51 protein-coding genes (2 of these 51 cut by a window edge) are annotated in these 57,671 nt (G+C 34.1%); 14 read left to right on the top strand and 37 right to left on the bottom strand.

Annotation, left to right across the window (positions count from 1 at the left end; translation table 11 throughout):
* The 6 genes from AAYQ19_RS11215 to AAYQ19_RS11190 all read right to left on the bottom strand — a co-directional run.
* Nucleotides 1–1,804: the 5' portion of a SusC/RagA family TonB-linked outer membrane protein gene (locus AAYQ19_RS11215; protein WP_343536347.1), read on the bottom strand. 1,409 nt of this gene lie to the left of the window's left edge; only the first 1,804 of its 3,213 coding nucleotides appear in the window; it begins with the start codon at nucleotides 1,802–1,804; its stop codon lies beyond the left edge, outside the window.
* Between the two features lie 192 nt (nucleotides 1,805–1,996).
* Nucleotides 1,997–3,184: a FecR family protein gene (locus tag AAYQ19_RS11210; protein ID WP_343536346.1), complete on the bottom strand. Its 1,188-nt coding sequence runs from the start codon at nucleotides 3,182–3,184 to the stop codon at nucleotides 1,997–1,999.
* Nucleotides 3,185–3,413: 229 nt separating this feature from the next.
* Nucleotides 3,414–3,977 (bottom strand): RNA polymerase sigma factor, encoded by a 564-nt coding sequence (locus AAYQ19_RS11205; RefSeq protein WP_343536345.1) that lies wholly within the window; start codon nucleotides 3,975–3,977, stop codon nucleotides 3,414–3,416.
* Between the two features lie 395 nt (nucleotides 3,978–4,372).
* A complete protein-coding gene (locus AAYQ19_RS11200) occupies nucleotides 4,373–5,029 on the bottom strand; it encodes a hypothetical protein (protein ID WP_008466087.1) in 657 nt (218 codons plus the stop codon).
* 119 nt (nucleotides 5,030–5,148) lie between these two features.
* The gene (locus AAYQ19_RS11195; RefSeq protein WP_343536344.1) at nucleotides 5,149–5,520 is read right to left on the bottom strand and encodes a YraN family protein; all 372 of its coding nucleotides are present in this window, start codon (nucleotides 5,518–5,520) and stop codon (nucleotides 5,149–5,151) included.
* Nucleotides 5,521–5,681: 161 nt separating this feature from the next.
* The gene (locus AAYQ19_RS11190; RefSeq protein ID WP_343536342.1) at nucleotides 5,682–6,581 is read right to left on the bottom strand and encodes a S66 peptidase family protein; all 900 of its coding nucleotides are present in this window, start codon (nucleotides 6,579–6,581) and stop codon (nucleotides 5,682–5,684) included.
* 212 nt (nucleotides 6,582–6,793) lie between these two features.
* Here AAYQ19_RS11190 and AAYQ19_RS11185 point away from each other — a divergent pair, with 212 nt between their 5' ends.
* From AAYQ19_RS11185 to AAYQ19_RS11175, 3 genes are all read left to right on the top strand, one after another.
* Nucleotides 6,794–7,888, top strand: coding sequence for an endonuclease/exonuclease/phosphatase family protein (locus tag AAYQ19_RS11185; protein WP_343536341.1), 1,095 nt, complete (start codon nucleotides 6,794–6,796; stop codon nucleotides 7,886–7,888).
* A 63-nt stretch (nucleotides 7,889–7,951) separates the two neighbouring features.
* Nucleotides 7,952–8,491 (top strand): 3-hydroxyanthranilate 3,4-dioxygenase, encoded by a 540-nt coding sequence (locus tag AAYQ19_RS11180; protein WP_343536340.1) that lies wholly within the window; start codon nucleotides 7,952–7,954, stop codon nucleotides 8,489–8,491.
* 141 nt (nucleotides 8,492–8,632) lie between these two features.
* On the top strand, nucleotides 8,633–8,944 hold the full coding sequence (locus AAYQ19_RS11175; protein WP_343536338.1) for a hypothetical protein: 312 nt from the start codon (nucleotides 8,633–8,635) through the stop codon (nucleotides 8,942–8,944).
* Here AAYQ19_RS11175 and AAYQ19_RS11170 read toward each other — a convergent pair.
* Nucleotides 8,937–9,224 carry a type II toxin-antitoxin system RelE/ParE family toxin gene (locus AAYQ19_RS11170; RefSeq protein ID WP_343536337.1) on the bottom strand — a complete coding sequence of 96 codons (288 nt, stop codon included), beginning with the start codon at nucleotides 9,222–9,224 and terminating at the stop codon, nucleotides 8,937–8,939. The genes AAYQ19_RS11175 and AAYQ19_RS11170 overlap by 8 nt on opposite strands.
* A 57-nt stretch (nucleotides 9,225–9,281) precedes the next feature.
* Entirely contained in the window at nucleotides 9,282–10,238 is a 957-nt protein-coding gene (locus AAYQ19_RS11165; protein ID WP_343536335.1) for an MBL fold metallo-hydrolase, read from the bottom strand.
* 182 nt (nucleotides 10,239–10,420) lie between these two features.
* Here AAYQ19_RS11165 and amaB point away from each other — a divergent pair, with 182 nt between their 5' ends.
* The gene (gene amaB, locus AAYQ19_RS11160) at nucleotides 10,421–11,974 is read left to right on the top strand and encodes an L-piperidine-6-carboxylate dehydrogenase (RefSeq protein ID WP_343536334.1); all 1,554 of its coding nucleotides are present in this window, start codon (nucleotides 10,421–10,423) and stop codon (nucleotides 11,972–11,974) included.
* 88 nt (nucleotides 11,975–12,062) lie between these two features.
* Here the strand turns inward: amaB and AAYQ19_RS11155 are convergent, their stop codons facing one another.
* From AAYQ19_RS11155 to aspS, 18 genes are all read right to left on the bottom strand, one after another.
* Nucleotides 12,063–14,909 (bottom strand): pectate lyase family protein, encoded by a 2,847-nt coding sequence (locus AAYQ19_RS11155; RefSeq protein ID WP_343536333.1) that lies wholly within the window; start codon nucleotides 14,907–14,909, stop codon nucleotides 12,063–12,065.
* 555 nt (nucleotides 14,910–15,464) lie between these two features.
* The gene (locus AAYQ19_RS11150) at nucleotides 15,465–16,235 is read right to left on the bottom strand and encodes a Bax inhibitor-1/YccA family protein (RefSeq protein ID WP_343536332.1); all 771 of its coding nucleotides are present in this window, start codon (nucleotides 16,233–16,235) and stop codon (nucleotides 15,465–15,467) included.
* Nucleotides 16,236–16,396: 161 nt separating this feature from the next.
* Entirely contained in the window at nucleotides 16,397–17,788 is a 1,392-nt protein-coding gene (locus tag AAYQ19_RS11145) for an NADH-quinone oxidoreductase subunit N (protein ID WP_343536331.1), read from the bottom strand.
* A gap of 56 nt (nucleotides 17,789–17,844) precedes the next feature.
* Entirely contained in the window at nucleotides 17,845–19,284 is a 1,440-nt protein-coding gene (locus AAYQ19_RS11140) for a complex I subunit 4 family protein (protein ID WP_343536330.1), read from the bottom strand.
* A 10-nt stretch (nucleotides 19,285–19,294) separates the two neighbouring features.
* Nucleotides 19,295–21,178 carry an NADH-quinone oxidoreductase subunit L gene (nuoL, locus tag AAYQ19_RS11135; RefSeq protein WP_343536329.1) on the bottom strand — a complete coding sequence of 628 codons (1,884 nt, stop codon included), beginning with the start codon at nucleotides 21,176–21,178 and terminating at the stop codon, nucleotides 19,295–19,297.
* Nucleotides 21,179–21,184: 6 nt separating this feature from the next.
* Nucleotides 21,185–21,505, bottom strand: a complete 321-nt coding sequence (nuoK, locus tag AAYQ19_RS11130) for an NADH-quinone oxidoreductase subunit NuoK (protein WP_012023318.1) — start codon at nucleotides 21,503–21,505, stop codon at nucleotides 21,185–21,187.
* Nucleotides 21,505–22,044, bottom strand: a complete 540-nt coding sequence (locus AAYQ19_RS11125; protein WP_343536328.1) for an NADH-quinone oxidoreductase subunit J family protein — start codon at nucleotides 22,042–22,044, stop codon at nucleotides 21,505–21,507. The genes nuoK and AAYQ19_RS11125 overlap by 1 nt, the downstream gene beginning before the upstream one ends.
* Entirely contained in the window at nucleotides 22,044–22,589 is a 546-nt protein-coding gene (locus AAYQ19_RS11120; protein ID WP_343536327.1) for a NuoI/complex I 23 kDa subunit family protein, read from the bottom strand. The genes AAYQ19_RS11125 and AAYQ19_RS11120 overlap by 1 nt, the downstream gene beginning before the upstream one ends.
* An 86-nt stretch (nucleotides 22,590–22,675) precedes the next feature.
* Complete coding sequence (nuoH, locus tag AAYQ19_RS11115) at nucleotides 22,676–23,728, bottom strand: NADH-quinone oxidoreductase subunit NuoH (protein WP_343536326.1); 1,053 nt, start codon at nucleotides 23,726–23,728, stop codon at nucleotides 22,676–22,678.
* A 6-nt stretch (nucleotides 23,729–23,734) separates the two neighbouring features.
* Nucleotides 23,735–24,763, bottom strand: coding sequence for an NADH-quinone oxidoreductase subunit G (locus AAYQ19_RS11110; protein ID WP_343536325.1), 1,029 nt, complete (start codon nucleotides 24,761–24,763; stop codon nucleotides 23,735–23,737).
* A 93-nt stretch (nucleotides 24,764–24,856) separates the two neighbouring features.
* Nucleotides 24,857–26,227: an NADH-quinone oxidoreductase subunit NuoF gene (gene nuoF, locus AAYQ19_RS11105; protein ID WP_343536324.1), complete on the bottom strand. Its 1,371-nt coding sequence runs from the start codon at nucleotides 26,225–26,227 to the stop codon at nucleotides 24,857–24,859.
* Between the two features lies 1 nt (nucleotide 26,228).
* Nucleotides 26,229–26,759 (bottom strand): complex I 24 kDa subunit family protein, encoded by a 531-nt coding sequence (locus AAYQ19_RS11100; protein ID WP_132990489.1) that lies wholly within the window; start codon nucleotides 26,757–26,759, stop codon nucleotides 26,229–26,231.
* 136 nt (nucleotides 26,760–26,895) lie between these two features.
* Entirely contained in the window at nucleotides 26,896–28,134 is a 1,239-nt protein-coding gene (locus AAYQ19_RS11095; protein ID WP_132990490.1) for an NADH-quinone oxidoreductase subunit D, read from the bottom strand.
* A gap of 18 nt (nucleotides 28,135–28,152) precedes the next feature.
* Entirely contained in the window at nucleotides 28,153–28,674 is a 522-nt protein-coding gene (locus AAYQ19_RS11090; RefSeq protein ID WP_343536322.1) for an NADH-quinone oxidoreductase subunit C, read from the bottom strand.
* A gap of 1 nt (nucleotide 28,675) precedes the next feature.
* The gene (locus AAYQ19_RS11085) at nucleotides 28,676–29,224 is read right to left on the bottom strand and encodes an NADH-quinone oxidoreductase subunit B (RefSeq protein WP_026727108.1); all 549 of its coding nucleotides are present in this window, start codon (nucleotides 29,222–29,224) and stop codon (nucleotides 28,676–28,678) included.
* A 157-nt stretch (nucleotides 29,225–29,381) separates the two neighbouring features.
* Nucleotides 29,382–29,747, bottom strand: coding sequence for an NADH-quinone oxidoreductase subunit A (locus AAYQ19_RS11080; RefSeq protein ID WP_026727107.1), 366 nt, complete (start codon nucleotides 29,745–29,747; stop codon nucleotides 29,382–29,384).
* Between the two features lie 243 nt (nucleotides 29,748–29,990).
* Nucleotides 29,991–30,185: a cold-shock protein gene (locus AAYQ19_RS11075; protein ID WP_007137066.1), complete on the bottom strand. Its 195-nt coding sequence runs from the start codon at nucleotides 30,183–30,185 to the stop codon at nucleotides 29,991–29,993.
* Between the two features lie 298 nt (nucleotides 30,186–30,483).
* Nucleotides 30,484–32,235, bottom strand: coding sequence for an aspartate--tRNA ligase (gene aspS, locus AAYQ19_RS11070; protein ID WP_343536321.1), 1,752 nt, complete (start codon nucleotides 32,233–32,235; stop codon nucleotides 30,484–30,486).
* Nucleotides 32,236–32,394: 159 nt separating this feature from the next.
* Between aspS and AAYQ19_RS11065 the strand changes: the two genes are divergently transcribed.
* Both AAYQ19_RS11065 and AAYQ19_RS11060 read left to right on the top strand, forming a co-directional pair.
* The gene (locus AAYQ19_RS11065) at nucleotides 32,395–33,396 is read left to right on the top strand and encodes a TlpA family protein disulfide reductase (protein WP_343536320.1); all 1,002 of its coding nucleotides are present in this window, start codon (nucleotides 32,395–32,397) and stop codon (nucleotides 33,394–33,396) included.
* A 209-nt stretch (nucleotides 33,397–33,605) separates the two neighbouring features.
* Nucleotides 33,606–33,953 (top strand): toxin-antitoxin system YwqK family antitoxin, encoded by a 348-nt coding sequence (locus AAYQ19_RS11060; protein ID WP_132990494.1) that lies wholly within the window; start codon nucleotides 33,606–33,608, stop codon nucleotides 33,951–33,953.
* 54 nt (nucleotides 33,954–34,007) lie between these two features.
* Here AAYQ19_RS11060 and AAYQ19_RS11055 read toward each other — a convergent pair whose 3' ends face one another.
* The 7 genes from AAYQ19_RS11055 to AAYQ19_RS11025 all read right to left on the bottom strand — a co-directional run bounded on the left by AAYQ19_RS11055 (nucleotide 34,008) and on the right by AAYQ19_RS11025 (nucleotide 44,212).
* Entirely contained in the window at nucleotides 34,008–35,126 is a 1,119-nt protein-coding gene (locus AAYQ19_RS11055; protein ID WP_343536319.1) for a PepSY-associated TM helix domain-containing protein, read from the bottom strand.
* A 64-nt stretch (nucleotides 35,127–35,190) separates the two neighbouring features.
* The gene (locus tag AAYQ19_RS11050; protein WP_343536318.1) at nucleotides 35,191–36,741 is read right to left on the bottom strand and encodes a PepSY-associated TM helix domain-containing protein; all 1,551 of its coding nucleotides are present in this window, start codon (nucleotides 36,739–36,741) and stop codon (nucleotides 35,191–35,193) included.
* A gap of 3 nt (nucleotides 36,742–36,744) precedes the next feature.
* Nucleotides 36,745–37,047, bottom strand: coding sequence for a hypothetical protein (locus tag AAYQ19_RS11045; protein ID WP_343536317.1), 303 nt, complete (start codon nucleotides 37,045–37,047; stop codon nucleotides 36,745–36,747).
* A gap of 15 nt (nucleotides 37,048–37,062) precedes the next feature.
* Entirely contained in the window at nucleotides 37,063–37,395 is a 333-nt protein-coding gene (locus AAYQ19_RS11040; RefSeq protein ID WP_343536316.1) for a hypothetical protein, read from the bottom strand.
* Nucleotides 37,396–37,459: 64 nt separating this feature from the next.
* Entirely contained in the window at nucleotides 37,460–39,904 is a 2,445-nt protein-coding gene (locus AAYQ19_RS11035; protein WP_343536315.1) for a TonB-dependent siderophore receptor, read from the bottom strand.
* 216 nt (nucleotides 39,905–40,120) lie between these two features.
* A complete protein-coding gene (gene odhB, locus AAYQ19_RS11030) occupies nucleotides 40,121–41,362 on the bottom strand; it encodes a 2-oxoglutarate dehydrogenase complex dihydrolipoyllysine-residue succinyltransferase (RefSeq protein WP_343536314.1) in 1,242 nt (413 codons plus the stop codon).
* Nucleotides 41,363–41,437: 75 nt separating this feature from the next.
* The gene (locus AAYQ19_RS11025; RefSeq protein ID WP_343536313.1) at nucleotides 41,438–44,212 is read right to left on the bottom strand and encodes a 2-oxoglutarate dehydrogenase E1 component; all 2,775 of its coding nucleotides are present in this window, start codon (nucleotides 44,210–44,212) and stop codon (nucleotides 41,438–41,440) included.
* Nucleotides 44,213–44,329: 117 nt separating this feature from the next.
* On the opposite strand from AAYQ19_RS11025, the gene AAYQ19_RS11020 reads away from it, so the two are divergent.
* On the top strand, nucleotides 44,330–44,896 hold the full coding sequence (locus tag AAYQ19_RS11020; RefSeq protein WP_343536311.1) for a hypothetical protein: 567 nt from the start codon (nucleotides 44,330–44,332) through the stop codon (nucleotides 44,894–44,896).
* A gap of 66 nt (nucleotides 44,897–44,962) precedes the next feature.
* On the top strand, nucleotides 44,963–45,535 hold the full coding sequence (locus AAYQ19_RS11015; RefSeq protein ID WP_343536309.1) for a hypothetical protein: 573 nt from the start codon (nucleotides 44,963–44,965) through the stop codon (nucleotides 45,533–45,535).
* 20 nt (nucleotides 45,536–45,555) lie between these two features.
* Here AAYQ19_RS11015 and AAYQ19_RS11010 read toward each other — a convergent pair whose 3' ends face one another.
* Genes AAYQ19_RS11010 through AAYQ19_RS11000 form a run of 3 tightly spaced genes read right to left on the bottom strand, consistent with a single transcriptional unit; the run spans nucleotide 45,556 to nucleotide 47,679 of the window.
* Complete coding sequence (locus AAYQ19_RS11010) at nucleotides 45,556–45,909, bottom strand: hypothetical protein (protein WP_343536307.1); 354 nt, start codon at nucleotides 45,907–45,909, stop codon at nucleotides 45,556–45,558.
* Between the two features lie 11 nt (nucleotides 45,910–45,920).
* On the bottom strand, nucleotides 45,921–46,691 hold the full coding sequence (locus tag AAYQ19_RS11005) for a hypothetical protein (protein ID WP_343536306.1): 771 nt from the start codon (nucleotides 46,689–46,691) through the stop codon (nucleotides 45,921–45,923).
* 13 nt (nucleotides 46,692–46,704) lie between these two features.
* A complete protein-coding gene (locus tag AAYQ19_RS11000; RefSeq protein WP_343536304.1) occupies nucleotides 46,705–47,679 on the bottom strand; it encodes a polyprenyl synthetase family protein in 975 nt (324 codons plus the stop codon).
* Nucleotides 47,680–47,939: 260 nt separating this feature from the next.
* On the opposite strand from AAYQ19_RS11000, the gene AAYQ19_RS10995 reads away from it, so the two are divergent.
* The 6 genes from AAYQ19_RS10995 to AAYQ19_RS10970 all read left to right on the top strand — a co-directional run bounded on the left by AAYQ19_RS10995 (nucleotide 47,940) and on the right by AAYQ19_RS10970 (nucleotide 56,397).
* Nucleotides 47,940–48,461: a YceI family protein gene (locus tag AAYQ19_RS10995; protein WP_343536302.1), complete on the top strand. Its 522-nt coding sequence runs from the start codon at nucleotides 47,940–47,942 to the stop codon at nucleotides 48,459–48,461.
* A 105-nt stretch (nucleotides 48,462–48,566) separates the two neighbouring features.
* Nucleotides 48,567–49,166, top strand: coding sequence for a TetR/AcrR family transcriptional regulator (locus AAYQ19_RS10990; protein ID WP_343536301.1), 600 nt, complete (start codon nucleotides 48,567–48,569; stop codon nucleotides 49,164–49,166).
* Between the two features lie 19 nt (nucleotides 49,167–49,185).
* Entirely contained in the window at nucleotides 49,186–50,520 is a 1,335-nt protein-coding gene (locus tag AAYQ19_RS10985) for a TolC family protein (RefSeq protein ID WP_343536300.1), read from the top strand.
* A 9-nt stretch (nucleotides 50,521–50,529) separates the two neighbouring features.
* Nucleotides 50,530–51,597: an efflux RND transporter periplasmic adaptor subunit gene (locus AAYQ19_RS10980; protein ID WP_343536298.1), complete on the top strand. Its 1,068-nt coding sequence runs from the start codon at nucleotides 50,530–50,532 to the stop codon at nucleotides 51,595–51,597.
* A gap of 93 nt (nucleotides 51,598–51,690) precedes the next feature.
* A complete protein-coding gene (locus AAYQ19_RS10975; RefSeq protein WP_343536296.1) occupies nucleotides 51,691–54,867 on the top strand; it encodes an efflux RND transporter permease subunit in 3,177 nt (1,058 codons plus the stop codon).
* Nucleotides 54,868–55,146: 279 nt separating this feature from the next.
* Nucleotides 55,147–56,397, top strand: coding sequence for a TCR/Tet family MFS transporter (locus AAYQ19_RS10970; RefSeq protein ID WP_343536294.1), 1,251 nt, complete (start codon nucleotides 55,147–55,149; stop codon nucleotides 56,395–56,397).
* A 58-nt stretch (nucleotides 56,398–56,455) separates the two neighbouring features.
* On the opposite strand, the gene AAYQ19_RS10965 is transcribed toward AAYQ19_RS10970, so the two are convergent.
* Nucleotides 56,456–57,671, bottom strand: partial view of a T9SS type A sorting domain-containing protein gene (locus AAYQ19_RS10965; protein WP_343536293.1) — the 3' end only. 4,205 nt of this gene lie beyond the right edge of the window; the window shows 1,216 of its 5,421 coding nt (coding positions 4,206–5,421); the start codon falls outside the window, past its right edge; it ends in the stop codon at nucleotides 56,456–56,458.

The following is a 57,671-nucleotide window of genomic DNA, read 5'->3' as shown; positions in this document are numbered from 1 at the left end:
GAGTGTAATTACCTTGATAAGTCTGGCTTTGCCATTCGTATAAAGCCAATGCATTAAAACTGTGAATTCCAAAAGTTTTTTTATAGGTAAGACTGATATTCGTTAGCTTTTCATTTTGTCTACTGTTATCGATATTAGCAAAACCGTGTTGCTCGATTGCATTATTATCTGTTGATTCTGCTGGCATGTAATAGCCTGCAGTTCTATTCGTTTTTCTCCAGCTTCCAAACCAGTTTGCTGAAAAACCTTTTCCTAAATCTAAATCTGCTTTTAAGCTTCCAAATAAATTATCATTTTGAGTTTCATTAGTTACTTCTTGTGCGGCTGCATATGGATTTAAATAATGAAATACGGCAGCATCTGTAAAATAGGTTCCATCCGGATTAAAAACAGGATCAGTAGGTCTTGCTAATAATGAATTTGTAATTAAGTTTGACATATAGGCAACAGTTCCAATACTAGCAATACTGTTTGTGGTATTATTAACACCTGTATTTAAATTAAAAGTCAATTTTAATTTGTCATTAAGCGCTAATTGAGTTGCTTGAATACGTCCAATGTATTTTTGGTTGCTTGAATTAATTACAACTCCATCTTGCATAATTGCCGTGATTGAAGCTCTGTAATTAAATTTATCTGTTCCGCCACCAAAAGATAATGTATGCGTTTGCGTAATTCCAGTTTGCGTCAAAAGGCCATACCAATTTGTATTTGAACCGTGATTAGCAGATGCAGGAACGCCATATTTTTGAGCAGTATCCCACCATTGATTAGCATCAAGCATGTCTAATTTTTTTGGAATAAAATCTACAGAAGTAGATCCAATGTATTCCATAGTTGTTTTTCCTGCTTTATTCTTTTTAGTCGTCACAATGATTACACCAGGAGCTCCACGAGAACCATAAACAGCAGTAGCAGAAGCATCTTTTAAAACATCAATAGTTTCAATTTCAGTTGGTGGTACTTGATTCAATAAATCTAAGTTTCCTTGGATTCCATCTACAACTACCAATGGATCATTTCCTCCAATTAATGAAGAAATTCCTCTAATACGCACACTTGGCCCTGAGCCTGGCTCACTACCAATTTGCGTGATATTAACACCAGCAGCTTTTCCAGAAATCAATTGTAGCGGATTTACAATCGCGCCTTGATTCATGTCTTTTGCAGCAATTGAAGAAACAGCTCCAGTTACATCTTTTTTAGCTGTAGTTCCGTAACCAACTACTACAATTTCTTGAAGGTCAGTTGCATCTGGAACAAGCTGAATATTGATTATGCTTTGATTAGCGATTACTTTTTTCTCTTTGTATCCAACAAAAGAAACCACAATAACAGATTGACTGCTTTCAACTGTAAGTTTGTATTTTCCGTCAAAATCAGTTACCATTCCGTTTTTTGTTCCTTCTTCAATAACTGAAGCTCCGGGTAATGGCAAACCATTTTCATCTGTAATTACACCTGATACGGTTTGTTTTTGAAACGGAATTACTTCTGTTTTTAGCTCAGGTTTTTTAAGGATTATTTGTGTATCACGAATTTTGAATTCGGTTGGAGTTCCTTTAAAAATCTTATCTAGAACCACATAAATCGATTGATCTTTTACTGAAATTGAAACGGTTCGATCCAAATCGATATCGTTCAGCTTGTAAATAAATCTGAAATCTGTTTTTTGTTCTATGGTCTCAATAACCTTTTCGATTGTTGAATTGTTTAATTCTAGCGTAACTTTTGTCTTTTGGGCATAAGTATTCGCTCTAATATTAAACATGGCGACCAAAATAAGTAGTGTAGTTAGTTTCAATTTTAGGTCATTTTGGAACACTCGGTATAGAAACCCAGTATTCTTTGATTTTTTTTTCATAATTTTGTTAATTGATTGTAGTTAATTCGTTATATTCAATCACTTAGTTAATCGGAAATTGTTCGCAGCTCTTTCCGATTTTTTTATTCCCGTAATGTTAGTTCGTCATAGTTTTTTCTTGGTTTTAAGTGGTTATTTAATTAGTATTTGATTGTCTTTTATAGTATAATTAATACCATGAATATCATTGAAATAGCTCATAACGTTTTCAATAGATTCTTCTTTGAAGCTGGCATTGAATTTTTCGTTGGCTAGTTTTTCGTTTTTGTTTACAATTGTAACATTATAGCGTCTTTCAAGCTTTGTAATAATGTTTTTGAACGTCATATTTCTGAAAGTCAGGCCACCATTTATCCATGAAGTATAAATATCAGTAAGAACAGCTTTAGTTGAAATTTTGGCATTTTCTTTATTGAAACTGCCTTTAAATCCAGGTTTCAAAATGGTGTTTTTTAATGCGTCAAATTGCTCGTTCGATTCGTACATTCCAACTGAGCCTTCGACCAAAACAACATCGGTTGAAGTATCTTCAGGATAATTAGAAACGTTGAAATGCGTACCTAAAACTCGAACATTTAAGTTGTCGGCATTTACGATAAATGGATGTTCTTTGTCTTTGGCAACATCAAAAAAAGCTTCTCCATCAAGAAATACTTGTCTGTTTTCTCCAGCTATAAATTTTATTGGATATTTTAAGGTTGTTCCCGAATTAAGATGAACAAATGTTCCGTCTGATAATTGAAGACGGAATTTTTTTCCGTACGGAATTTTGATGGTGTTGTAAACCAATTTTTCAGGATTTGAACTGTTTTCATAAACTAATTTATCTCCAGTTTGATTTCCAACAATATTTCCATTTGCATCTTTTACCTGCGATGAATTGTTTTCAGAAATTACCTGAATATCTCCGTTTTCTAATTGAAGGACAATATCAGTGCTTTTGAAATCAAATTGTTTTTCAGCAGATTTAGTTGAAAGACTTTGTTTGTAGAAAAAACCAATTCCCAATAAAACAACAACAGACGCTGCAATCGAAATGTATTTTCTATAATTCGATTTTCTTGCCGGCATTTCAATTATAGTTTCATCTTTTTCTTCTTCTTTTGAAGCAGATAAAATATTCATGAAAATAGCATCGGCAGTTTGTTTGTCCATTTTTGGCATTTCGTCCAAAAGATTTTGAACATCTTCTACCGTTGGGAAATCATCAGTAAGCTGATTTTTTTTATAATAAGCAATCACCTCGTTTGTTTCTTCGGGCGTACATTGGTTCAAAACAAACTTTTGTAAAAGACGTTGCATTTCAGAATTTGAATTCATTACGAATTGTTTTTAGGTCGGGGTTTTATATAATACAGTTGAGAATAAGTTTACTACTACTCAAACGTTAGAAATTTTTCAATTTTAACATTTTTTGTATGCTCGATTTTGTTTAAAATCGATGGAAAGTATTGATTTTACTGATGTTTACGGGAATATTTTTTTTAAGAAAAGAGCAAAAAAAAATCACTCGATTAGAAGTGATTTTAATGGTTTGTGGTTTTTTGGTTTAGATAATTTCATCATGAACTTGAAAAAAGACTCGCATGGATTCCAGTGCTTTGCTCATTTGGTTCCTGACAGTATTTATAGAGATGCCGAGTTCCTGACTTATTTCTTCGTAACTCATGCCTTTCTTTCGGGACATTTTAAAAATTTGCTTTCGCTTGGGGGGCAATTGTTTTATAGCTTGTTTGCGAAGTTTTTTGCAATCTTCTTCGCGAATCGAATAATCGCCGTATTCATGAGATTTTTGGCTTTCATAAAAAACAGCTTCTTTTAAAACCTGATCGTTTGCAGCTTTATTTAAAGTATTAAAAGCTTGATTTCGCGCAATGGTGAAAATATAAGCCTTAAATGACTGCTCCAGATTCAAGTTTTCGCGATGCTGCCATACCTTCATAAAAACATCCTGAACATTTTCTTCGGCAGCTTCTTTCGATTTTAATAGACTAATGCTGTAGCCATAGATGTCTTGGTAATACAAATCAAAAAGGGAACGAAATGCTTTTTCGCTGCCATTTTTTAGTTCGTTTACCAATAATTTGTCGCTATGATCTTTGGCTTCCAACATTAAATTAATTAGTTTGTATTTAAATCTAATTATATTACGATACTATCAAAATCGATACTCTAATGTGTTGAGTGGTTAGCAAATATATAAAAATATAATTCGCATATAAAAGTCAAAAATTACACTTATTTGTGTTTTTTAAAAATTATTGCAACTTCAAAGTCAGCAAATACGCTGGTAAAATGCTTTTTATCAAGTTGATAACTTTTTGGCTGAAAATTTAAAAATTAACTATTCTGAATTTTTAATTCTGAGAATATTCTTATTGTTCAAAATTAGAATTGGAGATTCTTCAATTTTTTGAATCAAAAAATCCTTTCATCTTTTTTGTAAAAGACAAAAGGATTATTGAAAATTGAATCTATATAATTGATCTAAAATTAAATTCTGTTTTATTAGTTTTTCAAATCTTTGATTACTTTGAAAGCAACGTCAACTTGATCTTCACCAACTAAAATCGTAAATTCATTTGAAGTCGAAATTACCTCGTTGATGATGATACCTTCCCAAGCTAAACGTTGGAAAATGAAATAATAAATACCAGGAACAACGATATTTTCTTTTGGCAACTTAACTGTGATAGAAGCTAAATTGTCTAATTTCTGAATTAGTTTTTCTCTCATGAAGTGTTTTTCAACTAAATGATTCACACTGCTGCTCACTACAATATTAGTTTCGTTTACACCACGTGATGAGGTATAGAAAATATCAGATAAAGCATTAATGTCAGAAATTAAATCAGCTTGTTTGTTTAAAACAGTTTCAGAAGCTGCAAAAGTGTAATCTGTAAGCTCAGAGCGAACTGTGATTTCACCAATATTCTTGATTACTTTATTGATTTTGTGGTTTAATTTAAAATCTAATTCCTCAGTCAATCTTTTAAGAGACATTACAACAGCACCTTGTTTTACCTCTTTGCCAAACTCACTTTCCAGCTCGGTCATAATATTTCGAGACAGCGAAGTTAAATTGATAATTCCGAGTGATAATGCATTTAATAAAAACGGTTTTGTTTTGATGTAATTTTCGACGATGGAAGAAACGGTTTTCATAATTTTTTTTCTTTTTTTTTGTAACTTAATTGTGTTGGTTTAGTTAATTTGATGTTATAAATCTCTGCAAATATAAATAAAAAAACAAATTGTTACAATTATAACAAGAAAAAATTATGTTAAAAATGATAAAAAGCGTCACTAAGATGCTCAATTGCAAATGTTTCCTCGGATTTATGGATTGCAATTATGTCAAAACGAATATTTAAATCGTCATCAAAATCCATTTCCCTATCGTTTATGTAGGCATTTACTGCTTTTATGAGCAGCTGAATTTTTTTTTGTTTGACAAAATCCTGCGGAGAACCAAAATCTAAACTTGATCTTGTCTTCACTTCTACGATGGCCAAAATGGATTCTTTTTGAGCAATAATATCAATTTCGGCTTTTTGAATAACAAAGTTTCGTTCTAAAATTTCATAACCATTTTCTTCAAGATAGGAGACAGCCAGCTCTTCTCCAAGTTTTCCAAGTTCGTTGTGTTCTGCCATTGTTTTTTTGTTTCAAGTTTCAGGTTTAAAGTTTTTTGCACGCAAAAAAGTCGCAAAAGTTAAATACACTTTGCGACTTTGCTCCCGATAATTATCGGGATTGCGAGATTTTTATGTGGTATTTTTAAAAAGCTTTTTCTAAACTGAATTCAGTTCAAAAACTATTTTTGGAAAGTAAGTGTGCTTCCGGAAGCATTTACATCAATTGTAACAGTATTTCCCATTATAAGGGTTCTATTATCTCTAATATGTCCTGCTGGGAAGTTGAAAATTACAGGAATATTATATTTTTTAGTCACATCATCAATGATTTCCAAAGCGTTTTTCCCCCACGGAACTTCATTGTCTTTCATTTTGGTCATCCCACCAATAACAATTCCTTTCAAATTTTCGATGCAACCATTTCGTCTTAAATTCATCATCATACGGTCAATATGATAAAGGTATTCATCTAAATCCTCAATAAACAAAATTTTGTCTTTGCAATCAATTGCCGATGGTGAACCTAATAAACTGTATAAGATTGATAAATTCCCTCCAACTAGTTCTCCAGTAGCTTTTCCAAAACGATTCATTGGGTCTGGAGCAATAGAATAGGATACGGGTTCACCAAATAAACTTGCTTTTAATGAACTAACAGCCTCTGGTGTAGCGCGTGCAACCGTAACAGGCATTATAGCATGCAACGATTTAAAGCCCATTGTGTTTAAATGATTATGTAAAACCGTTACATCACTAAAGCCGATAACCCATTTTGGATGCTGTTTAAATTTGGTAAAATCTAATAAATCTAACATTCGCACTGTTCCATATCCGCCACGAACACACCAAATTGCTTTGATATTTGGATTGTCCATTTGTTTTTGAAAATCGGCGGCGCGTTGTTCATCAGTTCCGGCCAATTGGTGGTAATCAAGACCAATAGTGCTTCCTACAACAGCTTCTAATCCCCAACTGTGTAATAAATCAATTGTTGGTTTTAAATTGTCGTCGACATTTTTTCTAGCTGTTGCTAAAAGAGCGACAGTATCTCCTTTTTGTAAATAAGGCGGTGTTATCATGATTTGTTGAGATTGACAAGTGAGTGTATGTAAAGCAAAAGTAAGAAATGCGATTTTAAAGCAGTTAAATTTCTTTTTAAGATTAAGGAAGCTATTCATGATTTCTTATGCTGTTTTTAATTTTGGTCTGTGACAAATTTAAATATTTGAGCGCGTAAATAATTGAAATTTCTTACAAATTATTTAAATTGGCGTTTTAATTTTTTAAAGTTATGCAAATTATTAAATTTCATTTTTGTTTGATCGCTTTTTTTACAATTTCTATTTTAAGCAGTCAATCTAAAAAATACAATATTCATACTGTAGCCTTTTACAATTTCGAAAATCTTTTTGACACAATTAATGATCCAAATACGAATGATGATGAATGGACGCCTGAGGGAGCACAACATTGGACAAAAGAAAAATACGAGCAAAAATTAAAGAATCTGTCAAGAGTCATTTCGGAAATTGGAACTCCTGAAAATTCAAATGCGCCAACTTTGATTGGCTGTTCTGAAATAGAAAACAGAGGCGTTCTCGAAGATTTAGTGAAACAAGAAAAAATTGCAAATCTCGATTACGGAATTATTCATTTTGATTCACCCGATCAGCGCGGAATCGATGTGGCACTTTTGTATGAGAAAAAATATTTCAGACCAACTTCTTTTTCAAATATTCCTTTAATCATTTACAAAGACAAAATTGTTCCTAAAGAAGAACAAAATGAAGATTTGGGCGATGTTGAAATTAAAGAAGATCATAATCGAGTATTTACGAGAGATCAGCTTTTGGTTACAGGTTTTCTGGAAAATGAAGAAATTAATATCATAATTAATCATTGGCCGTCCAGATCAGGTGGAGAAAAAGCAAGCAGTCCGTACCGTGAAGCGGCTGGAAGATTGAACAGAAAAATTATCGATTCGTTGCAACAAATAAATCCCCTTGCGAAAGTTATTACGATGGGAGATTTGAATGATGGACCGTTTAATAAAAGTATAAAAGTCGCTTTAGGAGCAAAAGCTAAAAAAGCAGAAACTTCCGAATTTGAAACTTTTAATCCGTTTGAAGAAATGGCAACAAAAGGAATGGGAACTTTAGCATTTAGAGATTCCTGGGACATTTTCGACCAAATTATAATGACACAATCCCTGATACTGCCAGATTTTTCAAGTTATAGATTTTGGAAAGCAGGGATTTTCAATCGACCTTATTTGATTCAGAATTCAGGAAAATATAAAGGATATCCTCTTCGAAATACATTGACTGAAGCTGGTTTTAGCGATCATTTTCCGGTTTATATTTATTTGATTAGAGAGAATTTGTAGAGACGCGCCGCAATGTGTCTCTACAAATTCGTTAACTTAGCATTTCATAAATTCTGAAAAAAAATGGCTATAGCAAAACCTTTCAATCTTACCCAATGGATTGAAGAAAACCGACAATTACTAAAACCACCTGTAGGAAATAAAAACCTTTATGTAGATTCAGGCGATTATATCGTCATGATTGTCGCTGGACCAAATGCCCGAAAAGATTATCATTATAATGAAACCGAAGAGCTTTTTTATCAGCTTGAAGGAAGTATAAAAGTAGTAATTCAGGAAGATGGAGAGCGCAAGGAAATGGAACTGAATGCAGGAGATATGTATCTTCATCCTGCGAAAGTACCACATTCTCCAGTTCGTTCAGCAGGCTCAATTGGTTTGGTGATTGAAAGAAAGCGTGCCGGATTAGGATATACAGATGGTTTGCTTTGGCATTGCGACAATTGCAATCATAAATTGTATGAAGTGTATTTTGAACTTCACAATATTGAAAAAGATTTTCTTCCTCATTTTGAACATTTTTACAATTCTGAGGAATTAAGAACTTGTGATAAATGTGGGACTGTTATGGAAACTGATCCAAGATTTGTGGCGAAGAAATAATTTTTGATTATAATAAAATAGTAAACCCGACAGGTTTTAAAAGCCTGTCGGATTTTTCTGGTGAATTTTCATTCAAAATTAATGATTTATATTATTTTTGAATTATATTTGTATCATAAACGATATAAAAATACTTCAATTATGATACAAGAAATTATTGCTTATAAAAATATCGTCAATGATATTGAAGATTTAATGGCTAAATCACCTTTTAAAAAAAATTATATCATCGAACAAGTTGGCATTCCTAGTCCAACATTTTATCGTAAGTTGAAAACTCAGACTTTTACTCCCGATGAAATGCTTTCAATTGCAAAAATTCTTTCTCCTGAGGAAAGTTTTATGCTTGAATTAAAGGCAGATATTGAACAAGGCAAACTTGATATAAAAAATGGAGATTTTATAACGCATGAAGAAATGCTAGCCAAACTTAAAAGCAAAAATCTTATATAAAAATACTGATTGGTTTTTGTCGAGTGTTATAAAGAGCAATCAATTCAATATCATCTGCTATGAGTTCGTAGTATAAAGTTACATTTCTTGAAATCAAGATACTTCGACATTTCAACTTTGAATTATATTTTCCAATAAAAGGATTATTTTGCAATAATTGAATTGTATGCAAAACATCTTGGATAAATTTTTGCACTATAAGTGGAGACCAAAATTGTTCAAGATAATTTATAATATTCTCAAAATTGTATTCTGCTTTTTTAGACCAAATAATCTTCATTTTATAAATCTGAATATTTTGCTAATTTATAAAAATAAACTTACAAAATATTGAGTTTTACAACTCAAACTTCTTCCCTTGTTCCGGATAAATAATTCTTACGCCCAAATCATTTTGATTTTTAAGTTGCTCTTTAAGTTTTAGGATATTTTTTGTTGGTGGTTTTAAATGTGTCACAACGATTTTGAAACCTTTCAACGAACCTTTTCCTGCCAAATCTTCCAAAACTTGAAGCTCTTTCATCAAATAATTCGGTGTCAAATGGCCGAATAAAAATTGATCTGGTTGTTCATTTGGGAAAGAGACTTCAATAAAAATTCCTTTTAATTGTTTGTTTTGTACCAAAGGTGCAACTGCCGTCCATAAAGCTTTTAATTTGTCGCTTTTTTCAACGGAATCTGGGCCAGTATCACCTAAGTACAAGGCATAAGAATCATCATTTTTTATTAAAAATGCAGTACTCTCAAACGGATTAACATGGCTCAACGGAAAAGCTTTTACCGTCATTTTTGCATTTGAAATTGGCGTTTCTTCGTTTAAATTCAAGACTTGAAAATGGTATTTTTTTAAAGGAAAACCTGGTCCATGATCACCAAAATTTGCCCAAGTTTGATCATTGAAATAATGATTTTCCATCATTTCCATACATTTTTGAGTCGCATAAACAGTTTTAGAAGAATCTGCGGGAGAATTTATAATTAAACCTGAAACGTGATCCAAGTGCGCGTGCGAAATTAAATATCCTTTGATATATTTTCGTAAAACCTCGCTTGTCGAAACTTTAAAAACCTTGTTTTCAATTGCTTTTTCGATTCCGGCATTCACAGTTCCGGCATCAAGACAAATAAAATCCTTTGTGTTTGAAGGCGCTAATAAATAAGCAGAAAGATTTTTTTCATCGATTCCGCCTTTTATTCCCAGCGGAACAACTTGGAAAGAAGATTTTTCTTTTTGTGCAAAAGCATTCGCTGAAATTAAAAGGAAACAAAGCAAAAGTCGACTAAAGTTGGTCATAATTCATTTTTTAAGTAGTGCAAATTTCACTAAATAAATCCAATAAATACGGCTCTATTTCTGTTAATACTATTAAATAATCTTAAATTTACGGGTATTTATGATGACACTTCAATTTGAAATTAATTCTAAAAGAATATCTTTACATAAAAAATATAACAATTTTAACTAAAAAAGTTACAATGACAACAATAGCATCGCAATTTGGCATGAATGAAGCCTTAGAAAAACTAGGAATTAAACTAGTTAACGAAGGAACTTCAACGGGAGTAGAGAATTTTTCATCGGGAGAAATTTTAGACAGTTTTTCTCCGGTAGATGGAAAATTAATTGCATCAGTAAAAACTTCAACACTTGAAGATTACGAAAAAGTAATGCGTTCAGCAACTGAGGCTTTTAAGACTTTCAGATTAATTCCTGCGCCTCAGCGTGGCGAAATTGTGCGTCAGTTTGGAGAAAAATTACGCCAAAATAAAGAAGCTTTAGGAAAATTGGTTTCTTATGAAATGGGAAAATCATTGCAGGAAGGCTATGGTGAAGTTCAGGAAATGATCGATATCTGTGATTTTGCTGTTGGATTATCTCGTCAATTGCATGGTTTGACCATGCATTCTGAAAGACCGGGACATCGTATGTATGAGCAATATCATCCACTAGGAATTGTCGGAATTATTTCGGCATTTAATTTCCCGGTTGCAGTTTGGTCTTGGAACACGGCTTTGGCTTGGATTTCTGGCGATGTTTGCGTTTGGAAACCTTCTGAAAAAACACCTCTTTGCGGTATTGCTTGTCAAAATATAATCGCCCAAGTTATCAAAGAAAACAATTTGCCAGAAGGAATTTCTTGTTTGGTAAATGGCGATTACAAAATAGGAGAGTTGTTGACAAAAGATACTCGTATTCCATTAGTTTCTGCAACGGGTTCAACTAGAATGGGGAAAATCGTCGCTCAAGCAGTTGCCGCTCGATTAGGAAAATCATTATTGGAATTAGGAGGAAACAATGCGATTATAGTTACTCCAGATGCAGATATTAAAATGACTGTTATCGGAGCTGTTTTTGGAGCGGTTGGAACTGCTGGTCAGCGTTGTACATCAACTCGAAGATTGATTATTCATGAAAGTATTTATGATAAAGTAAAAGATGCTTTAGTAGCTACTTACAAACAATTAAGAATTGGAAATCCGCTTGACGAAAATAATCATGTGGGACCGCTAATTGATACACACGCGGTTGAAGCTTATGCAGTTGCTTTGAACAGAGTGGTTTCAGAAGGTGGAAAAATCTTGGTTGAAGGTGGTGTGCTTTCTGGCGAAGGATATGAAAGTGGTTGTTACGTGAAACCTGCAATTGCGGAGGCTGAAAATTCATTTGCGATTGTGCAACATGAGACTTTTGCTCCGGTTTTGTATTTGATTAAATATTCTGGAGATGTCGATAACGCGATCGAAATTCAAAATGGAGTTGCCCAAGGATTATCTTCAGCAATTATGACAAATAATTTGCGCGAAGCTGAAAGATTTTTGTCGGTAACAGGCTCTGATTGTGGCATTGCAAACGTAAATATCGGAACTTCGGGAGCAGAAATTGGAGGTGCTTTTGGTGGTGAAAAAGAAACCGGAGGCGGACGCGAATCTGGATCTGATGCTTGGAAAATTTACATGCGCCGTCAAACTAACACTATTAATTATACTACGAATCTTCCTTTGGCACAAGGAATTAAATTTGATTTATAAGATTTTGACAGATAGCAAAAATAACAAAGGCTTTCATAATTGGAAGCCTTTGCTTTTGAAATTAAGTTAGTCAAGTAAGGTTGGTAGTTTATTTTTTTAGAATTGTTTGATTAAAAGTGACATCTGTAGTATAAACTTTTACTAAATAAGTTCCAGGAATTAATCGGCTTAAATCAATACTTTCAGCATCTTTTCCTGCACTGCTCACTAATGTTCCAAAAATGTTATAAACCTGAACTTTTTCGATCGTTTGAGTTGATTTCGAAAAATATAAAACATCAGAAACAGGATTTGGATATAAAAGTATTTTTGAAGTTTCTGGCTCTGCAGTGACCTCTGCCGTTTTTGCCATTCGCAAAGTACTTCCACTTGTATAAGCTGTGCTGATATAGAAAAGATTTGCAACAGATCCTTTGGTAATGGTATGAGAACCTGCGGCGATTGACGCAGTTGCAATTCCAGCCGAAGCTGTATATGAAACATTATCAACTTTAATAGTTCCTGTGAAATTAGAATCAAAAACTAAAGTTAGTGTTGAAGCACTTGTTGTTGTATAGGTTATCGATGTGCTAGTTTCAATTTTTAAACGTTTAGTCAAAGTAAGTCCGTTGTAAGTTACAGAACCATCAGTTGAGTTCATATTTCCTGTTATTGCATAAAAAGAACTTGTTTTGCCAGAGGTTGTAAAATTATGAATCTCATCACCACTTGGTGTACCTGTATTGACAGTAATTGTCCCTGAACCTGTTGCTGGCGTTCCAGTTCCAGTAGTTGCAATTGAATATGATACTGAGGCTGTTGGTGTTCCTGTAATGGTGATCGTTTTTGCTGTTGTATTTTTTGTAAAACTAATTCCAGATGCTGGTAATCCTGTTACGGTTGCGTCTGTAGCTGTACCTCCCCAAGTGAAGATAATTGAAGATATTGCAGATCCGCTTGTCACTGTTTGATTGTTATTTGAAGGAGATGTCAGTGTTTGTGTGCCTGCTGCATTAACTGTAATTGTTCCTGAACCTGTTGCTGGTGTTCCAGTTCCTGTTGTTGCTATCGAATAGGAAACAGTTGCAGTTGGAGTTCCTGTAATAGTAATGGTTTTTGCTGTTGCATTTTTTACAAAACTAAGTCCTGATGCTGGCAGGCCGGTAACCGTTGCATCTGTGGCATCGCCACCCCAAGTAAATACAATAGATGCGATTGCCGTTCCGCTAGTTACAGTTTGATTTTCATTGCCACTAGAAGTAAGTGTTTGTGAACTTGCAGGAGGATTTCCTTCGCCTTGAACCGAAACTAAAGTCCCTGTATAGTTTGTCAATGCAGATTTTAAAGCCGAAATAACAAGTGAAGAAGTGTCATCAACACTGTTGTCGAATGTCCATTTCAAGTCTCCTCCAGAAACACGCCCTGCGTATTGTGTTACTTTGGTTTTTGCAGTGGCAGGTTGATCAATCGCTAAATTTTTCACATATAAAGAAGCATCAGTGTCAAAATTGTTATAAGAGTTTGCACCTGATTTTGATTTGATTGTACTGCTTACAGTTTCACCTCTTGATGTTGCAACATAGGCATCAAAATCTGTAGTTGAACTTATTTTGCCTGAAATATTGTATAACGGATTCGGATCATTATAAGCCACAAAACGCATATTGTTAGTTCCGTTTGAAGCATCAAAAGTATTGTTATATGCCTTTATAAATCCGCCGGCTTCACCAGAGAAAGTTCCCATAGTTCCAGCATTATTTACCTGATTGGCTTCGTCCCAGATATCTGTTCCTTGTAAAGAAGTCAACATTGGGTGTTTGGCATTTCTGAAATAATTTCCTTCTACAAAAAGAGAAGATCCCATAGTTGATCCAGCGCCGTATTTAGCATTTCCGTCATAATAATTGTTGTAAATATGTGCCGAATAATAACGAACACGAGGATGACGGGAATCTGAGTGGTCGAACCAGTTGTGATGATATGTGATGTACAAACCAGTTGTAGTTCCTTCACTTAAGCCTAAAAGACTTGCTTTTCCGTTATCCCAAAAGTGATTATAAGAAAGAGTAATGTAAGTTGAAGATTTGTTGTCCAAAGCTCCATCTCCCTTAATTTGATCTGCATCGCTTCCCGCATTTCCGTAAAATAAGTCGCAGTTGTGAACCCAAATATGGTCATTGTCTTGTTGCATTCCAACATTGTCTCCAGCTGTACTATTACAGTTCATAAAACCAAGATTGCTTACCTCGATATTCGAAGCTGACTTTAAGCGAACGCCCCAGCCATTTGCAACAGCATCATTTCCAATTCCTTCAATGGTTACGTAGCTTGATGCGTTGTTTGCATTTTCGATAACAACATCGCCACCTTCCATAACGGTCATATCAGTAATATTTCCAATTAATCGAATAATGAATGGGCGTGTGTCTTTTCCTTTCTTGATCGCGTATAAAATATTCTGCAGACCAACACAAGGATTTGCACTTGCTCCGGTTATGTTCATTGAAATGGTGTTTTTGGTGTTTTGCGTAATGTATAAAATTACTGCATTGTCCTTTGGCGTTCCATCAGCTTTATAACCTCCTGGAACTCGACCGCTTTCAAAAGCAAATCCGTTTCGATCATGTGCTGATACGGTTAATGTGCCAGTAGTAGATCCAGTTCCTTCTACTCCAGAAATTACTGGCTTTACTTTGACTGTGTAGGATCCTGCTTTTAATCCTGGAATATCAGCTCGAAAATAACTTCCGTAGCTTCTGATGAGCTGATCATCAATTTTTTTGTCGGTAATTCCTGCACCGGAATAATAAACATTATAGGTTTGAGCATTGCTGACGGGTTGCCATTTTACAAAAGCAGTTTCTAGCCAGCCCGATGCTTCACTAATTGTAACTTGTTGTGCCCAAGTTTGGACGCAAGCAAGAAAAACGAAAACGAAAAGTAGGTTTTTTTTCATAATTGTTTGGTTAAAATAGTTAGTAAATATTATTTGTGGTTTTGATCATCTTTTACAATTATTAATTGTAATCGATTACACAAAAATATATAATTTTTTCAAATTCATAATTATTTGATTAATTAAAAATGAATAACTTAAAAAATTACGTAAAATAATATTCATTATGTAATAAATTGCATTAATTGTAATTTATTACATAATCTGTTCAACTCTCGTGAAGTCCTATTTTTACTACGTTTTTTGCTGTAAATTGAAATAAGTTTGTTTCCGAATTTTAATTTTTATGAAGTTTTTTAAAAATTTCATCGAATTTAAATAAAGAAAGAAATGCCTTACTTTTGTGATTTTTTATTTGGGAAATTTGCTTAAAAAGAATTTAAAAAATGTCTGGTTTTCATTTTTTAAAGAAGAAAAACAAGAGTAACGTTTTGTTTTTGAATGAGGTTTTGAAAGAAAATAAGTCTTTTTAAAAGACAATTTTATTAAAATGAAAGCATAAAAAAAAGCCTTTTTGAAAATCTCAAAAAGGCTTAAAGTATAGGGTTGAAAAAATTATTTTTTCGATAATTTAGAAAGAAGTCTTAAGAATTCAATATATAACCAAACTAATGTGATTACTAATCCCATAGCTCCATACCATTCCATGAATTTAGGCATTCTTTGTCGTGCCCCTTGTTCAATTTGATCAAAATCTAAGAATAAGTTTAAGGCAGCGATTACAATTACAAAAACACTGATTCCAATACTTATCATTGAATTTCCGTAATGAACAGGAGTGAAATTGAAAATTAATGAAGCGATCCAAGAAATTAGATAGTAAGTCGCGATTGCCAATGTTGCAGCAACTACTACTGATTTGAATGTTTCAGTAACTTTTACGATTCCAAATTTATACAAGCCTAAGCAAACTAAAAAAGTCACTAAGGTTGCACCAACAGCATTGATGACAATTCCAGGATACATTGCTTCAAAAATTGCAGATATTCCTCCAATGAATAAACCTTCAAATAATGCATAACCAGGTGCTAAATATGGAGAATATTGTGGTTTGAAAGCTGAAATTAATACCAAAATCAACCCAACAATTGCACCACCTATTGCTGGCAACATGATGTTCATTCCATTAAAAGCCATCCACCAAGTTACCATGGCAGCACCAGTAAGAATTAAAAATAAAATAGCTGTTTTGTTAATTGTGCCAGAAACAGTCATTTGTTGATTGTAGTCAATAATTTGTGCTTCGTGCATTCCTTCAGCTCTTGAAACAGCATTTGATGAAAAATTTTTGCTGTTTAAAAATGGATTTTTTGAATTGAAAGCCATAGTTTAAATACATTTAGATGAACTCAAATATATGAAGTTTTTTTTAAGTCTATAAGTTTGAATAGAAATTTTTAACATGAATTTTTCTTGAAAAAACAAGAACAAAAAAAATGTCCACCAAAAGAAATTCTTGATGGACATTCTATATTTTTTTTAAAAAATTAGTTCAATAAATCTAAAACTAAAGAAGGGAATAAACCTAAAACAATGTTCAAAGTAATTGAGACAACTGCTACAGCATAAATAAGAAATGGTTTTCCTGTACGCTCTTCGTTTGGTTCTTTTGAATACATTGCTAAAATTAGTTTGAAATAATAACCAACACTAATAATTGAGTTGATTACAGCTACAATAACTAATGCAATATAACCAGATTGAATAGTTTGACTGAATAAGAATAATTTAGCAAAAAATCCAGAAAAAATTGGAATTCCGGCCATAGACAACAATGAACCAGTCAAGATTGCTGCCAATAACGGATTTGTTTTTCCTAAACCGTGGAAGTTTGTAACATCCTCATTGTCTTGATTTTTGCAAACGTATAAAATAACACTAAACGCAGCAATTCCGGCTAATGCATAAGCAGCAGCATAATATAGTAAAACTCCTGCAGATGTTGCAATAGTTAAAAATGTCATCAGCATGAAACCTGCGTGCGAAATTCCAGAAAATGCTAACATACGTTTTACATTCACTTGGCGCAAAGCCATTATGTTTCCAACTGTCATAGAAGCAATTGAAATAATAACGATAATATGTTCAAATGTTCCTAAAAGATCTTGGTTTTCTAATGAAGGAATCAAATTTAATCCTGATACTAATTTGTAAAGCGTTGCAACAGCTACAACTTTAGCCAAAGTGCTCATCAAAGCAGTTGTCAATGCAGGAGAACCTTCATAAACGTCTGGAGCCCAGAAGTGAAATGGTACAGCTGCAATTTTGAAAAACATACCAATTGTCATTAAGACCATTCCGATTGGAAACCAGATTGGCAATTCAGCAGATAAAGAGCTTTCATAGATTTCAGTAACATCGAAAGTTCCCATAGCTCCGTAAATCAAACAAATACCAAATAAAATGATTCCTGATGCGAAAGATCCCATCAAGAAATATTTCATACCTGCTTCATTACTTTTAATGTTCAAACGATCGCTTGCTGCAAGAATGTATAATGCAATTGAAAGAATTTCGATTCCTAGGAAAAACATTGCTAAGTTTCCGAAAGAAACCATAGCAACAGCTCCAGCCAATAAAAATACTTTTATCGCAACAAAATCAGAAATTTTTGTCTGATGATTTTCGTAAAAATTATGACTTAACGCTACAAGGAAAATAGTCAAAATAATAAACAATGATGAAAAAGCAGTAGAGAACTTGCTCACCACAATCATATTGTTATAATAACTTGCTGTTGATCCAAATTCATAATAGTTAAGTGCCAAAACTCCCAATAAACCTAAAATGGTAAACGGAACAATGCCTTTTCTAAAATTTAGAATTTCAAACAATAGGCAAAAAATACCCAATCCTGTTATAGCTATTAATGTATTCATTTTTGTTTTTTTGATTTAGGAAATCTAAAACGCCCTAATTTATTTTATTTAAAATATTAATTTTTATTGATAACGTTTAAAATCGTTTCTAAACTTGGTGTAATCAAATCTGTGATTGGTTTTGGATAAAATCCAAAGAATATCAAAACAGCAATAATGGCTACCATTGATATACCTTCGTTAAGAGTAACATCAGCAAAAACTTTTGAATTCGTTTCTCCCAACATTACATTCTGAAACATTTTAAGCATATAGTAAGCTCCCAAAATAATAGTTGTTCCACCTAGAACAGCAAACCAAATATTGATTTGAGACAAACTGTATAATACTGTAAATTCTCCAACAAAGTTAAATGTAGTTGGCAAAGCAACCGATGCTAGAACCAAAATTAAGAACATTGAAGTAAATTTTGGAGATTGCGTACGGATACCGCCTAGTGAAGCAATTTCTCTTGTTTCGAATCTTCTGAAGATAATTTCAGCAGCGTAAAATAACCCAACTACAACAAAACCGTGAGCGATCATTTGTAAAACTGCTCCACGTAAACCATCAACTGTTAAAGTGTAAGTTCCTGCAGCAATTAATCCAACGTGAGCTAGAGATGAATAAGCTAATAATTTCTTTAAATCTTTTTGTCTCAAAGCCACAATAGATCCATAGATAACTCCAGCAATTCCTAATGCAATGAAAATATCCATATATTCTTTTGCTGCCAATGGCGCAATTGGCAATTGCCAACGAATCACACTGTATAATCCCATTTTAAGCATGATACCAGATAAAAGCATTGTTCCAACAGTTGGTGCTTTTTGATACACATTTGCTTGCCATGTATGGAAAGGAATAATTGGAATTTTGATTGCATAAGCTAAAAAGAAAGCCAAGAATATCCATAATTGCTCGTCAGCAGAAAGATTCAGTTTGTATAAATCTTCGATTAAGAAGCTTCCGGCTTTTTGGTACAAATAAATAAAAGCGACAAGCATGAATAACGAACCAGCAAGTGTATAAATAAAGAATTTAACCACTGCTTTTCTTCTTTCGTCTGCATCACCGTTACCCCATATAAGAGCAATAAAGTAAATAGGAATAAGAGCTAACTCCCAGAAAATATAATATAATAGACCATCTGCAGCAAGGAAAGTTCCTGTCATTGCAAATGCCATAAATAAAATTAGAGCATAAAAAGCTTTCGAATTATTATATTCATTTCCAAAGGATGAGAATATAATAATTGGAGTTAAAGCAGCAGTTAATAAAACCATTGCAAGCCCAAGACCGTCAGCATTTAAGGCGAAAGAAATCTTTGGCTGTGTAATCCAGCTGTTAATTACGCTGATATTTTCGCCAGCATTATAATTATTCAATAATACAACTGAACATCCTAAAGCAGCTAAACTAAATAGCAAAGCAACTTTTGAAGCTAGTTTGTCACCAGAAAAATAAGTGGCAAATGCACCAATTAAAAGTATAATTAATATAGTAGAAACGTTCATAGTTATAATATTATTGAGCTAAAAATATATAAGATACAATGGCACAAAGACCCAACACGAAAGCAAAAAGATATAATCCGATACTTCCGGTTTGTAATTTTTTCCCTTGGAATGACAATTCATTCGCTACTTTGCCTAATCCAAAAACAAGTGTAGATAAACCAGTCTCAACATAATCTCTAAAGATTTTTGATAATCCGTTTATTGGACGAACAAATACAAGATCATAAAGTTCATCAACATAATATTTGTCGTATAGAAGTTTTGCGATGCCAGTGATATTGTCGTCGCTTTCTGGTACATTGTCTTGTTTAAAGTATTTTATATAAGCAATTAAAATTCCTAATAATCCTCCTAAAACTGCAACGCCCATTAAAGTGTACTCAGTTGTGCCTAAATGGTGTTCTTCACCTGCCACTTTTGTGAAAAGAGGAGCCAAGTATTCATTCAACCAGCTGTTTCCTGGCAAACTAATCAATCCACCAAAAGTTGCCAAAATAGCTAAAATAATAAGGGGAATAGTAATTAATGAACCACTTTCATGTAAATGATGTTTTTGTTCTTCAGTTCCTCTAAATTCTTTGAAGAAAGTCAAGAACATTAATCTAAACATGTAGAAAGCTGTCATAATTGAAGCAACAGATCCAACAACGTATAATGGAATACTGTGGTGGAAAGCTGTCAATAAGATTTCGTCTTTAGAGAAGAATCCAGAGAAAAATGGAACTCCTGAGATTGCTAATGAAGAAATCAACATGGTCCAGAAAGTAATCGGCATTGCTTTGCGCAAACCTCCCATGTTACGCATATCTTGCTCGCCATGTAATCCGTGGATAACAGAACCTGATCCTAAGAATAAACATGCTTTAAAGAAAGCGTGCGTGATTACGTGGAAAACCGCTACTTCATAAGCTCCAAATCCTAATGCCAAGAACATTAAACCTAATTGTGAAACTGTAGAGTAAGCCAATACTTTTTTGATGTCATTTTGAACTAAACCAATTGTAGCAGCTACTAATGAAGTGATAGCTCCAATAACTGCAATAACAGTTTGTACATCTGTCGCAAGGTCAAAAACAAAGTTTAATCTTGTTACCATAAATATACCTGCAGTTACCATCGTAGCCGCGTGGATTAATGCAGAAACTGGAGTTGGACCAGCCATCGCATCAGGTAACCAAGTGTATAACGGAATTTGAGCAGATTTACCACAAGCTCCAATGAATAAACATAAAGCAGCTAATGAAAGTAATGGTAAATTTAAGTTAGAAGCTCCAGCAATTGCCGTTTTTAAAGTTGCATAATCTAATGTAGAGAACATCGAACCGATGATGAACATACCAATTAAAAGACCTAAATCTCCAATTCTGTTCATGATGAAAGCTTTTTTCGCTGCATCATTGTAATCTTGGTTTTTATGCCAGAATCCGATTAATAGGTAAGAACAAAGTCCAACACCTTCCCATCCGATGAAAAGAACTAATAAGTTGCTTCCAATTACAAGCGTAATCATAAAGAATACGAACAGATTTAAATACGCAAAAAATTTGTGCATATTCTCATCATCATGCATGTAACTGATAGAGTATAAGTGAATCAAAGATCCAATTCCAGTTACGAAAAGTAACCAAAGTACAGATAATTGATCTAATAAAAATCCAAGATTGATTTTTAAGTTGCTAATTTGAATCCAATCAAATAAAGTAACTTCAATTGCTTTTCCAGTTGAAGTAATTTGATTAAAAAGAACAAGAGTAACGATGAAAGAAATTGCCACGGCAACAGTTCCGATTGCTCCAGAAACTGATTTTCCTAGGCTTTTTCCAAAGAAAACATTGATTAAAAATCCTAAAAAAGGAGTTAATACTAAAAGTAAAGCTAAATTAATATCCATTTCTTTTTATCCTTTTAAATTTTTTAAGTTATCGATACTAATTGAGCCAATGTTTCTAAAGATAGAAACCAGAATCGCTAATCCAACTGCAACTTCGGCAGCAGCAACAGCCATCGAAAAGAATACGAATACTTGTCCCTGTGCATCTTGATGATAAGTCGAAAAAGCCACAAATAAAAGGTTAACTGCATTCAGCATGATTTCGATAGACATAAAAACAATGATAGAATTTCGTCTGTATAACACACCAAAAACACCAATACAAAAAAGTACAACGCTTAAAAAGATGTAATTTTCAATACCTATTTGATTTAATATATTACCCATTACTTATTTAATTTTTCTTTTTTAGACAATAATACAGTTCCAATCATTGCTACTAAAAGTAAGATCGAAGCAAATTCAAACGGCACCATATATTCGTTCAATAATATTTTACCCAATACTTTAATCGATTGGAAATCTTCTCCTGTTGAATCGTAATCACCCACAATTGGTTTAGAATTGATGAAGATTGCGATCAAAACAATAACAATTAAACAGAAAGAAACAATCGCGCCCAAACGTGTAATTCGAGGTCGGTGCACGTCTTTTTGCTCGTTTAAGTTCATTAACATAATCGTAAATAGGAACAAAATCATAATGGCTCCAGCGTAAACGATTATATGAACAATTGCTAAGAATTGAGAGTTTAATAACAGATAATGACCTCCAATAGAGAAGAAACAAATCACCAAGTAAATAGCCGAGTGAATTGGGTTTCTGCTAAAAATAGTCAAGAAAGCAGTAATTACAGTAATAAACGCTAAGATACAAAATATCACTCCTACAGGAGTTGCGTTTGCAAGATCTGGAATGTGTATCATTAGTTAGCGTTATTAAGTTGTGAATTTTTAAGAGCCATTTCTAAAGGCATAACAAGTTTGTCTTTTCCAAAAATGAAATCTTCTCTATCATAGCTTGCAGGAACTAAAACTTTAGATTCTGTCAAGTAAATTGCATCTTTCGGGCAAGCTTCTTCACACAAACCACAGAAAATACAACGAAGCATATTGATTTCATAAATCTCAGCGTATTTCTCTTCTCTGTATAAATGTTTTTCATCTGCTTTACGTTCAGCAGCTTTCATCGTGATTGCTTCTGCTGGGCATGATAAAGCACATAATCCACATGCAGTACAGTTTTCGCGACCTTGTTCGTCACGTTTTAGCATATGCTGGCCACGGTAAACAGCACTTCTTTCGCGTACTTGCTCTGGGTAATGAATTGTAGCTTTTTTTCTGAAAAAGTGTTTAATGGTAATCAATAAACCTTTGACAATTGCCACAAGATACAATCGTTCTAAAAAAGTCATGTCCTTGTTTGACACCACTTTTTTTCTACCCGATAATGATATAGTTTCTATTGACATTTTTACTATTATAATTTATGATTCAAAATTTGGTCAATCAAATTCAAAATCTATTTTGTTTTTTATTTGAAGCTAATTACAGTTTCTTAGAACCCTAAAGCTGCTGCGATATCGTGTCTTAAAATAACAGCACCTGTAATCATGATATTAACAATCGAAAGCGGGATTAAAATTCTCCAACCTAAGTTCATTAATTGGTCATATCTAAATCTTGGAATCGTCCAACGCACCCACATGTAAAAGAATATGAAGAAACATATTTTTATAAATAAAACTCCAATTCCTAATAAGTTAGCAGTATTTACACCAACATTTTCTACCATCCATTGCATTCCAGGATAGTTATATCCTCCGAAAAACAATACAGAAATAATTGTAGAAGAAATAAACATACTTGCATATTCAGCAAATAAATAGAATCCCATTTTCATAGAAGAATACTCTGTATGGTAACCTCCAATTAACTCACTTTCACATTCTGCTAAGTCGAAAGGTGTTCTGTTAGTTTCAGCAAATGAACAAATTAAGAAGATCAAGAATGATAAAGGCTGATAAAAAACATTCCAGTTCATTCCTTGTTGCTGTAATGAGATTTCTTTCAAGCTCATTGTTCCAGTCATCATCAACAATGCAATCATTGACAATCCCATCGCAACTTCATAAGAAACCATTTGAGAAGCTGCACGAACAGCTCCCATCAATGAGAATTTATTGTTAGAAGCCCATCCACCAATCATGATACCATAAACTCCAACAGAAAGAACTCCAAAAATGTATAATAAAGCGATGTTTACGTCAGTTGCTTGAAGGATAATGTCTCTTCCAAAAAGATGAAGTTTATCTCCCCATGGAATTACAGCACTGGTCATTAAAGCAGTACTCATTGCAATTGCAGGTCCAACTACGAATAAAAATCTATTTGGTGTATTTGGGAAAAACTCTTCTTTTGAGAATAATTTCATACCATCTGCAAGTGGTTGCAATAAACCTCCCCATCCAGCACGGTTTGGTCCAACACGATCTTGCAAGAAAGCAGCAACTTTACGTTCTGCCCAAGTAGAATACATTGCCATAATCATTGTTACCGCAAAAACGACAACAATAACAACACTCTTTTCTATAATAAATGCACTTTCCATTTCTTACTATTTTTGATCTTTATCAGTTAATGGAATTGCTGCCATACTAATCTTTTTACGGTCAATATCTCTACCTAAAAGGATGTTCTTTTCAGTGTCGATTGTAACTTTCTCTAATTTTTGAGTGTAATTATTTTGGTTGATTACAGAGTCTTTTTCAAATTCTCTTGGTCCTTCAATAACCCAATCATTTACGTTTTTGTGATCAAAACGACAGCTGTTGCAGATGAATTCTTCTACTTCATGGTACTCGTCTTTACGACCAGTTACACGTTGAATTTCACCACCAAACATCCAAACGGTAGTTTTACCGCAACATCCCGGAGTTGTACATTCTCTGTGTGCGTTATAAGGTTTGTTGAACCAAACTCTTGATTTAAAACGGAAAGTTTTGTCTGTTAAAGCTCCAACCGGACAAACGTCAATCATGTTTCCAGAAAACTCATTGTCGATTGCTTTAGAAATTCCAGTAGAAATATTAGCATGGTCACCACGATCTAATACTCCGTGGACTCTGTTGTCTGTCAATTGATCTGCAACTTGTACACATCTTTGGCATAAAATACAACGGTTCATATGTAGTTGAATATTTGGACCAATATCTTCTGGCTCAAATGTTCTTTTTTCTTCAATAAAACGTGATTTTGGATTCCCGTGCTCAAAACTTAAATTTTGAAGATCACATTCTCCAGCTTGATCACAAATTGGGCAGTCTAATGGGTGGTTGATCAATAAAAATTCTGTTACAGATTTACGGGCTTCCATAACTCTGGCAGAAGATTTACTGTTTACTTCCATTCCGTCCATACATCCTGTTACACAAGATGCCATTAGTTTTGGCATTGGTCTAGGGTCAGCTTCACTTCCTTTTGAAACTTCAACTAAGCAGCAACGGCATTTTCCGCCACTCCCTTTTAATTTTGAGTAATAGCACATGGCTGGAGGCACCAAATCTCCACCAATCATACGTGCAGCTTGCAGGATCGTTGTTCCTGGCTCTACGTCTATACTTTGACCGTCTATGGTTACTTTCATCTCTTTATGATTTGAATGTTGAAAGTCGGAATATTGAAAAGAATTGCTGTCCTTTTTAACATTATGAACTTTATAACTTTCTGCTTTTTATTTTTATACGATTACTTTACCGCCTACTAAATGCTTAACTTGTGAAAAAGGTTCAGCAACAAAGTGATCTCTATTTTTGATTTTTTCAGGGAAACGAACGTGATATTCGAACTCATCTCTAAAGTGACGAATTGCTGCGGCAACTGGCCAAGATGCAGCATCTCCTAGAGGACAAATTGTGTTTCCTTCAATTTTGCTTTGAATGCTCCACAATAATTCGATATCTTCTTCACGGCCTTGACCGTTTTCGATTCTCCATAAGATTTTTTCCAACCATCCAGTTCCTTCACGGCAAGGTGTACATTGTCCACAAGATTCGTGGTGGTAAAAACGAGCAAAGTTCCAAGTGTTTCTAACGATACAAGCTGTGTCGTCATAAACGATAAATCCTCCAGAACCTAACATAGATCCAGTAGCAAAACCACCATCACTTAAAGATTCGTAAGTCATTAAGCGATCTTCGCCATTTGCTGTTTTGAAAATTAATTCAGCTGGCAAAATTGGCACTGAAGAACCTCCAGGTACAAAAGCTTTTAATGGTCGGCTTGAAGACATTCCTCCTAAATATTCATCAGAATTCATGAATTCATCAACACTTAAACCTAATTCAATTTCGTAAACACCAGGATTTTTAATGTTTCCTGAAGCAGAAATTAATTTAGTTCCAGTTGAACGGCCAATACCAATTTTAGCATAATCATCACCAGAATTGTTAACAATCCAAGGCACAGTCGCAATTGTTTCAACATTGTTTACCACAGTTGGATTTGCCCAAAGACCAGAAACCGCTGGGAAAGGTGGTTTGATACGAGGATTTCCTCTTTTACCTTCCAATGATTCGATTAATGCTGTTTCTTCTCCACAGATATATGCTCCAGCTCCACAGTGTACGTGAAGTTCTAAATCATAACCTGTTCCTAATATATTTTTTCCTAACCAACCTGCAGCTTTTGCCTCGGCGATTGCTCTTTCTAAAATTTTGAAAACCCACATATATTCTCCACGAATGTAGATATATGATAAGTTAGCGCCCAAAGCATAGCTTGAAGTAATCATTCCTTCGATCAATAAGTGAGGAATGTATTCCATCAAATAGCGATCTTTAAATGTTCCAGGCTCTGATTCGTCAGCATTACAAACTAAGTGTCTTGGTCTTCCTGATTTTTTGTCAATAAAGCTCCATTTCATTCCGGCAGGGAAACCTGCACCACCACGACCACGTAATCCTGATTTTTTTACTTCTTCAGTAACTTCATCTGGGGTAAGTGTTTTTAAAGCTTTTTCTACAGATGCATAACCGCCATTTTGACGATATACTTCGTAGGTTTTAATTCCAGGAATATTGATTTTATCTAATAATATTTTTTGTGACATCTTATTTATCGTGTAATATTATTTTATCATCTCTACAATCAGCAATTAACTGATCGATTTTCTCTTCTGTCAATTTCTCTTTGTAGAAATCTCCCAATTGCATCATTGGAGCGTATCCGCAAGCGCCTAAACATTCTACACCAGCGATGGTAAACATTCCGTCTGGAGTTGTTTCGCCCATTTTAATGCCTAATTTTTCAGAAGTATAATCCATTAAATTTTCGGCACCGCTTAAACAACAACAAGAAGTCTGGCAGAATTCAAACATGTATTTACCAATTGGCTTTTGGTTGAACATGGTATAAAAAGTAACCACTTCATAAACCTCGATTGGTTTTATCTGAAGAATTTCAGCAACTTTATCTTGCAATTCAATGCTTAACCAGTTGTTATGTGCATCCTGAACTTCATGCAAAACTGGCAATAAAGCCGATTTTTGTTTACCTTCAGGATAATGACTGATTAATTCATTGATGCGTGTCATCAATGCTTCAGTCATGTTTATTTCTTGTTTGTAATGTTTACGTTCCATTTTTTATTTTAGATTTTAGATTTTAGATTTCAGATTCATCTGTTGTCTACAATCTATATTCTGCAATCTTTATTTTTTTTGATTTCCGATTTTAAATTTTAGACTTTTCAATCTAAACTCTAAAATCTGTAATCATTTATGCGTCTAATTCTCCAGCAATTACGTTTAAACTCGATAGAATAACAATTGCATCAGAAAGCAATGCGCCTTTGATCATTTCAGGATATGCTTGGTAATAAATAAAGCAAGGTCTTCTGAAGTGTAATCTATATGGAGTTCTACTACCGTCAGTAGCTAAATAAAAACCTAACTCTCCATTTCCACCTTCAACAGCATGGTAAATTTCTGCAACTGGAACAGGAACCTCTCCCATTACAATTTTAAAGTGATAGATTAGAGATTCCATATTATTATATACGTCTTCTTTTGGAGGCAGATAATAATCTGGAACTTCAGCATGGTATTCGTTTCCAGCCGGCATTTTATCTAATGCTTGACGAATGATGCTTAAACTTTCCCAAACTTCAGCATTACGAACACAGAAACGATCATAAGTATCTCCTGATTTTCCAACAGGTACAATAAAATCGAAATCTTCGTAAGATGAGTAAGGCTGCGCAACACGAACGTCATAATCAACTCCTGCAGCACGCAAGTTTGGACCTGTAAATCCATAAGCCATTGCTTTTTCTGCTGAAATAGCACCTACGTTTACAGTTCTATCAAGGAAAATTCTGTTTCTTTCGAATAAGTTTTCGAATTCTTTCCAAGCAACTGGAAATTCTTCAAGGAAAGTTTCAATTTTTTTGAAAGCTTCTGGAGACCAGTCTCTTTCAAATCCACCAATTCTTCCCATATTTGTAGTCAAACGAGCTCCACAGATTTCTTCGTAAATCTCGTATACTTTTTCTCTAAATTGAAAAACGTATAAGAAACCAGTATAAGCACCAGTATCTACACCAAGAATCGAGTTACAGATCAAGTGGTCAGTAATACGAGCAAGCTCCATTACAATAACTCTTAAATATTGAGCTCTTTTTGGAACTTCAATGCCTAAAAGTTTTTCTAGAGTCATCCACCATCCCATATTATTAATAGGAGAGGAGCAATAGTTCATACGATCTGTAAGCGGCGTAATTTGGTAAAAAGGACGATTTTCAGCGATTTTCTCAAATGCTCTGTGGATGTAACCCACGGTTGGTTCAGCTTCAAGAATTCTTTCTCCATCCATTAATAAGATGTTTTGAAAGATACCGTGAGTAGCCGGGTGTGTAGGACCTAAATTCAGAACAGAAAGTTCGCTTCCGTCTTCATTGTGTCGCTCCTTAATTATTTTAGCATAACGATGCTCTGGTGGTAGTAATAGTTCTGACATTTTATAATGTTGAATTATTTAGCAATTTGATACTGTTCTTCCGAAGAATCTGTCGTCTTTGTCAGTTCTTCCGCTGTCTTCCATTGGGAATTCTTTTCTCATTGGGAAAGACACCATTTCATCCATATTCAAAATACGTTTCAATTGCGGATGACCAATAAAATTGATTCCGAAGAAATCGTAAGTTTCTCTTTCCATCCAATTTGAACTCAAGAAAATATTTGAAACGGATTTTATTTCTGGTTTTTCACCATCTAAATAAACTTTGATTCTGATGCGTTTATTTTCGATCCAGTTGTGCATATGATAAACGACAGCAAACTGGCGATCTTGCTCATTATCTGGATAATGGATTCCGCATAAATCGGTTAAGAAGTGAAATTGTAAGTCAGCATCATTTTTTAAAAATAATATTAATGCTGTGATTTTGTCAGCCGAAGCTTCTAAAGTAAAAATATCTCTTTCTTGATGAAAGTTGAAAACATCGTTATTGAATGTTTCTACAAGTTTATCTTGGATCAGGGTATTTTCTAAAGCCATTTTATGAGATATTATATGAAGCTAATAATTCTTGGTATTCTGGAGAGCTTCTGCGTCTAACAGATTCGCTTTTTACCAATTCCTGTAATCTCATTACACCGTCAACAATTTGTTCTGGTCTTGGAGGACATCCTGGAACATAAACGTCAACTGGAATTACTTTGTCAATTCCTTGAAGAACAGAATAAGTATCGAAAACTCCTCCTGAAGAAGCGCAAGCTCCAACAGCAATTACCCAGCGAGGCTCAGACATTTGCTCATATACTTGTCTTAAAATAGGAGCCATTTTTTTAGAAATAGTTCCCATTACTAAAAGCATATCCGCTTGACGAGGAGAAAAACTCACACGCTCTGAACCAAATCGTGCCAAATCGTAGTGAGAAGCCATTGTAGCCATGAATTCGATACCACAGCAAGAAGTCGCGAAAGGAAGCGGCCATAATGAGTTAGCTCTTGCTAAACCAACAACATCATTAAGTTTCGTAGCGAAGAATCCTTCACCAGTAACTCCTTCTGGCGGTGCAACCATATTTACTTTTGAATCGCTCATTTTTATTTTAGATTTCTGATTTTAGATTTTAGATTTTTGAAATCGTAAAAAGTAAAATCAATTTTTTAAATCAGTATTAATTGAATTGAGTTTAAATTTTAAATTTTAATTGAAGAGCTTTAATCTAAAATCAGAAATCTAAAATCTAAAATCGTATTTATTCCCACTCTAAAGCTTTCTTTTTGATGATATAAAAGAAACCAACTAAAAGCAAAGCCATGAAAACAATCATTTTTAGCATTCCTTCGATGCCAAGATCTTTAAAGTTTACTGCCCAAGGGTAAAGGAAAATTACCTCTACGTCAAACAATACAAACAAGATCGCAACAAGGAAATATTTTACCGAAAAAGGAATACGTGCATTACCAACAGATTCGATACCACACTCGAAGTTTTTGTCTTTAACTTCAGAGGTTCTTTTTGGACCTAATTTTCCAGAAATAATTATTGTTCCTACCACAAAACCAACAGCCAGAACTAACTGCATTAAAATTGGAATGTAACTATATTGATCAGATTGCATAAACTTAGGGTTTTTACTTAAAGAATAAGCCACAAAGATAACTTTCAACTATGTAAATCACAAACTAAAGGAGGATATAAGTATGCTCAGAATATGCGTTTATGCCTAATTTTTATTGATTATAAATAAGGTGCTATTTTTTTAATATTTTTTTAAGAAATAAGCAAAAAAAAACGCCTCGAAATTAATCGAAGCGTTTTTAAAACCATTCAGAGGCAAAAAAAATAAATTGCTATATTTTTCTTAGATTACTGCTACTTTAGCAGCAACTTTCCCTTTTCTTCCTTCTTCTTCTTCATAGCTTACACGGTCACCTTCGCGTAATTCTTCCGCGTTAATTCCTGAAGCGTGAACGAAGATGTCCTTTCCTGTTTCTTCGTCTGTAATGAACCCATAACCTTTAGATTCATTGAAAAATTTTACTGTACCTGTACGCATTGTAATTGTAATAATAATTTATAATAAAGCAAATGTAACATATTAACTAATACAAAAGACATGTACGTGTTAATTTTTTGTAAAAATTATTGATTTACAGTGTTTTTACGTGGTTTATTGCATCGATATGCCAATAAAATAGGATAATTTGAGAATCATTAATTGTAAGAATATTAAAAAAGGCAAAATGTAAGAATTTAGTAATCGATTGCATTTGTTTTTTTCAAAAAAAGATGAAAAAAACGCCGATTGAAAAAAAAAATCAATCGGCGTTTGTGTTTTGAATATTTTGTAAAAATTATGCAATATCAACTTTAATATGAAGTTCTTTCAATTGTGCATCGTCAATTGCAGCAGGTGCATCGATCATTACGTCACGTCCAGAATTGTTTTTAGGGAAAGCAATGAAATCTCTAATTGTTTCTTGACCTCCAAGAATTGCTACAAGTCTATCTAGACCAAAAGCAAGTCCTCCGTGAGGTGGAGCTCCAAATTGGAAAGCATCCATCAAGAATCCGAATTGTGCTTTTGCTTCTTCTTCAGTAAATCCTAAATATTTAAACATTAATTGTTGTGTCGCTTTATCGTGAATACGAATAGATCCACCTCCAATTTCGTTTCCGTTTAAAACCATATCGTATGCGTTTGCACGAACTTTTCCTGGTTCTGTTTCCAGTAAAGCCATATCTTCTGGTTTTGGAGAAGTAAATGGATGGTGCATGGCGTGGTAACGACCGCTTTCTTCGTCAAGTTCCAATAATGGGAAATCTACAACCCATAATGGAGCAAATTCTTCAGGATTACGCAATCCTAAACGAGTTGCCAATTCCATACGTAAAGCAGAAAGTTGAGCACGTGTTTTGTTTGCAGGTCCAGAAAGTACAAAAATCATATCTCCAGGATTTGCTTCTGTAGCTATTGCCCATTTAGCTAAATCTTCATTATCGTAGAATTTATCAACAGATGATTTGTAAGTTCCGTCTTCGTTGCATTTTACGTACACCATTCCAGATGCACCAACTTGAGGACGTTTTACCCAGTCAATTAATCCGTCGATTTCTTTACGAGTGTAGTTTCCAGCTCCAGGAACTGCGATTCCGACAACTAATTCTGCCGCATTGAATACAGGGAATTCTTTGTGTTGTGCAAATTCGTTCAATTCTCCAAACTTCATTCCGAAACGAATATCTGGTTTGTCGTTTCCGTATGTTTTCATGGCATAGTCGTAGGCAATTCTTGGGAATTTATCTACTTCAATACCTTTAATTTCTTTTAATAAATGTCTTGTCAATCCTTCGAAAATATTCAAAATATCTTCTTGTTCCACAAATGCCATTTCGCAGTCAATTTGAGTAAACTCAGGCTGACGGTCTGCACGTAAATCTTCGTCACGGAAACATTTCACGATTTGGAAATATTTATCCATTCCACCCACCATCAATAATTGTTTGAAAGTTTGTGGAGATTGTGGCAATGCATAAAACTGACCTTCGTTCATACGGCTTGGTACAACGAAATCTCTTGCTCCTTCTGGAGTTGATTTAATTAAATAAGGTGTTTCAACTTCGCAGAAATCTAAATCAGATAAATATTTACGAACTTCCATCGCTACTTTGTGACGGAATAACAAACTGTTTTTTACTGGATTTCTTCTGATATCCAAGTAACGGTATTTCATTCTGATATCTTCACCACCATCTGTTTCATCTTCAATTGTAAAAGGAGGAGTAAGTGCAGAATTTAAAATAGTTAATTCAGAAACTAAAATTTCGATTTCACCTGTTGGAATGTTTTTGTTTTTGGCTTCACGCTCAATTACAGTTCCTTTTACTTGAATAACAAATTCTCTACCTAGAGTTTTTGCTAATTCAAAAACGGCTTTATCAGTACGACTTTCGTCAAAAATAAGTTGTGTAATTCCATAACGGTCGCGCAAATCGACCCAATTCATAAATCCTTTATCACGTGATTTTTGAACCCATCCAGCAAGAGTAACTTCGGTATTAATATTTGAGGCGTTAAGTTCGCCACAATTATGACTTCTATACATAATCAAAATTTTAGACTGCAAAAGTAAATACAAAATTCAAGATAATATAGTAAAGTGAAAAGTTGATGCAGAATAATTTTAAATATTTTGTTAATTCTGAAATTTCAAAGCTCTTATTTCTTTAGATTTGAGATACCAAAAAACAAACCTTAATAAATTATGAAACAACTTTTTATTGCTGGCTTAGTTCTTTTTAGCACATTTAATGCTATTGCACAATCTAAAAAATATGTGACTTTTGAGGCAAATATTGCCAATAGAAATAGTGACATTATCAAAATTATCAATAAAGGTAAAATTGTAAAAACCATTACAGTTGATAAAAAAGGAATTTTTAAAGATACGCTTTCTGTTGATGGAGGCCGAAGCAGTTTTACAGACGGAGTTGAAACTTCAGAATTGTTTTTGAAAAACGGCTACGATATCAAATTGAAAATGGATGCTAAACAATTTGATGAATCGATTGTTTATAAAGGAAAAGGAAGCGATGAAAACAATGTTTTGGCGCAAAGAATTCTTGCTGACGAAAAGTTGTATGATGACGGAAAAGTGGGTAATTTTGATGATATCTCATTTTATAAATTGATCGAAGAGAAAAAAACAGCTGATGCGAAAAGATTAAGCAATAAAAAATTAGATCCCGAATTTGTAAAATTAGAAACTGAAAGAAGTCAACAAGATATTGCTTATTTGATACAACATCGTGAACAAGCTCAGAAAGTAGCGGCAATGAATAATCAAACAACTCCAGATTTTGAATATGAAAATCATAAAGGAGGAAAAACAAAGCTTTCTGATTTAAAAGGGAAATATGTCTATATCGATCTTTGGGCAACATGGTGCGGTCCTTGCCGAGCTGAAATTCCTTTTCTTCAAAAAGTAGAAGAAAAATACCATGGTAAAAATATTGAGTTTGTTAGCGTTTCAATAGATGCGCAAAAAGATCATGATAAATGGCAAAAATTTGTGACCGATAAACAACTTGGCGGTATTCAGCTTATTGCTGATAATGAATGGAATTCTGATTTTGCAAAGAGCTATAATGTCATGTCAATTCCGAGATTTATTCTAATTGATCCACAAGGAAAGGTTATTGATTCAAATGCAACACGACCATCTGACCAAGCACTTCAAACACAGTTGGATGCATTATTAAACTAATTTCTTACGAATTCGATAACGTTATCGTAATATTCTGATTTTCATAAAATACCAGCAAAACCAGTGCCTCAGCGCTGGTTTTTTTGTTTTCGGAGAATTTCCAATGTTAAGTTTTTACTCAATGTTACCAAATTGTTAAGCAAAAGTTTTTTTAATGTAAACATTTGACTATATTTGATAAAGATTTCTTAACATTAATACCTACAGATATGAAAAAGAGTGTAATTTTAGCTGCGTTATTGTTCTCTGGAATGTTAGTTGCGCAGGAAGCAAAACCTGAATTAGAAGCCGTTGGAAACAAGGTAAAAGCTACTTATTACTATGAAAATGGGAATGTGCAGCAAGAAGGCTTCTTTAAGGATGGAAAGCTTGATGGTGTTTGGGTATCTTATGACGAAAAAGGAAATAAAAAAGCCGTTGGAGAATACGCAGACGGAGTGAAAACTGGAAAATGGATTTTCTTTACTGAAGACACTTTAAAAGAGGTGGCTTATGTAGACAACAAAGTTAGTTCAGTAAAAAATCTACAGAAAAATGCTTTAGCAAACAGAAATTAATTGATTTCGACAAATTATAAAGAAACCGTTTCGTTAAAAAATGAGACGGTTTTTTTATGTCTTTTTGTTTTTATGTTTTGATTTTTTGCTTCTTCCAAACCATATTATAAAACCGGTAATAGGCAATGCTGAAGCAAGCAAACTGACTGTAAAAGCAATAATTTTTCCAGGCAAATCTAGAACTTGTCCAGTGTGAATTCCGTAGTTCATTTCGACAACTTGAAGGCCTAGTGTTTTTCGGTCGAAAGTTTGGCTCTTGATCAATTTTCCGCTTGACGGATGAAAATAATAATTGCTTTGCTGATCATAACGTAACGTATGCGGATACGCGCCTGTACTTACAATAGCACCTTTTTGTTGCGGAATCATCACAAAAAACATTTCGGCTTTTGGTTGCATTTTCATGGTTTGAACAAAAGCTTTGTCAATTGCATCAACAGCATTTGTTTTGAATTTTGTGGTATCAATTACTGGCGTTTTTGTTTCAGCTTCTTTATCTCCGCCAAAATTGAAGGTTTTGTAAATGCCGTCGCCAACCCATTCGTAAGTAAAAGTCAATCCTGTAATTGCTAAAATCAAAGCAATTAAAGCAATGTAAAATCCAGAAGTATTGTGCCAATCGTAATTTACGCGGCGCCATTTGGCATTCCATTTAATGGTAAAACTTCTTTTGATGTCGCTTTTGCGTTTTGGCCACCACTGAATAATTCCCGAAATCAATAACAAAATAAAGATTATCGTTGCGCCACCAATGATATGTTTTCCAATATAATCTGGTAAAAGCAAATACAAATGAATGTATTCAACAATGATGAAAAAATCGGATTTTGGATTTTCGGTTTTTAAATATTGGCCTGAATACGGATTGAAATACAAATATAAATTCTCGGTATCAGAATAGGTATAAACAATAGCCGATCGGTTTTTTCCGTAATAAGCCACCATGCTGACTTTATTCTTCGGAACAACTTCTAAGGCTTTTTCTTTTAAAACAGAAGGAAGAAGGAAAGCTTTGTTTTGAGGTTCAACTAAACGCCATTCTTTTCGGGTAATGTCTTTGATTTCGTCATGAAAACAGAAAATACAGCCCGTAATACAGACTATAAAAACAATAAGCCCGGAAATTAATCCGAGCCATTTGTGTATAAACCGTATTTTCGTTTTGAATCCCATTTTTTGATTTAAAGCGTAAAATTATACGCAAAATCAATAGAGGGCAAATTATTTCAGCTAATTTTTAAGAAACCGAAGTTTTAGGTTTTAAATGATAAGCTGTATAAAGCGTGATTGATGCCAGGAAAATCCAGAAAACATCAATAAAGAAAATCTGAATTTTGTTTTCCATAAAAGAATTCCAAAACCAATTTCCAGAAACAATTCCGTTTGTAATTGGAATCAAAAAGCCTAGAATACTTCCTGAAATCAAGCAGCATTTATTGGTAAAAGCGTCATTCTTTTTAATGATGAAGAAAATTGTCAAGATCAGCCATCCGCCGAAATAAATTTTAAACAAATCAGATTGCGTTAAAGGATAGAAAACTTTGCTTCCAATAAATGCCAAAGCTGTAATTGGGTACATACTCAAGCAAATTGCCAAATAAATTCGAACAACCGCTGCGTTGAAACGTCTTTTCTTTTCAGGCAGATTGTTTTTTTGTCGGGCAACAAGCCAAATCATAACTCCAGAAATAATCACAAAACAAGTAATAATTCCGAGAATAAAGCTTATGATTTTTAGCGCATATCCGCCATAATCGCCAAAATGGATTCGGTATAAAACATTTTTTACAACATCAAGATAACTAGTTTGAGAAACAGGATCCTTCTTTGCAACCACTTTTCCGTCCGCAACACGATAAAGAACTTTTCCAATTCCAGTAAATTTTTTGTTGTTCAACAATTCGCCTTCAACTAAAACATGCATATTAATATCGCCATAATTTTGGATATACACGCGCGTAACTTCAAAATCAGCCCAATTGCTTTTTGCTTTTGCAACCAGCTCATTTATGTTAAACGGATTAGCTAAATTCTTTTTTCCAAAATCGTAATCAGCATCTGTATATTCTAATTCTTTATACAATTTATCCTGATCGCCATTGTATAAAACCTTGACAGCTGGTGCCACAATCAAAAGTTTGATCATAAAAAAAGTTCCAGTTACGGCATAAACGAATTGAAAAGGCAAGCCAATCATACCTAAAGCCGTGTGCGCATCTGTCCAAAGTGTTTTTAATTTTTCTTTTGGACGAAACATATAGAAGTTGGATACGATTTTTTTCCAATGCAATAAAACTCCTGTTACAATTGCAAATAAGAAAAATAACGCCGTAAATCCAGAAAGGTAATAGCCTATAGGATAAGGGATTTGTGCAAAAAAATGCAGGCGATATAATAATTCTCCTAAAGAATAAGCTTCTTCGTAAGTATAGGATTTGTAGTTTTTATTGTTCAAATAAAAATAATCGCCGAGACGTTGCTTTTTTGGAACCAGCGAATCTTTTGTTCCTCCGAGCGAAACAGCAACTCGGTTTTCTAGATATGGCTTAGAAATCGTAATATTTCTTGCGTGCAAAACATATTTTTTATCCAAATGCTGCAGGGCATCATTGTAATCTAGTTGAATTTCTTTTGTTTGTGCTGTAGATTCACTTCTTTCCCAATTGACGATTTCATCTCTAAAAAAAGAAAAAGATCCAGCAAAGAAAATTACAAATAACGCTACGCTGATTACAATTCCGCTGACAGTATGTGTATGAAAATAGATATTATAATGACGGTTGTTCATAGATTAGTGCGCCGGTTGATTATGGGTTTGACCCAAGTAGATAAAAAGACAAAAAAGAAGACTTAAAAGAATGTAAATGCCCCAAATTTTCCAGCCACTTTTAGCCAAAAAAGCAATTACCATCAATGCGACCCAAAGAATGAATCCGCTGAAAGCCATTGTGATCAATACATCTGCACGATTGAACCAAGCAGCCAAAGCCAAATGAAAAGTGACAGACACTAAATAACCTCCTAAAATTGCTGCTGTAATTTTTAGAAAACGAGGCAAAAAAGCCGGAGTTAAATATTTTGGATTTGCTGGCATAGAAATTAAGAAGATTTAGTTGTAGTAGAATTCTAAAATGGCAACAAAAACAAGCAATGCTAGAAGCGCTTTGCTGTTTACTTTTTTTAATGGAGTCAGAATGATAATAAGACTTCCAACAGTCATCAGTTGAATAAAAAATAACAGCGTTCCACAGCCCAAAGACTTTGTAAAAAGCCACATTGAGTATGCTGTAGCCAATAGAAATAATCCAGTGATTTTAGTTTGTTTTGGATTTCTTTGCATCCATTTTTCAAACCCTAAATCATACGATAAAGTGGCTCTTTTTGAGGTGTAATAAAGCGTGTAAAAAGCTAAAAAAACGACAAGACTGGCAATTGTTATCATAATTTCTGGAATTTAAAAAACACCTTTCTGAACAAACAGAAAGGTGTTTTGTTTGACTTTTTTATTAAAACTTATAAGAGAAACTTGCGGCGAAAGTTCTAGGATCTTTTGGATGAATTGTTGACCATCCGTCATAGATTTCTTTGTTTGCGATGTTGTTTAACTTAAGCGTTATAGCGAATTTTTCTGCGCTGTAAAATAAAGATGAGTTAAGTTCTGTGTATTCCGGAATTGTAAATGTTCCTGAAACAGATCTGTTCATGATTTTGTTGTCTCCAACATAGTTTCCACCAAATCCTAAACCAAAACCTCTTAGAACTCCAGTAGTAAATTTGTAGCTCGCCCATAAGTTTGCCAAGTTATAAGCACCAGCACTTTCTGGTCTGTATCCTACGAAGTCAGCATCTCCTTGTGTCAAAGTAGCATCATTGTAGCTGTAGCCAAGAATAATGTTTAGACCTGTAATCGGATTAGCGATAAATTCAGCTTCAAAACCTTTATTGTGCTGCCCACCGTCTTGATAGTTCGTTACGGTTGTTGCATCTGGTCTTACGCTGTAAGCCATATTTGATACTTTAATATCGTAGTAACTTAAAGTAGCATATAATTTATCTTTGAAAATATTCAATTTTGTACCAAATTCGATTTGGTTTGCATGCTCAGGGTCAAAAGTTACAGGAGTTCTCACAGTTCCATTTACGTTTTCACCTGGTGCAACATTTGAGAATCCGTTCATGTAATTTGCGAAAATCGATACTTTGTCAATAATAGGTTGGTAAACTAACCCGAATTTAGGTGAGAAAGCAGTTTGATTATAGTTATCAGCGTCTGTCGAAATATCTCCCGCGTTCATAAAACGGTCTGCACGCAAACTTACCATTGCAGAAAAGGCAGGAGTAAAGTTGATTACATCAGAGAAATAAGCACTGTAAACTTCTTGTTTTGTTTTGTTGTTGTTTCTTGGGGCGTCTCCAACAATTGCATCAGATCCCGCTTTTGTCAAATCTCCTGTATCACCATTTGAAGGTCCAAATGCCGCATTGAATTGTGCTAAATTATCTCCAACATATACATAACCGTTTCCGAAATAACCTGTTCCGCGATCAAGAGCTACTCTGTTGTAATAATCCAAACCAACTACAAGTCTGTTTCTCATGTTTCCGATTTTAAAATCACCAATGAAGTTTTGTTGTACATCAAAAGTTACGTTTTTGTTGTCTTGATAGTTAAAATATCTTGCCAAAACAATTCCGTCAGTAATAGGAGTGTAAGCAGTTCCTTCGTATAAATAAGCGTAGTTTCCAGTTGACTTAGCATTACTTGTAGAGAAAATTGTTTGCGAAGTCCATTGGCTAGAAAGCTTATAGTTCATTTGTGCCTGAATGTTGTAAGAAGGCGTTTTGATTGTCAATTCGTCACTTGTGTACGAACGTTTGTTGTCGTATTTTAATTCAGCAATATTGTGAACTCTTAACGGATTTCCTCTGTCTAAAAACAACATTGTTGGGTTTGTTGTTTCATTAGTCATGAATTCTGTATTTACTAAGAATGATAATTTGTCGTTCACTTCATAAGATAATGATGGCGCGATAAAAAATGATTCTCTGAAACCAGCATCTTGAAAAGTGTTTTGCTTGTTATAAGCTGAGTTAATTCTGAAATTAAGTGTTTTCTTATCGTTAAGAGAAGTGTTAAGATCTACAGTTGCACGGTTTAATCCGTAGCTTCCAACTGTGTAATTTACATCTCCACCAAATCCTTTGTAAGGTCTTTTTGTTGTAGTATTGATTAATCCTCCGTATGAAATTAAGCTACTTCCGAATAAAGTTCCTGAAGGTCCTTTGATGATTTCAACTCTGTCAATGTTTGCAGGATCCAAACTTCCGTTTGTTAAACCTGGTACACCATTAACGATAGTAGCTTGAACTGGGAATCCTCTTAAAGAGTAGTAACTAGCACCGTCACCTCCGCGTCCTGTTGAAGCCCAAAGTTGCGTAACACCTGGAGCATTTTTTAATGCATCATCAAATGTAGTAACCACTTGTTCTTTTAATACGCTTCCTGTGATTGTAGTATAAACTTGTGGGTTTTCAAGATTTTTAAGAGGCAATCTTGAAACTTGTTGGTTGTCTTTGCGTACAAAACTGTTTTTGCGGCCATTTACAACTATTTCTGTTAATTCTTCTGAATTTGAAGTAAGGTTAATATTTTCAGTTAATTCTTGTCCTTCAGCAACAGTAATCTTTTTTTCGGTTGTATTGTAACCAACAGCTGAAACTTTTAATGTGTAGCTTCCCGGTTTAACATTTTTGATTTTGTAATTACCTTGCTCATCAGCAATTGTTCCAAATCTGGTACCTTTTAAAGCGATTGAAATGCCTTCAGGAGATTCATTATTATTTAAAGATATTTTACCTTTAACAGTTGCTTTTTCTTGTGCAGTTACTGTTGCGCCTGTCAATAAGAAAAAACAAAATGCTAAAACAGAAAATGTAAATTTTAATTTCATTTTTATTTAGAATTAATTTTAATAGCGCAAATTTAAGCGTTGAGCATCAACTATACAAGCTATTTTTATTTATTCTAAATAATTCTTTTTTAAAGGGTAAAATTTACATTTCTTTAAAAAATTAACATCTTAAGCTAAAATTAAGCTAATCTTAAGCAAAAAAACCTGTCCAAATTAATGAACAGGTTTTTCGGTATTGTCGTAAATTATTTAAAATTACAACTCTAAAGCACGTTTAGCGTCGCCATTCATCAATAATTCTAATGGATTTTCTAAAGCTTCTTTTACAGCAACCAAGAAACCAACAGACTCACGTCCGTCGATGATTCTGTGATCGTAAGAAAGAGCAACATACATCATTGGGTGAATTTCAACTTTTCCGTTTACAGCAATCGGACGCTCGATGATGTTGTGCATTCCTAAGATTCCTGATTGAGGAGGGTTGATAATAGGAGTAGATAACATACTTCCGAAAACACCACCGTTAGTAATTGTAAAAGTTCCTCCAGTCATATCGTCAACTGTAATTTGACCATCACGAGCTCTTAAAGCTAATCTTTTGATTTCAGCTTCAATTCCACGGAAAGTTAAGTTTTCAGCATTACGAACAACAGGAACCATTAAACCTTTTGGTCCAGAAACCGCGATAGAGATGTCACAGAAATCATAGTTGATTTTGTAATCACCATCCATCATAGAGTTAACATCTGGATATAATTGTAAAGCTCTTGTAACTGCTTTTGTAAAGAATGACATAAATCCTAAGCCAAGACCACCGTGTTTTGCTTTGAAGGCATCTTTATATTCATTACGGATTTGGTTGATTGGCGTCATGTTTACTTCGTTGAAAGTAGTCAACATAGCAGTTTCATTTTTAGCTGAAACCAATCTTTCTGCTACTTTACGACGCAACATAGATAATTTTACGCGTTCAGTTCCACGGCTTCCACCAGTTGGAGTTCCCATTGAAGGTACTGCGTTTACAGCATCATCTTTAGTGATTCTTCCACCTTTGCCAGTTCCAGAAACTGATGCAGGAGCAATATTTTTCTCGTCTAAAATTTTTCTTGCTGCTGGAGATGGAGTTCCTGCCGCATAACTTGTAGCTGCTGGAGCTGGAGCTGCTTTTGGTGCTTCAGCCTTTGGAGCCTCTGCTTTTGGCGCTTCCGCTTTAGGAGCTTCTGCTGCTGGTGCAGCTGGAGCACTTCCTGCTGGTTTTGCAGCATCAGTATCAATTAAACAAACTACAGCACCTACTGCAACTGTATCACCTTCTTCCGCTTTTAGTGTAATTACACCGCTCATTTCAGCAGGCAATTCAAGAGTAGCTTTGTCTGAATCAACTTCAGCAATAGCTTGATCTTTTTCTACATAATCTCCGTCTTTTACTAACCAAGTTGCAATTTCAACTTCTTTTATTGATTCCCCTGGTGATGGGACTTTCATTTCTAAAATCATCTTGTTTTTGTTTAAGGTTTTTTAAGGTTTTAATCCCGATAGCTATCGGGATTGAAACTTGAAACATATTTTTAATTATCTAAATAAATTTTTATCGAATACCATTCTAATTGCATCTGCATGACGACGTTTTGCACGTGTATAACTTCCTGATGCAGGAGCAGCATATGCTTTTAATGAAGCTAATCTCCATTTTACAAGATCAAAGTTCATTAACATAAAGCTATAAGCTCCCATGTTTTTAGGCTCTTCTTGTGCCCAAACATAATCATCTGCATTTGGATATTTTGCAATGATTTCTTTGATTTGCTCCACTGGGAAAGGGAATAATTGCTCGATACGAACAACTGCAACGTCATTTCTTCCGTTGTTTTCTCTTTCAGCAACAATGTCGTAGTAGAATTTACCTGTACAGAAAACTAAAGTTTTTACTTTCTTTTTATCTACTGTATTGTCATCAATTGTTTCTTGGAAACTTCCGCTTGCGATTTCATCCACTGTAGATACACATCTTGGATCACGCAATAAACTTTTTGGAGAGAAAACTACCAATGGTTTACGGAAATTCGTTTTCATTTGTCTTCTTAACAAGTGGAAGAAGTTAGCTGGCGTTGTACAATCTGCAACATACATATTTTGTCTTGCGCAAAGTTGTAAGTAACGCTCCATTCTTGCAGAAGAGTGTTCTGCACCTTGTCCTTCATATCCGTGAGGCAACAACATTACGATACCGTTTTGGTTGTTCCATTTGTCTTCACCACATGAAATGTATTGGTCAATCATAATTTGAGCTCCGTTAGAGAAATCTCCAAATTGTGCTTCCCAAATCGTTAAAGCTTTTGGATTCGCTAATGCATATCCGTAATCAAAACCTAAAACTCCGTACTCAGATAAAAGAGAGTTGAATACGCCAAAGTTTCCTTTTTTGTTTTCAATACCGTTTAATAAGATTACTTCTTCTTCAGAATCTTCAACTTTAACTACAGCGTGACGGTGAGAGAAAGTTCCTCTTTCAACGTCTTGTCCAGAAATACGAACATCAAATCCTTCCGTTAAAAGCGAACCGTAAGCTAAAGCTTCTGCAGTTCCCCAGTCAACAGTATTGTTGTCGTAACCTGTTTTTCTATCTGTAACAATTTTAGTGATTTTGCTGATGAATTTTTTGTCAGCTGGTAATGTTGAGATTGTGTTGATGATAGAATCCAAACCTTTTTTGTCAAAAGTAGTATCTACTTTTTGAAGCATTTGAGTATCTGTTACCTGAACAAATCCTTCCCATTCGTTTTTCATGAATGGAGTAATAATAGTCAAATCTTTTTTACGAGAAGCTTCTAAGTTTTCTTCTAAAGCAGATTTGTATTTTTTCTCTAAACCATTTACATAAGAGGCATCGATTACGCCTTCAGAAAGTAATTTCTCAGCATAAATGTCTCTTGGGTTTTTATGTTTAGCAATGATTTTGTATAAAACAGGTTGCGTGAAACGAGGCTCGTCACCTTCGTTATGTCCGTATTTTCTATATCCTAATAAGTCAATAAATACGTCACGTCCAAATTGCATTCTGTAGTCTAATGCGAAAGATACTGCGTGTACAACAGCTTCAGCATCATCAGCATTTACGTGCAATACTGGAGATAAAGTTACTTTAGCAACGTCTGTACAATAAGTAGAAGAACGAGCGTCTAAGTAGTTTGTTGTAAACCCAACTTGGTTGTTGATTACGATATGGATTGTTCCTCCAGTTTTGTAACCATCAAGTTGCGCCATTTGAATGATTTCGTATAAAATACCTTGACCTGCAATTGCAGCATCCCCGTGTACTGCGATTGGCAATACTTTAGAGAAATCATCAGCATAATATTTATCTTGTTTCGCTCTTGTGATACCTTCAATTACAGCTCCAACAGTTTCTAAGTGAGAAGGGTTTGGTGCTAAATTGATGTTGATGCTTTTTCCAGATCTTGTTTTTCTGTCAGCAGTAAGACCTAAGTGGTATTTTACGTCACCGTCAAAATATTCTTGATCGTAATCTTTTCCATCAAACTCACCAAAAATATCTTGAGTAGATTTTCCGAAGATGTTAGCCAAAACGTTCAAACGACCACGGTGAGCCATTCCCATTACGAATTGTTCAACACCTTTTTCTGCAGCTTGCTCGATCAAAGCATCTAAAGCTGGAATGATAGATTCTCCACCTTCTAATGAGAAACGTTTTTGTCCAACATATTTAGTATGAAGGAAGTTTTCAAAAGAAACCGCTTCGTTTAATTTATTTAAGATTGTTTTCTTTTCATCAGTTGAGAAAGTAGGCTGATTAACATTTACAGCTAATTTATCTTGAATCCATTTTACAACGCCAGGATTTCTGATATACATATATTCAATACCAATATGTTGGCAGTAAATAGCTTTTAAACGGTTTACGATATCTTGTAAAGAAGAAGGTACCATTCCGATTGTTTGAGCTGCATCAAAAACCGTTGAAAGATCTGCTGAAGATAAACCGAAGTTCTCAATGTCTAAAGTTGGCGAAGATTGTCTACGGTCACGAACAGGATTTGTCTTCGTGAATAAATGCCCGCGCGTACGGTATCCGTCAATTAATTTTAAAACGTTGAATTCTTTCTTTAGTTTTTCTGAAACCTGACTGTAATCTGTGTTGTCGCTTGTCACGTACTCAACAATTGTTTGCACAGGATTTTCGTCATTATAAGTCGTCATTCCAAAGTCAAAACCTTGAAAGAAACTTCTCCAGCTAGGCTCAACGCTGTCTGGGTTAACTAAATATTGATCGTATAATTGTGCAAAAAACTCGGTATGCGCTGCGTTTAAAAATGAAAACCTATCCATAATATGAGTGAATATACTTTTTTGTTATATAGAAACGCAAAAGTACAACAATCACATTTATTTAAATCTTTTTTTTACGTACTTTTACGTAAAAATTTGTTAAAATAAACGTTAACTATGAATAAAAATCAAATTTCAATCGTTTTCAATTCTTTTTTTGTGATTTTGGCAGTTTTATTTTCAACCAATGCGAAAGCACAGCAAAATTATGTTATAGACAACAGCAGCCATTTTTGGGATAAAGTGCAATTTGGAGGCGGACTCGGATTAGGTTTTGGGTCTGGATATACCAATATTTCTGTAATGCCAAGTGCTATTTACAATGTCAATGAAATTGTAGCTGTAGGAGCGGGACTCCAATTTGGTTATTTATATCAGAAAAATTATTACGAATCTTTTGTTTGGGGAGGAAGTCTTATCGGATTAGTAAATCCAATTCCTCAAATTCAGTTGTCTGCTGAATTAGAACAAGTAAGAGTGGATACGCAATATGAAGCACACTACGATGTTTATCATAATTATTATCCTGCGTATTCAGATAGTTATTGGAATACTGCATTATATCTAGGCGCAGGTTATAGAACAAACAATGTTACAATTGGTGGACGTTATGACATTTTATACAATCCCAATAAAAGTTTATACGGATCTGGATTTATGCCTTTTGTGAGGGTATATTTCTAAAAGGTACTAAGGTTCTAAGACGCTATCCCGATAATTATCGGGACTAAGTTTTTTAAAAACGAAAATTTGAAGAAATTTATTTTTATAATTACGGTAATTATAGCTTTAGGCTGTAATAATTCAAAGAAATCAGATGCGAATAATGAAGAGGTTGCAAAAAAAGAATTGCGACCTTTTTTTGATGCTGATAAAGTTGATCATTATTATTTGGATATTTCTGAAGATATTTTTTTTAAGCTCGTTAGAAAAAAAAATAAAACTGAAAAAGAAAAAGAGTTAGTCAATATCTATATACATACTTTTCCTGACAGTATCCCAAAAGAAGATTTTGAAAGAATACTTCTAAGCCATAATTACAAAAAATCGAATTTATCAATTAAGGATGAAAAGAGTGTTGAAAATGTATTTAGCGAAAAAGATTCTTTAAAAAATGATGCCTGTGCTTGTATCGCTGAATATAGAGATGTCTTTGTTTTTAAGAAAAATGCAAAAACAGTTGGGATAGCAAAGATCTGCTTTAAAAATGCTCGTTTCCAGATTATAGGAAGTAAAATAAATACTGAAGGTTTTGGACTAATTAATGAATTGGATAAGTTAGAAAGCGTTGTTCATAATAATAAGAAAAACTTAGAACCTTAGCATCTTAGCCCCTCAGAACCTTATTTGTAATAATTTCTAAACCAAACCTTCTGCCATTCTCTTTTTAAAATCAAAAAAGAAACTTGTTCGGCAAGAATCACTAAATCAGAGCCGTCGAGTTGTTTGATTTCGTTTTCTGCGACGTCAATTATGTATAAAAGATTGAGGTATTCAGCAAATTTATACTGAATCATTCGGTAGATTTTTTCGTGTAGCTGAATCTTTAATTCATCGGGAGAAATGCTTAACGGGAAATCAATTCCTTCATTGGCCAAATTAAAATCTTTGTTGATTTGCTCAATTAAGTTCAAGTACAAAGATTCCTTTTGAGCAGCTTCGAACAGCAATTCTGTATTTAAAGGTGAAACATACATAATTTCAAAAATTAGAAAGGACAATTTTCAGATTCAATAGCAATTTCAATCGGTTTGTTTGTTGTTTTTGATTTCCAATAATCAACAATTTTAGTCAACAAAATATCTCCTCCGGCGTAGAAAAAAACAGCTCCCATTGGTGGATTGGATGTCGGAATAAGCCCAAAGGTTTTTGGCGCCCATTTCCAGCATTTAAAGTAAGTTCCAGCCAATTCAATAAATATGACACAAAGGGCAATGAAATAATATAAGTTCTGCCATCTTTTTCTCTTCAAAAGCAAAAAGAAAAATATACCAAAAGTAAGCGAAAAAAGATCTTTTAGAAAAAATCCAACAGATAAAAACAATGCGGTAAAAGCAACTGCAAAACATTTTCTAAAGAAATTGTCGTTTTTTACTGCGAATTGTGTGTGGGCAAAAACATAACCCGAAGCAAAAACAATAGCATGACCAAAGGGAACATAAATTGGAATTAATGCAGTTCTGTAATCGTACATCTCGAGCAAAGTGCAAAAGATAAATTCGCCCAAATACGATAAAAATACCATTACAAACATTAATTTTCTCAAATAGGAATCTGAAAACCAGAAGAAAAATGAGAAATAAAGTACAGATAAAACATTTGTAATATCACGCCCATCAAAAAAATGCTCTTTAAAATAAACGCTGTCAATTCCTAATGCCAAAAGGGTGAAAAACGGAAAACTGATCGCAAAAAACAACTGCATTTTTGCGTTGTAATTTTTATCATTATAAAAAAGAACATTGATTAGGTTATTCATAAAGTCTTTTCTGTTAAACTTTTCGGCCCATTAGGTTTTCTCCAAATGTTCTTAAGATATTTTTCTTTTCAGGATTGATATCCATTTTTTCTAAAGTTTCAAAAGCTTTAAAAGTGTACATTTCTATTGCATCTTGGGTTGCTTTTGAAGCACCAGATTCATTGAAAATGGTCTTTGCCGTTTCGATTTTTTCTGAATTTTCGTCCAGTTGAAGCGTAAATAATTTTTGCAATGCTGCAGCTTTTTCTGGAGTTGAAAATTCTAAAGCTTTTAAATATAAATAGGTTTTTTTGTTTTCGATAATGTCGCCTCCAACTTGTTTTCCAAAAGTTTCAGGATCTCCAAAAGCATCTAAATAATCATCTTGAAGTTGAAATGCCAATCCTAAATTCAATCCGAAGTCATAAATTAAATCGCCTTCTTTTTCTGAAGTTTTGGCTACTATAGCACCCATTTTCATTGCGGCAGCAACTAAAACGGCTGTTTTGTATTCAATCATTTTTAGATATTCCGGAATGGTAACGTCATTTCTTTCTTCAAAATCAACATCCCATTGTTGGCCTTCGCAAACCTCAAGAGCAGTTTTGCTGAATAATTTGGCTAAATCTCTAAAAACAGTAGGTTCATATTGCTCAAAATATTGATAAGCCAGAATTAACATCGCATCGCCAGACAAAATTCCGGTATTGATATTCCATTTTTCATGCACGGTTTCTTCGCCTCGTCGCAAAGGTGCGTCATCCATGATATCATCGTGTACAAGAGAGAAATTATGAAAAACTTCTACTGCCATTGCGGCTGGTAAAGCCGTTGTGTAATCAGTGTCAAAAACCTCTGAAGCCATTAAGGTAAGTACCGGACGCATGCGTTTTCCGCCAAGCCCTAGAATATATTCAATAGGTTCATAAAGGTTTTTAGGTTCTTTTCGTATGCTTTGTTTTTTTAAGTAACTAATAAAAAAATCTTGGTACTGACTGATATCGTGCATAAAATGAAATTCTGATTTGCGAGGCCCAAAGATACAATTCAATTATGAATAATCTATATTAAATGCGACTATGATTTTATTGTTTGATGCAATCGCAGTGATTTTTGGATTCTGAAAATTATTTTTCAAAAAACTTGGAAACTTTTTTGGTATTCAGAGTTTCCCGTGTATATTTGCAGCTCAAAATGGAAACTGTGAACACTCTAAAAGTTTCCATATGAAATTTAGATAATTTATAAGTTTTTCAAAATCAGATATTTATGAAAACAACTTGGACTTTAGATTCGACACAATCAGATGTTTTAATAAAAATGAGACATTCTAAAATTGCTTATTTAGGAGGCATTACCAATAAATTTGGAGGTTATGTGGATATTGATGATAATGAAATTGAAGACGCATCGGTTGAGTTTTCATTGGATATAAACAATAAAAATGAAAGTTTTCAGCAGATCGATTCGCATTTGCAACTTCAGGATTTTTTTGATGAAGATGAACATCCAATCATCAGTTTTAAATCGACTTCATTTCAAAAAGTAAACAATAACATCAATTTCTTTAAAGGCGATCTAACTATAAAAGATGTAACGCGAGTGGTTGAATTAGATGCAGAATTCATTGGTATGAATACCTACAATGGAGAGAAAAAAGTAGCTTTTGAGATTAAAGGAAATATTAAACGTCAAGATTTTGGTCTTGATTATGACTCTTTTAACCATCAAAATGGGGAAGCGCTTGGAAAAGATATCAAATTAATTGCAAATTTAGAATTCAGCATATAATTCTTACATAATGAATAAATTAATGTAAAATTATTACAAATATAATGGAAACTATTTTTCTGATTTTAGTTTCCTAAGTATATTTGCAATACAATGAAAATCAAAATGAAAGAGAAAATTATATCAAAAGCTAGTGAGCTGTTTTTGAAACTTGGTTTTAAAAGTGTCACAATGGATGATATTGCAGGTGAAATGTGTATTTCTAAAAAAACGATTTACAAGTATTTCTGCAATAAAGAAGTTTTAATCGAAGAGAGTACTTCGATGGTTCACAGACAGGTACACGAGATTATGGATACCATTATAGCGAAGAATTATAATGCGATTCAGGAGAATTTTGAGATTAGAGAAATGTTTCGTGATATGTTTAAAAACAACATTGATACTTCGCCTATTTATCAATTAAAAAAACATTATCCAGAGATTTATCAAAACATTTTATCTGTTGAAATTGATCAGTGTACACAATGTTTTAGAGATAATATCGAAAAAGGAATTCGCGAAGGGCTTTACAGAAGTGATCTAAATGTAGAGGTGTACGTTAAATTTTACTACACTCTGGTTTTCCATATTAATGAAAATACAGTTTCTGAAAGTGAAGCGCAAAGAATAGAATTGGAAGCGCTGGAATATCATACCAGAGCGATGGCAACTGAAAAAGGAATAGAAGAATTAGAAAAACAACTTAAAAAAATCACCGTTTAATCGCCAATATATATAATTTATGAAAAAAATAATTGTAATACTTTTGTGCTCTCTTGGCTTGTCTGCCAATGCACAAGTCACAACGCTAACCTTGAAGGAAGCCGTTAACTACGCACTTCAAAATAAAGCCGAAGCTAAAAAGGCTAAATTGCAGGTTGAGAACAGCGAATACCAAATTCAGGAAATTCGCGCAAGAGCATTACCACAAATTTCTGCAAACGGAAACTTGACACACAATCCGATAATTCAAACAACAGTAATTGATGGTGCAGGATTTGGTCAACCAGGAACTACGATTCAGGCGGCATTTGGTCAAAAATGGACATCAAACGCTGGACTTTCTTTGACGCAGGCAATTTTTGATCAGTCGGTTTTTACAGGTTTAAGAGCAGCAAAATCTACTCGTGAATTTTATCAAATAAACGATCAGTTGACAGAGGAACAGGTTATTGAAAGAGTTGCTAATAACTATTATGCTGTATATGTACAAAAACAAAGATTGATTTTATTAGACAGCAGTTATGTGAACACAACAAAAGTTCGTGATATAGTACAAGGGCAGTTTGATAATGGTTTAGCAAAAAAAATTGACTTGGATCGTATTATCGTGAAAATGTCAAATATCGATACAGATCGCCAGCAAGTTAAAAATCAAATCGAATTGCAAGAAAATGCATTGAAGTTTTATATGGGAATGCCTATTGAAACTAAAATAGATATGCCAAAAGAAGAATTTGAAGTTGTCCCTGCTTCATTAACTGAACAACCAAATGTCGAAAACAGAACAGAATATCTGCTTTTGAAAAAACAAGAAGAGCTTTTAGTATTTAATAAGAAAGCTGTTGAAGCAGGATATTATCCTACGCTTTCTTTAACAGCGGGTTACAATTATATTGGTCAAGGTCCTCAAATGCCTTGGTTTGCAAAACCAGCCGATGGTGTTTATTGGTCTGACTACTCTTCAATTGGATTAAACTTGCATGTGCCAATTTTCACAGGTTTTGGAACTCGCGCCAGAGTAAGACAAGCAGATGTTGAAATTAGATCACTTCAAGAAGATATTAAAGACACCAAACTTTCTCTTGATTTAGATTACAGAAATGCAATGGCTCAAATTGATAACAATATTGTTACAATCAATAACCAAAGAGAAAATATGCGTTTGGCACTTGAAATTTTAAGCAATACAAAAAACAATTATCTTCAAGGATTAGCATCTTTAACTGATTTGCTAGACGCTGAAAATGCATCACTTGAAGCTCAAAATAATTTTACAAGAGCAGTTTTGAATTATAAAATTGCTGAAATTTCTCTAATCAAATCAAAAGGCGAACTAAAATCACTTACTAAATAACGAATTACAATGAAGAAAACTATTATAACAATCGTAGTCATAATCGCAGCTCTGGGTGTGATAGGATATGTTTTAAATAACAATAAGAAAAAAAATAAAGAGAAAACAGATGTTGTAGCAGAGAAAAATGCTGCAGTTTCTGTAAAAGTTACACCTGTAAAAACAGAAGTAGTTTCATTAGATTTCGTTGCAAACGGAAATTTTGCTCCAACTCAGGAATTGACTTTCTCTGCAGAAAAATCTGGAAAAGTAATTAGTGTTTTGGCAAAAGAAGGTGACTATGTACACGTAGGTCAAACTTTATTGACAATGAGAGGTGATATTATTAATGTAAGCGCACAACAAGCACAAGCAGTTTATAATAATGCAAAATCAGATTATGCGAGATACGAAAATGCTTTTAAAACAGGCGGTGTAACTAAACAACAATTGGACCAAGCAAAATTAGCTTTAACAAATGCAGAGTCTAACTTGAAACAAGCAAACATCAATGTTGGTGATACAAAAGTAAAAGCGCCAATCAACGGATTCATCAATAAAAAATACATTGAGCCAGGATCTATCTTGACTGGAATGCCAGCAACTGCTTTATTTGATATCGTAAACGTTTCTAAATTGAAATTGACAGTTACAGTTAATGAAAACCAAGTGACTAGTTTAAAATTAGGCGACAATATTAATATTACTGCAAGTGTTTATCCTGATAAAACTTTCCCAGGAAAAATCACTTTTATCGCTGCAAAAGCAGATGCAAGTTTGAACTTCCCAGTTGAAATTGAAATTACAAACAACTCAAACAACGACTTGAAAGCGGGTATGTACGGAACAGCAAATTTTGCATCGAAACAGCAAAAACAAAACCTTATGGTTGTTCCTAGAAATGCTTTCGTAGGAAGTGTGAGCAGTAACGAAATTTTCGTAGCTGAAAATGGTGTTGCAAAATTGAAAAAAGTAACAGCTGGAAGAATTTTAGGAGATCAAGTAGAAATCATCAACGGATTGTCTGACGGTGAAAAAGTAATTACTACAGGTCAAATCAACTTACAAGACGGTAATTCAGTAGAAATTATTAAGTAAGCTTTAAGCATTAAGCTACAGCGTAGTGAAAAAAATGAATTTAAACCTTAAAGCTTAAAGCATACAGCCTAAAGCTTATAGCATTAAAAATATATGAAATTAGCCGAAATATCCATAAAACGTCCGTCGTTAGTAATTGTATTGTTTACAATTCTGACTCTTGGTGGATTGTTCAGTTACAGCCAATTAGGCTATGAGCTGATCCCAAAATTTGAACAAAACGTTATTACAATTTCTACGATTTATCCTGGAGCTTCTCCAAGTGAGGTAGAAAATACCGTGACAAAGAAAATTGAAGATGCGATTGCGTCTCTTGAAAACGTAAAAAAGATTGACTCAAAATCTTATGAGAGTTTGTCTATCGTTTCGATTACCTTGACATCAAATGCAAAAGTCGATTTTTCTTTGAATGATGCACAGCGTAAAATCAATGCGATTATTAGTGATTTGCCAGATGATGTAAAAACGCCGGCATTGACTAAATTCTCGCTGAGTGATTTGCCAATTATGACGCTTGGTGCTAATGGAAAAATGGATGAAGCTGAGTTTTATGACTTGATCGATAAAAAAGTGGCTCCTATTTTGTCTCGTGTACAAGGTGTGGCGCAAGTAAATATTATTGGTGGTTCTGAACGTGAAATTCAAGTAAACCTTGATGCGATAAAAATGCAAGGTTACGGACTTTCTGTTCCGCAAGTTCAACAAAATATTTTGGCTTCAAACTTGGATTTCCCAACAGGAAATATTCAGACTAGAAACCAAAAAATATTAATTCGTTTAGCGGGTAAATATAAAAATGTTGAAGAATTAAGAAACTTAGTGGTTTCTTCTCAAAACGGAATTCAGATTCGTTTAAGTGATATTGCCGATGTTCAGGATACGCAAAAAATTGCTGAAAAAATATCACGTGTTGATCAAAAAAGTGCAATCGTGTTACAAATCATCAAACAATCTGATGCAAATGCGGTAGCGGTAAGTGAGCATTTATTAAAAACAATTGCAGAACTTGAAAAAGATTATAAGGTTAACCAACTTAAATTAGAAGTTGCAAAAGATAGTACAATCTTTACACTTGAAGCAGCGGATTCTGTTGTACACGATTTATTGATTGCGGTAATTCTGGTTGCATTTGTAATGTTGTTCTTCCTTCACAGTATCAGAAACTCGTTAATCGTAATGGTTTCTATTCCTGCGTCGTTGATTGCAACTTTCATCGGAATTTATTTAATGGGATATACTTTGAACTTGATGAGTTTATTAGGATTATCTCTTGTAGTTGGTATTCTTGTGGATGACGCGATTGTGGTATTGGAGAATATTTACAGGCACATGGAAATGGGTAAAAGCCGAATCCGAGCGTCTTATGATGGAACTGCAGAGATTGGTGGAACAGTAACTTCGATTACATTGGTAATTGTGGTGGTATTCTTGCCTATCGCGATGAGTTCTGGATTGGTTTCTAATATCATTACACAATTCTGTGTTACGGTAATTATTTCAACAATGTTGTCACTTTTGGCTTCATTTACGATTATTCCTTGGTTGTCTTCTCGTTTCGGGAAATTAGAGCATATTGAAGGAAAGAATTTATTTGGAAGAATCATTCTTGGTTTCGAAAACTACTTGACTCGTTTCACGGATTGGGTTTCTCATTTATTGACTTGGTGTTTGGATCATTATATCAAAACATTTATAGTTGTAATTATACTATTCTTCGCTTCAACAATTGGATTGATGGGTGGAGGTTTCATTGGAGGAGAGTTCTTTGCTTCTTCTGATAGTGGAGAGTTCTTGGTTCAAATCGAAATGCCAAAAGATGCTTCGTTAGAGCAAACGAACTTCATGACGCAAAAAGCAGAAGCATTTTTGAAAGCGCAAGAGTATGTTCATAGCCAAATTACAACTGTTGGACAAACTTCGGAAGGTTTTGGAGCATCTCAAGCTACAGCTTACAAAGCAGAGATTGACGTTAAAATGATCGAGCAAAAAGATCGTACAGATGATGCGAATGTGTATGCTGCCAAAATCAAACGTAAATTAGAAAAAGTATTAGTTGGAGCAAAAGTAAAAACAGTTCCTGTAGGTATCTTAGGTACTGCGGAAGATGCAACTTTAGGTTTGATCGTAACAGGTCCTTCAACTGAAGCGGCAATGGCTTATGCAAAACAAGCTGAGGCTTTATTACGTACAATTCCTGGAACAACTGAGATCAAATTAACTGTTGAAGACGGAAACCCTGAAATCAACGTAAAAGTAGACCGTGATAAAATGGCTGCTTTAGGATTGACACTTCAAACAGTTGGTTTAACAATGCAAACTGCTTTCAGTGGAAATACAGATGGAAAATACAGAGCTGGTGAATACGAATACGATATCAATATCAGATACAATTCTTTTGATAGAAAAAGTATTGCTGATGTTAGTAATTTGATTTTCATCAATGCAGCAGGACAACAAATCAAATTGTCTCAATTTGCTGATATTACTGAAGGTTCTGGACCTTCTCAGTTAGAGCGTAGAGATAAATCTGCTTCTGTAACTGTAAAAGGACAGAATGTTGGGGTTCCTTCTGGAACAATCGTTCAACAATGGCAAGCAAAATTAGATAAATTGGAAAAACCAGCCGGAGTTAACTACATCTGGGGTGGTGACCAAGAAAACCAATCAGAAGGTTTTGGTACTTTAGGAATTGCATTATTGGCCGCTATTATTTTAGTTTACCTTGTAATGGTGAGTTTGTATGACAGTTTCGCGCATCCATTCGTGGTATTGTTCGCTATTCCGCTTTCGTTCATTGGAGCGATGTTGGCACTGGCCTTGACAAACAACTCATTGAATATCTTCACCATTTTAGGTATTATCATGTTGATTGGTCTGGTGTGTAAGAATGCGATCATGCTTGTGGATTATACGAACCAAAGAAGAGCAGCTGGAGAATCTATCAGAACGGCATTAATTCAAGCGAACCACGCTCGTTTGCGTCCGATCTTGATGACGACAATTGCGATGGTATTTGGTATGTTCCCAATTGCATTGGCAAAAGGAGCAGGAGCTGAGTGGAAAAACGGATTGGCTTGGGTAATTATTGGAGGTTTGATTTCTTCTTTATTCCTAACCTTGATTGTAGTTCCAGTAATTTATAATATCATGGAGAAATTAATTCAGAAATTCTCTAAAGGAGAAAAAATCGACTACGAAGCTGAAATGGTTGCTGATTATACACCAACAGAATTAAGCGAAGACGGTTTTAATCCGAAACATACGCATTAATAGTTTTAATTTTTGATTTGTAAATCCCAGATTTCTTTATTGGAATCTGGGATTTTTTTTATTGATTTTTTTAGATTATTTCACGCAGATCTAGCAGATCAAATTAGATTAGAAAAGTCTCCATTTATCTGCTAAAATCCATATTAAAACTGCATAAAAAATTATGAGCAGTTTTTAATTAATTCCAGATTCTTCCAAATCGGAATTTGGGATTTTTTTATTGGAATTTAAATTAATATTGGCTTTTTCGTTTATTTGTATTCACTTAGAAAAATTACGATGAAACAAAAAGATAAATCGGCGGCGATTGGTTTTATTTTTATAACCATGTTAATTGATATTACAGGATGGGGAATCATTATTCCTGTTATCCCAAAATTGATCGAAGAATTGATTCACGGAGATATTAGTGAAGCCGCAAAAATTGGTGGTTGGCTGACTTTTGCGTATGCGATAACACAATTCGTTTTTGCGCCTGTAATTGGAAATTTGAGTGATAAATTCGGAAGAAGACCGATTATCTTGATTTCGCTTTTCGGATTTTCATTAGATTATCTTTTGCTTGCTTTTTCACCAACAATTATTTGGCTTTTTATCGGAAGAATTATCGCAGGAGTTACTGGAGCGAGTATTACAACTGCATCAGCTTATATTGCCGATGTGAGCACGGCCGAAAATAGAGCCAAAAACTTTGGTTTAGTTGGTGCCGCTTTCGGATTAGGATTTATAATCGGACCAGTTATTGGTGGTTTATTAGGACAATATGGCTCTCGAGTTCCATTTTATGCAGCGGCCATTTTGTGTATGGTAAACTTCTTATATGGATTTTTCATTCTGCCAGAATCTCTGAAAAAAGAAAACCGCAGACCTTTCGATTGGAAACGTGCCAATCCAGTTGGAGCAATTTTAGGTTTAAGAAAACATCCGGAATTAATAGGATTAATTTCAGCAATCTTTCTTTTATATGTGGGTTCACATGCGGTACAAAGCAATTGGAGTTTCTTTACGATTTACCAATTCAATTGGGATGAGAGAATGATCGGAATTTCATTGGGAATTATTGGGTTGCTTGTAGGAGCAGTTCAAGGAGGTTTGATTCGTTATATAAACCCAAAATTAGGAAACGAAAGAAGTATTTATATTGGTTTGGCATTATATACAATCGGAATGCTGTTGTTTGCTTTTGCTACAGAAAGCTGGATGATGTTTGTGTTTTTAATCCCGTATTGCCTTGGCGGAATTGCTGGGCCGGCGCTTCAATCTGTTGTGGCAAGTAAGGTTTTACCAAGCGAACAAGGCGAAATTCAGGGAACTTTGACGAGTTTAATGAGCGCTTCTTCAATTATTGGTCCGCCAATGATGGCCAATACATTTTACTTTTTCACGCATAGCGATGCTCCATTTAAATTTGCCGGAGCACCATTTATTTTAGGTGGATTTTTAATGTTGTTGAGTACAATTGTTGCTTATTTTTCATTAAAAAAACATACTGTTCCTAAAGCAGAAAGTAGTCAACAAGAAATCGAATAAAAACAAAAAAGCCTTCATTTTAGATAATGAAGGCTTTTTTTTATAGCTTTTAAAACGGTTATTTTTTAACGAATTTCAAAGTCTTTTGCTTGTTTTCAGCTTTTACTTTTAAGATATAAACCCCACTAGAAAGATTTGATAGATCTATTTCAGAGTGAAGATCATTTATTTTCTTGAATAAAACTGATTTTCCAGAAGCATCAATTATTTGAACTTCATCAATTGCCGAATCATTTTTAATCGTTAGAATATCTTTCACTGGATTTGGATAAAATTGGAAAGAAGTTAAGTTGAAATCAGGTGTAGCAAGCGCGCCATTTAATTTTGCCGTTACAGCAAGACGGTCTTTACTTTCAATTCCGTTGATAGTTTGTGAAGCATAATACGTAACACCATCTAGTAAAGCTGTTGTTAATGGTAAAGGAATTTCATTTGCTTTTCCGGTTGCTTTTCCTGTTCCGGAACCTGATGTGCTGTACCACTTAATGTTGTCGCCTTCAACAACGACATCGGCTAAAGTCTGCCCTGGTTTGAAACTAATAGTTATAGAATTTTTACCTTCTAGTGATGGAGCTGGTGGATTAATTGTAAAATTGAATGTTACATAGCAGCCAATTTGATCCTGAACAATTATAATATATTCGCCGGCAGTTAAATTGGTAAATTTATTACTGGCTGAAAATACATTTAAATTAGGAGAAATTGCATATAAGTAAATGCCTGTGCCACCAGATGCAGTAATTGTAGCTGTTTGATTTTCTATACTAATATTAGCAATTATTGGTGTAGGATCTGTTACGGTAATAGATATATTTTCTACACAGCCATTGCTATCTTTGACAGAAATTACGTGAGTTCCGCCATTAACGTTAAAAGTATTTGAAGCACTATAAATTCCACCATTAACAGCATAAGTATAAGGTGCCAGTCCACCTGTCGCAGTTGCTTGAATTGTTGCCGGACTAGAGCAGGTTTGTAGAGTTGTCAGTGTTGCGGTAAGTTGTAGAGGAGTCGCAGCAGTTATCTCCAGACTTAAGCTAAACACAGTGTTTTGAGAATCCTTAATCTTGCCAATGTAGTTACCGGCTATTAAACCAGTAAAAATATTAGATGAAGAGTAATTAATTCCGCCATCTATCGAATACTGATAAGGACCAGTTCCACCTGTTGCATGTATCGTTATTGATCCTGAAGCGTTGCAATTTACATTAGTTATTGTAGCAGTTGCAACTAATTTTGGTACCTCTATAATATTTATATTCGATACAGTTACG

Source organism: Flavobacterium mesophilum (assembly GCF_039581405.1).
Classification (GTDB): domain Bacteria; phylum Bacteroidota; class Bacteroidia; order Flavobacteriales; family Flavobacteriaceae; genus Flavobacterium.
The sequence above is the reverse complement of the archived record's forward strand: the minus strand, read 5'-3'. Positions and strand labels throughout refer to the sequence as shown.

Excerpts from the sequence above, each read along its gene's own strand:
- AAYQ19_RS11085 (WP_026727108.1), bottom strand. The coding sequence starts at position 29,224 with ATGAGCGATTCAAAAGTAAATATGGTTGCACCGCCAGAAGGAGTTACT.
- odhB (WP_343536314.1), bottom strand. The coding sequence starts at position 41,362 with ATGATTTTAGAAATGAAAGTCCCATCACCAGGGGAATCAATAAAAGAA.
- nuoL (WP_343536329.1), bottom strand. The coding sequence starts at position 21,178 with ATGGATATTAATTTAGCTTTACTTTTAGTATTAACTCCTTTTTTAGGA.
- amaB (WP_343536334.1), top strand. The coding sequence starts at position 10,421 with ATGACAACAATAGCATCGCAATTTGGCATGAATGAAGCCTTAGAAAAA.
- AAYQ19_RS11145 (WP_343536331.1), bottom strand. The coding sequence starts at position 17,788 with ATGAATACATTAATAGCTATAACAGGATTGGGTATTTTTTGCCTATTG.
- AAYQ19_RS11100 (WP_132990489.1), bottom strand. The coding sequence starts at position 26,759 with ATGGAACGTAAACATTACAAACAAGAAATAAACATGACTGAAGCATTG.
- AAYQ19_RS11185 (WP_343536341.1), top strand. The coding sequence starts at position 6,794 with ATGCAAATTATTAAATTTCATTTTTGTTTGATCGCTTTTTTTACAATT.
- aspS (WP_343536321.1), bottom strand. The coding sequence starts at position 32,235 with ATGTATAGAAGTCATAATTGTGGCGAACTTAACGCCTCAAATATTAAT.
- AAYQ19_RS10970 (WP_343536294.1), top strand. The coding sequence starts at position 55,147 with ATGAAACAAAAAGATAAATCGGCGGCGATTGGTTTTATTTTTATAACC.
- AAYQ19_RS11150 (WP_343536332.1), bottom strand. The coding sequence starts at position 16,235 with ATGGCTTTCAATTCAAAAAATCCATTTTTAAACAGCAAAAATTTTTCA.
- nuoF (WP_343536324.1), bottom strand. The coding sequence starts at position 26,227 with ATGTCACAAAAAATATTATTAGATAAAATCAATATTCCTGGAATTAAA.
- AAYQ19_RS11090 (WP_343536322.1), bottom strand. The coding sequence starts at position 28,674 with ATGGCTTTAGAAAATACCCTGATCCAAGATAAACTTGTAGAAACATTC.
- AAYQ19_RS11165 (WP_343536335.1), bottom strand. The coding sequence starts at position 10,238 with ATGACCAACTTTAGTCGACTTTTGCTTTGTTTCCTTTTAATTTCAGCG.
- AAYQ19_RS11035 (WP_343536315.1), bottom strand. The coding sequence starts at position 39,904 with ATGAAATTAAAATTTACATTTTCTGTTTTAGCATTTTGTTTTTTCTTA.
- AAYQ19_RS11200 (WP_008466087.1), bottom strand. The coding sequence starts at position 5,029 with ATGAAAACCGTTTCTTCCATCGTCGAAAATTACATCAAAACAAAACCG.
- AAYQ19_RS11045 (WP_343536317.1), bottom strand. The coding sequence starts at position 37,047 with ATGCCAGCAAATCCAAAATATTTAACTCCGGCTTTTTTGCCTCGTTTT.
- AAYQ19_RS11120 (WP_343536327.1), bottom strand. The coding sequence starts at position 22,589 with ATGTCAATAGAAACTATATCATTATCGGGTAGAAAAAAAGTGGTGTCA.
- AAYQ19_RS11095 (WP_132990490.1), bottom strand. The coding sequence starts at position 28,134 with ATGTCAGAACTATTACTACCACCAGAGCATCGTTATGCTAAAATAATT.
- AAYQ19_RS11155 (WP_343536333.1), bottom strand. The coding sequence starts at position 14,909 with ATGAAAAAAAACCTACTTTTCGTTTTCGTTTTTCTTGCTTGCGTCCAA.
- AAYQ19_RS11175 (WP_343536338.1), top strand. The coding sequence starts at position 8,633 with ATGATACAAGAAATTATTGCTTATAAAAATATCGTCAATGATATTGAA.
- AAYQ19_RS11195 (WP_343536344.1), bottom strand. The coding sequence starts at position 5,520 with ATGGCAGAACACAACGAACTTGGAAAACTTGGAGAAGAGCTGGCTGTC.
- AAYQ19_RS11040 (WP_343536316.1), bottom strand. The coding sequence starts at position 37,395 with ATGATAACAATTGCCAGTCTTGTCGTTTTTTTAGCTTTTTACACGCTT.
- AAYQ19_RS11190 (WP_343536342.1), bottom strand. The coding sequence starts at position 6,581 with ATGATAACACCGCCTTATTTACAAAAAGGAGATACTGTCGCTCTTTTA.
- nuoH (WP_343536326.1), bottom strand. The coding sequence starts at position 23,728 with ATGGAAAGTGCATTTATTATAGAAAAGAGTGTTGTTATTGTTGTCGTT.
- AAYQ19_RS11010 (WP_343536307.1), bottom strand. The coding sequence starts at position 45,909 with ATGTATGTTTCACCTTTAAATACAGAATTGCTGTTCGAAGCTGCTCAA.
- AAYQ19_RS11205 (WP_343536345.1), bottom strand. The coding sequence starts at position 3,977 with ATGTTGGAAGCCAAAGATCATAGCGACAAATTATTGGTAAACGAACTA.
- AAYQ19_RS11060 (WP_132990494.1), top strand. The coding sequence starts at position 33,606 with ATGAAAAAGAGTGTAATTTTAGCTGCGTTATTGTTCTCTGGAATGTTA.
- AAYQ19_RS11000 (WP_343536304.1), bottom strand. The coding sequence starts at position 47,679 with ATGCACGATATCAGTCAGTACCAAGATTTTTTTATTAGTTACTTAAAA.
- AAYQ19_RS11080 (WP_026727107.1), bottom strand. The coding sequence starts at position 29,747 with ATGCAATCTGATCAATATAGTTACATTCCAATTTTAATGCAGTTAGTT.
- AAYQ19_RS11065 (WP_343536320.1), top strand. The coding sequence starts at position 32,395 with ATGAAACAACTTTTTATTGCTGGCTTAGTTCTTTTTAGCACATTTAAT.
- AAYQ19_RS11110 (WP_343536325.1), bottom strand. The coding sequence starts at position 24,763 with ATGAAAGTAACCATAGACGGTCAAAGTATAGACGTAGAGCCAGGAACA.
- AAYQ19_RS11140 (WP_343536330.1), bottom strand. The coding sequence starts at position 19,284 with ATGAACGTTTCTACTATATTAATTATACTTTTAATTGGTGCATTTGCC.
- AAYQ19_RS11020 (WP_343536311.1), top strand. The coding sequence starts at position 44,330 with ATGAATAAAAATCAAATTTCAATCGTTTTCAATTCTTTTTTTGTGATT.
- AAYQ19_RS11055 (WP_343536319.1), bottom strand. The coding sequence starts at position 35,126 with ATGGGATTCAAAACGAAAATACGGTTTATACACAAATGGCTCGGATTA.
- nuoK (WP_012023318.1), bottom strand. The coding sequence starts at position 21,505 with ATGGGTAATATATTAAATCAAATAGGTATTGAAAATTACATCTTTTTA.
- AAYQ19_RS10990 (WP_343536301.1), top strand. The coding sequence starts at position 48,567 with ATGAAAGAGAAAATTATATCAAAAGCTAGTGAGCTGTTTTTGAAACTT.
- AAYQ19_RS10975 (WP_343536296.1), top strand. The coding sequence starts at position 51,691 with ATGAAATTAGCCGAAATATCCATAAAACGTCCGTCGTTAGTAATTGTA.
- AAYQ19_RS10985 (WP_343536300.1), top strand. The coding sequence starts at position 49,186 with ATGAAAAAAATAATTGTAATACTTTTGTGCTCTCTTGGCTTGTCTGCC.
- AAYQ19_RS10995 (WP_343536302.1), top strand. The coding sequence starts at position 47,940 with ATGAAAACAACTTGGACTTTAGATTCGACACAATCAGATGTTTTAATA.
- AAYQ19_RS11180 (WP_343536340.1), top strand. The coding sequence starts at position 7,952 with ATGGCTATAGCAAAACCTTTCAATCTTACCCAATGGATTGAAGAAAAC.
- AAYQ19_RS10980 (WP_343536298.1), top strand. The coding sequence starts at position 50,530 with ATGAAGAAAACTATTATAACAATCGTAGTCATAATCGCAGCTCTGGGT.
- AAYQ19_RS11075 (WP_007137066.1), bottom strand. The coding sequence starts at position 30,185 with ATGCGTACAGGTACAGTAAAATTTTTCAATGAATCTAAAGGTTATGGG.
- AAYQ19_RS11170 (WP_343536337.1), bottom strand. The coding sequence starts at position 9,224 with ATGAAGATTATTTGGTCTAAAAAAGCAGAATACAATTTTGAGAATATT.
- AAYQ19_RS11125 (WP_343536328.1), bottom strand. The coding sequence starts at position 22,044 with ATGATACACATTCCAGATCTTGCAAACGCAACTCCTGTAGGAGTGATA.
- AAYQ19_RS11025 (WP_343536313.1), bottom strand. The coding sequence starts at position 44,212 with ATGGATAGGTTTTCATTTTTAAACGCAGCGCATACCGAGTTTTTTGCA.
- AAYQ19_RS11005 (WP_343536306.1), bottom strand. The coding sequence starts at position 46,691 with ATGAATAACCTAATCAATGTTCTTTTTTATAATGATAAAAATTACAAC.
- AAYQ19_RS11210 (WP_343536346.1), bottom strand. The coding sequence starts at position 3,184 with ATGAATTCAAATTCTGAAATGCAACGTCTTTTACAAAAGTTTGTTTTG.
- AAYQ19_RS11050 (WP_343536318.1), bottom strand. The coding sequence starts at position 36,741 with ATGAACAACCGTCATTATAATATCTATTTTCATACACATACTGTCAGC.